Here is a 56,084-nt window from a genome sequence, read left to right as displayed (position 1 = left end):
GGGCGTAACCCGTGCCGAGTGCGGGGCTCGGCGGCCCCGCACTCGAGGGTCTCAGTCCACCGGGGCGACGCGGATCAGGTTGCCGTCGGGGTCGGCGACCACGAAAGTGCGGCCGAAGACCTCGTCATAGGGTTCGGCGACGATATCGACGCCCTTGCCGACCCACTTCCGGAAGTGCTTGTCGATCTCCTCGGGCCCGCCGGGCAGGGCCAGGCAGAGTTCGCTCGTGCGTGATCCGGTGAAGGAGAAGCCCTCCTCGACGCCGCTCCACACGGCGAGCTGGATGCCGCCGCCGAGGTCGAAGGCGATGAAGCGCGGGGTTTCGAATACGGGCTTCATCTCGAACAGGTCGCCGTAGAAGCGGGCGGCGGCGGCCGCGTCGCGGACGTACACGATGAACATGTTCGGTGGGGTCATGGGGATGTTCTCCTCTTGCCGTCGTTGTGGACAAGACGAGATTCGCTTCCATACCTGACAGATTCCGGCAGGTTTTCGGAAGAATGTTCCGGTATGACGCCCGATCGTTTCTTCTCCCTGCTGATACTCCTGCAGTCCCGGGAAACCGTCATAGCGACAGATCTGGCGGCGGAGCTGGGCATATCGGTGCGGACGGTGTTCCGGGACGTGCAATGGCTGCAGGACGCCGGGTTCCCGATTCTGGTCCGGCAGGGGAGAGGCGGTGGAGTCACACTGCTGCCCGGCGGTGCCCTGGACCTGGCCCGGCTCACCCCGGCCGAGCGCGACCATCTCGCGTTGTCCGGTCTCGACGATGCGCAGCGCGACCAGCTCGGTGGCGGGGTGGACAGCCGGCGGGCCAGGAGCAAGGTGGCGCCGGGACGGACACGGCCGGAGAATCTGCTGCCGGTGCATGCGGTGGTCACCACGGACAACCGGCCCTGGTTCGGGCCGCCCGGTGCGGGGATCGGGCCCGCGGAACTACTCGGCGACCTGCGGCGCGGTGTCCGGTTGCGGGTGAACTACCGCCGGTCGGACGAGGCCGGACCGGCCTGGCAGATCGTCGACCCCTACGGTTTGCTGGCCAAGGGCGGCCGGTGGTATCTGGTGGCCGACCATGCGGCCATGCCGCGCCTGTATTCGCTGGAACGGGTCGCCGGTTGGCGCCCCTTGCGCACGCCCCGGCGGCTGCGGCCCGGAGCGACCTTGCAGGCAGTCGCCGCGGAACTGTCGGTGGGCTGGGAAACCGCGGGAGCCGTCCGGATCGAGGGTGAGCTGATCGCCGGTCAGCTGGAACGCGCGAAACGCATCCTCGGAACCCGCTTGACGGTCCTGTCGCCGGAGGCGGACGGCCGGGTGTCCATCGGTGTGGCGTGCCGGGTGGTCGAGGATGTACGGCAACTTCTGCAGTTCGCCGACGACTTCCTCGTCACCGGGCCACCGGAGGCGCGCGAACGGATCCGGGAGCTGGCAGGCGCGATGCTGCGCCTGTACCAGTGAATGCCGGTGCCACAGCGATATGTGTTCGGGGTCACAACTCGCTCCTCGACGAGTTTTCGATCGAGGTGCCGTCCTATGCGAGGAACGTCGTGCGGAACAAGGAGACCGAATATGGCGGCACAGCCGAAAGGCCCAGCGTCCTACTTCCCGTCCATCGAGGCGAAGTACGGCCGCAGTATCGAGGAGTGGAAGAACACCCTGCGCGATTCCGGGGTGTCGTCGCACAAGGAGCTCGTCGAATTCCTGAAGACGGAGCACGGTTTCGGTCACGGGCATGCCAACGCGCTCGTCCAGCATCATCTGCATCCCGAGAAGTGGAGTGTCTGACGGTGGTGGACAGCCAACCGGATAGGCCGGCCGAGGGGACGAGGGGTGGTGCGGATGGTTCCGCATCTGCCTTCGGCGGCCTGTCCGGTGGTCTGTAGTTCGGCGCGGTGCCCGACGGCCGTCACCGGCAATCCGGGAAGTACCGCAACTGCCCCGAGGGAATACGCTGCCGCAACACGGCGGCCGCCCGGGCCCGAACCGATGGCATTCCCATCCGCCGTCGCCCGCGCCGTGGGCACTGAATGCTGCGGCAGCGAAATCCCGTGGTGTGGGCGGGCCGGGCCGTAGGCTTCGCCGCACCGGCACGATGGTGGCGGCAGATACCGGCCAACAGCGATTGGGGCGCACGGCATGGCGATTCGGGAGCGACTGGGATTCACGGCGGCCGAACCCGCACCGGTCTACGGTGAACCGTTCGAGACCGCCGACGGCGCGATCGTCATCACCGTCGCCCGCCGCGGCGTGGTCAGCCCGGTGATGCGGCCCGCCGGGGTTTTCGTCGTCCGCGACGGCGCCGCGACATGGGTTCCCGCCGTGGATATCAACCGGATCGCGCTCATGGGCGAGCTGATCGGCCTGCTCGCGGCCGTGATCACCAGCCTCGCGATCCTGCGCCGGCCACCCTGGCCCGACCTCGGCCGCCACTCCGGCGACTGACCGGCTCTGGCTGTCCAGGCCGACCGCGGCCGTCGCGGGCGGGGTGACGGATATCAGGCGGGTTCGCCGCGCCGCGCCGCATCCAGCAACCGCACCGCCCGCGGACCCACGCCGTGCAGTGCGAGCAACTCGTCCAGGTGCTCCGGTAGATCGGCAAGCGTCCGATACCCTGCATCGATCAGTGCGCCGGTCGCGGGGCGGCCGATCTTCACCCCGCCGAACACCGGGCCACGGTCCTGGACAGTGCTCATCACCGAAACAATACGGTCGCCGAACCGATCGGGCGACAATATGCGGCACGGGTCGCGGAGCGCGCACGAACAGCCGAGCCGGAGGTCGGTATGCGGGGGTCCGTGCGTTCGCTTCGGCCGTGGTCAACCGCCTTCGATCTGCGAGGACCCGGCGCGACAGATCGCCTCGAACCGGCGCCAGGCGAGTTCCGGCGCGACCGGGTTCGTGCGGTCGGTGACCGCGGTGAGCAGGCCGACGAGCGCCCAGGACAGTGTGGTGACAGTGAGGTCGTCGGCGCCGGGGCCGGACTGCTCGTCGAGGTGCTCGCGCAGGATGGCGGCCACACTGCTGCGGTACCCGCGCAGGGCCGTCACCGAAGCCTTCGGCCCGATCAACGGCTCGTAGACCTGCGGAAAACGCGCGGCCAGGCCGATCATCACCCGCACCGGTGCCCAGCGGCCGCGATCGGACGAGCGGGCGATCTCCTGGCGCAGGTGTTCACCGCAGCTCACCACGAGCAAATCGTCTTTGTCCCGGTAATGGGCGTAGAACGTGGAGCGCCCGATATCCGCCCGCGCAATCACATCGCTCACGCCGATGCGGTCGTAGGCGCGCTCCATCATCAGCTCGATGAGGGCACGATGCAGGGTCTCCCGGGTGCGCCGGACCCTGCGGTCAGGGGTGCTCATAGGTCTTCCTCGGTGGACAGTTCCGCCCTACCTGTCCGGAAACGGACGGATCGGGCATATCTGATTCTGGTCGACAGCGGACGCGGTGGCGACGATCGACCCATGACATCAGATCAGCACACCCGCAGCCCGATGTTCGTTGATGCGCCCGATACGGGCCTGATCATCGAGGGGATGCGGCGATACAACCTGTTCACCACCGTATGGTTCCTCGGCCGGCATCGCCGGTTGCTCGCCGAACTGGTCCGGGCGAGCGGCACCCGGCCCGGGGACGATGTCGTCGATATCGGGTGTGGCCCCGGAAAACTCATGCGCGCACTGGGCGAGAAGGCCGGGTCGCAGGGCAGTGTGACCGGGATCGACCCGTCGGCCGCCGCGATCGACTACAACCGCCGCCGCGACGTGCACCCGAACCACCGGTATATCCAGGCGCCGGCGCAGGCACTGCCGCTGCCCGATGCTTCCGTCGATGTGGTGACGTGCACCTTCGTCATGCACCACATCCCCGAAGAGCACCGCGAAGCGGCCATCGCCGAGATGTGGCGAGTGCTGCGCCCGGGCGGCCGGTTGCTGCTCGCCGACGCCCACCCGACGGCGTGGATGCGGTTCCTGTTCAGCCGCTCGGCCCGCCACCACGACTCCGATCCGTTCGAGGAGGTCGATATCCGGCGCTACACCCCGTCGCTGCGCGCGGCCGGATTCACCGACCTCCGATATATCGCCGGCCGCCATATGACAGGGGTATCGACGGCGACGAAACCGGGCGCCCAGGGCAGTCCACCGCGGTGAGCGGCGAGGCGGGGGTGGGAATGCTAGTCTCCGCTGAGATCGCCGGAGGGAGGCAGCCATCACCGCATTGTGGATCGTCGTGCTGGTCGTTGTGCTCGTATTGGCGGGCATAGTCGTCTACCTGCTTATGCAGCGCCGGAGTAAGCCGGCCGCGCCGTCCGGACCGGTCGACCCGTTCGCCGACAAGGATTCTGATGCTCTGCGCGGTGACCCGCGAGCGCTGAAGGCCGGCGATATCGCCGATATCTTCGGTGAGACCTACACCGTGCGAGGCTCATTGCGGCTGACGGAGGGCGGCTACCAGTGGAGTGAGCATCTGCTGGACAACGCCAAGGGGATCCGCAAATGGCTGTCGGTCGAGGAGGACCCCGAGCTCGAGCTGGTGCTGTGGACGGAGACGCCGGGTATCCCGGCGCCCGGCGGTGACGAGCTCGAGCACGACGGAAAACGGTTCCGGCTGGAGGAGTCGGGTACCGCCCGCTACGTCGGAGAGGCGACTACCGGGCTGACCCCCTCCGGGACGGTCGCCTACTACGACTATCTCGCCGAGGACGGAACTCGCCTGTCGTTCGAGGATTTCGGGGATTCGGGGAAGAAGGAAGCGGCAATCGGACAGGTTCTGTACCGCAGTGCGATTATGATTTATCCGCAGTCGCCGTCTTGAGTAGGTGCATTACCGGACGGGCTGGGTACCAGACGGGGGAAGGTTTTCTGTGAGTCGTAAATCCTGGGTGATTGCTGCCGTCTGCGCGATCCTCGCCTGCGTGCTGTCCGGATGTGGGTCCGACGACGGTGACGGCGCGCGCTCCTACATCACTTCCCATTACACCCGTGCCGCCAACCTCGACGAGAAGAACAACGGCCGCGCCTATACCGCGAACAAACAACCGGGTGCGGTCGCCGACGAGATCACCAAGGCGGCGCGGCCGCTGGACCGGCGTACGAGTGGACCGGCGACATTCCTGCAGTATCGCGACGACATCATCGCGATCTCCCCGTACGGTTCCGGATCGAAAATCCTGGTCGACGACTACCGCAACGGTTACCGGCGCCACCACGCCTTTGTCAGTGTCTTCGGCTGGCCCAGCAATAACAGCGGTTTCCGCGGCGGCGGTTCCGGCGACGGAAAATAGGCTCCGCCGCGCGTCCTATCGACCCCTTCCAGGAGGAAACAATGCTCCAAGACCTGCCCGCGGCCGCTGGTGCCGCGGCCGCCTACTCCGGCCTCGGCATCGTGCTGATGGTGCTCGGATTCGTCCTGGTGGATGTGCTCACACCCGGTAACCTGCGGCACCAGATCTGGATCGAACGCAATCGCAACGCCGCCCTGCTGGTCGCGGCGAATATGCTCGGTGTCGGCATCATCGTCGCCACCGCGATCTGGACTTCGGCCGGGGCGATCGGGCAGGCGCTGATCTCGAGCGCGGTCTACGGGATCGTCGGCCTGGTCGCGATGGGGCTGGCGTTCCTTCTGCTGGACTTCGCGACGCCGGGTGAATTCCGGGGTGTGGTGAATGAACACGAACTGCATCCCGGGGTGTGGGTCAGCGCCGCGGTGCATATCGCGGTCGCGGCCGTGGTCGCCTCCGCGCTCACGTAAAGGTGTCGGCGAGCACTCTGACAGCCGAACAGCCGCCGCTGGAGCCCGGCGGCGTGGCGGCCGACTCCGGGCTACAACAGCCGGGAGTGCCTGGGCGGTTCCCCAGAATCGCCCTGCTCATCACCGTTTTCATCTGCGCGGCCTGTGGTCTGGTGTACGAACTGTCCCTGGTGACGCTGGGCAGTTATCTGATCGGTGACACCGCCACCCAGGCTTCGATCACGCTCAGCGTGATGGTGTGTGCGATGGGGATCGGCGCGCTGGTCGCGAAACCGCTGCGGCATCTGGCGGCGCCGGCGTTCCTGGCGGTCGAGATCGCGCTGGCGCTCGTCGGCGGATTGTCGGTGCTGGGCCTCTACGCCGCCTATGCCTGGCTCAACCTCTACACCGCGGCGCTGGTGGTGGCCTCCTGCGTGATCGGTGCCCTGGTGGGTGCCGAGATCCCGTTACTGATGGAATTGCTCCAGCGCATCCGTAAACAGGAGGCGGGCAGCGCGGTCGCCGACCTGTTCGCGGCCGACTATGTGGGCGCGCTACTCGGTGGTCTGGCATTCCCGTTCCTGTTGCTGCCGGTGTTCGGGCAGATCCGCGGCAGCCTCATCGTGGGTGTGGTGAACGCGCTGGCCGGGTTGGCGCTGGTGTTCATCTGGTTCCGCGCGGATCTATCGCATCTGGTCAAAGCGACCTTCGGTATGGTCACCCTGCTAGTCGCGGGTGTCCTGATCGGTAGCTATATCTACGCCGACCGGTTCGAAGCCACCGCCCAGCAGGCATTGTTCGCGGCACCGATCGTCTGGCAGCACCAGACCGAATACCAGAAGATCGTGCTCACCGAATCGGCTTCACCGTTCGGCACCCGCGACACCCGGTTGTTCCTCAACGGCGACCTACAGTTCTCCTCCGTCGACGAGTACCGCTACCACGAGGCGATGGTGCATCCCGCGCTCGCCGGAAACCGGGAGAACGTCCTGGTCATCGGCGGTGGTGACGGGCTGGCTCTGCGCGAAATCCTGAAATACCCGGACGTCCGCACCGTGACGCTGGTCGAACTGGACCCGGTCATGATCGAGCTCGCCCGCACCGACCCCCGGCTCACCGAACTCAACCGGAACTCCTTCGCCGACCCCCGCGTCCGGACGGTCACCGCGGACGCGTTCACCTGGTTGCGAACCGCTCATCAGGAATACGACGCGGTGATCGTCGATCTGCCCGACCCGGATCAGACCTCCATTGCCAAGCTCTACTCCGCCGAGTTCTACGCTATGGCTGCCCGGGTACTGGCTCCGGAAGCCACCATGGTGGTGCAGGCGGGTTCGCCATTCTTCGCTCCGCACTCCTACTGGTGTATCGCGGCGACTGTTCGTACGTCAGGGCTGACGGTGCTGCCTTACCACGTGGATGTGCCGAGCTTCGGCGATTGGGGTTTCCTGCTCGCCACCCGCGACCCGGACCCCGAACTGCGCCTGGACCCACCGGCTCCGCTGCGGTCGATCGACCAGACGAGTCTGCAGGCGGCCAAGGTCTTCGCGCCCGACCGCCGCGATACCGGCGAGCAACCCTCCACCTTGATGCACCCGGTAATCCTGGACCTGGCGCGCAAGGAATGGGTGTAGGACCCGGCCGCCGACGGTGTCAAGCCGGCCCTCGATGCGCCGGCCCGGGTGAGGCTCGAAGGAGCGGAGCCCTGCACGAGAACTCAGTTGGGCGGTTGCCAATTCAGCACGGGTGCCAAGCCGCGCAGCGCCGGGCCCGTGGGTGTCAACCGCATGATCGCATCGCGTATCGCCACCGCCGGCGCCCAGGACACCTGGAGCGCGGCTCCCATCCGGCGCGACAACCGCTGCAGTGGTTCGACCCGCGCCCGCCGGATCCGGTCGTATTCGGCGAGGGCGGACGGGATATCCCGGTGCCGGTCGAGCAGGGCCGCCACGGTGACCGCATCCTCGATGGCCAGATTCGCGCCCTGCCCCAGGTTCGGCGTCATGGCGTGGGCGGCATCCCCGAGCAGGGCGATAGGCCCTCGCACATAGCTGTCGAGCCGTGGCAGTTCGTAGATATCGTGCCGCAGCAGTGTCCCCTGATCGGTCGCGGCCAGCAGATCCGGGATCGGATCGTGCCAGTCGGCGAAACGGCGGCGGAGCTCGGCGAGTTCGCCGCCCGGGCTGTCGGTACCCGCGGGCATGGTGGCGGAGCCGTAGAAGTACACCCGGCCATCCCGCAGCGGGGCGATACCGAAACGGTCCCCGCGCCCGACGGTTTCGCCGCCGGAAGTTACGGGTGTGCGGGGCCGGACGATCGACCGCCAGGCGGTGTAACCCGCGTATTCCGGTGGCGCGGCATCGGGCCAGTGCAGTGCCCGGACAGTGCTGTTGATGCCGTCGGCGCCGAGCGCCAGATCCGCCTCGGAAGTACCGAGACTGTGCCGGACCCGGACACCGCTGCCGGTGCCATCTACCGCGTCCACCGTGGCACCGAGCCGGAGCGAGTCGTCTCCGAGCGCCCCGCGCAGGATCTCGAACAGGTCGGTCCGGTGGATCATCACCAGATCGCCGTAGCGGTCGCGGACTCCGGAGACGTCTGTCCGTGCCAGCCATCGGCCGGCCGGATCTCGCATCCCTGCTTCGGTGGCCGACAGCGCCTGTTCCCGGACGGCCGGGCCGACGCCGACCGTATCGAGACCACGTAAACCGTTGGGCCACAGACTCAACCCGGATCCCGCCGATCCCACCTCGGTGGCCTTTTCGAGGACCTCTACCTGCCAGCCGCGCCGCCGCAGTGCGACAGCCACGGTGAGTCCGGCGATACCTGCCCCGACCACGACCGCCCGCCGCTGCTGTCCGCTGGATTCGCCGGTCATCCCCACCTCCCGTATCGGGCACCGTTGCCCGTCCTGGCTCGATTATGGCGCGGGCGCAGCGGGTGAGTGCTGTGTGATTCGACTCGTTTCGAGGCGCCGCGGAGCATGCGTGGTTCGGCCAGACCGTAGACCGGAAACCAGTGCGCGGACATCGCCGGGGTCGGCGTGGCGGAGTACCGGGTCGTGAGCGTGTCCGAAATCCTGGCCCCGGAGTCAGCGGGATTCGGCTGCGGTGGACGGGGGCGCGGTGATGCGGTCGGTGGATGAGGCCGGGGCGGGTTGCCGGCCGGTTCCGTTGGTGGGTGGGGTGGTGGTGCCCTCCGTGACTCCGGTGGTAGGCGAAGGGGTGGCGGTATCGACCGCAGTCCCGGTGGACGAGGAAGCGGTGGTTTCCGTAGCGGATCCGCCCGAGGGGGAGATAGCGATGCCGTCTGTCGGCCCGACGGCAGACGAGGTCGCGATGGTGCTGCCGGTGGCGTCGGCGCTGCCGTCTTCCGCTACTTCCTCGCCTTCTTCTTCGGTTGTGGTCACCGTGGTTTCCGGAGTCGTCGTCTCCGGCGCGGTCGTGGTCGGCGTGGTTGTTTCCGGAGTTGTGGTTTCGGATTCGGTGGGTTCGGTGGTTGTGGTGGTGACCGGGGGTGGCGGGGTCGTGGTGACCGGTGGTGGTGGCGGTGGCGCACTGGGGTGTGGTTCGGGTTCGGTCCACACCGGCGGCGGGGGATCCGCGACGGGCCCACCGGGCGCCACCGGCGTGACCGGCGCCGATTCCGTGACCGAAACCGGCGGCGCGAGGACGGGCGGCGGTCCAGACGGCACCGGACCAGGTGTGGAGGGGGCCGGCCGGCGGATGGTCGTACTCAATGCCGGGGGAGCCTTATCGGGGGTTTCGGTGACGAGTGTGCTGTTGTCCCGGGTGAGGGCCAGCGCCGATGTCCCGGCGACGGCGAGCGCCAGCACGGACATCACGATAATCGCCCGCCACGGTGGCCGCGGAGTCGGAGCGGCGACCGGCGTGGATTCCGGAGCCGCAACCGGAGTGGGGTCCGAAAACGCGATCGGGGTGGGGTCCGGAGTAGTGATCGGGGTGGGGTCCGGCGTAGTGATCGGAGCCGGGTTGGCCGTCGGCACCGGGGTCGGTTCCGCGGGGCTTACCGGCGTGCCAGGGGGAGAAGTACGTGGGTCTCGAGTTGCCGAATCCGGGGTGGCCGGATCCGATGCCGGTGCCGGGGTGGCGGGAACCGGTGCGGCGGCGGGAACTGGTGACTCTTCCGTCGGTGGTTCCCATAGCGCTGCCCGGGCGGCGGCTGCCAGTGCACCGGCCGTTTCGTAGCGGTCTCTGGGATATTTGGCCATCCCCTTGGCGATCACGGCATCGAACGGTCGCGGCACACCGGCGTTCGACGGTAGCGGTGGCTCGTCGTTGAGGTGCGCGGCGATCTGCCGTTGCATGCTCTCGCCGCGGTAGGGCTTGGCCCCCACCAGGCATTCGTAGAGCACACAGGCCAGCGAGTACACATCCGAACGAGTGTCGGATTCGTCATCCGCGAGCCGTTCCGGAGCCATGTAGGCGAAGGTGCCGATCACGGCGCCCGTGGTGGTGACTGTGGTGTCCTCGTCGCTGCGGGCGATCCCGAAGTCGATCAGATACGCGAAACCATTGGAAGTGACCAGGATATTGGACGGTTTCACATCCCGGTGCACGAGACCTTCGGCATGCGCCGCATCCAGCGCCGCGGCGATCTGGGCGATCACCTCCACCGCTTCGCCGGGTTCCAGCCGGTCCCGCTCCGCGAGCAGTTCCGCCAGGTTGGGTGCCTGCACCAGGCGCATATCCAGGTACAGGCGGCCGTCGATCTCGCCGAAATCGTGGATCGGCACGATATGCGGTTCCGCCAGTCGCGCCGCGACCTGTGCTTCCCGCTGGAAACGTTTGCGATACACCGCGTCGTGGGCGAACTCGCGTGCGAGGACCTTCACCGCCACCAGTCGGTCGGTTCCGGTGTCGTAGGCGCGGTGTACTTCCCCCATGGCTCCGGCCCCGAGTAGATCGAGCAGCCGGTAGCGACCGAACGGTGTTCCTTCCACGAGCAACGGATACCACATCCTGTGACCGGTCACAGCACCCCATATGTTCGGGGACAGCCCGTGAAAATCGGTGAAATAGCTGGTTATTCGGGGTTTTTCGGTCGATCCGCGGGTTCGTCGGGGGTGCTGGATCCGACAGGAGGATCGGCGAATACCCGCGCTGCCGAACCTGTCAGCCGGGCGGCGGCCGCAGCTCCGACGCGCAACGCGAAACGACCGGCGTCGGGGTCGACCGCGATGAGCCCGTATTCGCGGTCGACCTCGTCCTCGGCGAGACCCAGCGCCTGCAATGCATCGGCCAGCACCGAGCCCGGTGGCAGTTCGACGGTCAGCAGCGGCATCAATCCAGATTACGCCCGGGCGGCCGCCTTCTGGAGTTCGGCGAGCAGAGCGCGGGGTTCGGCGATGCCGTATCCGTGATCGTGATCGAAACCCGCGCCACCCCGGTCGGCTGCGGTGCTGTGCAGCAGTTCGCGCAGCCGGGCCGGCGGGATCTGTGTGGCCGGCCATTTCGTCCGGAATGCCGCGACCACCCCGGCCAGCACCGGGCACGCCGCGGAGGTCCCGGTATCAGGCGCATCCGCGCCGAAGGCGGTGGAACCGAGGAAATGGGTGTAGGAGCAGATATCGGGTTTGCGGTCGGCCAGTCGGCCGGGCCCCTGCGACGAATACCCCACCCGCTGACCGCCGGTATCCACACCGGCCACGGATAGGACATTCGGATGTGAATTCGCCCCGGTGATCGGGCGCTCGGGGTAGGCGCAGCGCCCGTCCGGGCAGTCCCGGCCGCAGTTACCGGCGGCGAAGAGGATATCGGCGCCCGCCGCGTCCAGGGATCCGACGATGACATTGAACGGGTGATCGGGATTGTCTGAATAGTTGCCCGGGTCGCCGACCGGGAAATCCCATTGCGGTGAGAACGCGCCCCAGCTGTTGCTGATCACCAGAGCGCGACGGTCCTCCGGCTGCTGGGTGAGCACGGTGCGCAGATGCGCGAAGGCAGCCAGGGCATCGGAGAGCAGACCGTCCATCTCACTGCCGCCGGTCCGGGAACTCTGCAGCAGCGGGATATCGAGGAAGGTCGCGCGCGGGGCCGCGATGAGCGCGTCGAACGCGCACATGGTGCCGTGCCCCACGGCGAATTCACCGGCCTTACCGGTTACTCCCGCCGGATTCCAGCTGCGCGCGGTATCGATCGCGATCTCGCCGCCGGCCGCCTCCCGGACCTTCTCCGCGTCGATCCCGGAATCGAGCACAGCCACCGCTACACCCTCGCCCGTGAGCCCGGCCGCGGTGAGTTCCGCGCGACCCAGCAGTTCGGCCACCTTGTTCCAGTCACCCACCGCGCCGTCGTCACCGCAGGTGAGTACCGGTTCGATCACCGGATCCGCGAAAACCCCGGCCACACCCGCGGCAGCGGCGAGCGCGTCGCGGGCGGCTCGGTCACCGTCGGGAATCTCCCCGCGCACGAGGTACGAGCCGGTTGCCTGCTGCGCCGTATCGCCCGCCGCCCGCGCGCCCGGCGGCAGGGCCACCGGGGAGAAACCGGAGTCCGGAGCGAATCCCGGGAGTTCGCCGGTGAGATCGGTGGCGGATATCCCGGACACCGAACCGGTTGCGGCGGAAAGTTGTTCGGGGGCGGGGCGAAGCTCGATCACGACTCGCATGCCCGCAATGGTGCCTTGCCACCGCGGTCATGGCAATCGGAGCGCAACCCCTTCCGGTGGCCGACGCCGAACCGGGTGGGCGGCGAGCCCTGCAGCCGCTGCTGGTGGACCGTGCTCGTCGGTCCGCCTACCGTGTAGGCACGGGCGGCGCAATCAGGGGTATCGCGGGGCCCGGCCGATCGTGCCGCGGGCCTGTCGCAGGGCGGCTACTGCCGCGGAACGTCGAAGGTGCGAACTGCCGGGCTACGCGTCAGGAGAGATATTCCATGAGAATCCGCTCTGTCACAGCCGGTTTCGTTCTGGTTGTCGCCGCGCTGTGCGGTGCCTCCGCGTCCGCGGGCGCCCAGGATGATCCGTGGATTCCCCGGAATGTGGTGCCGCCGGGGGAGTACCTGGTGATCGCTCCACCACAGGGCCCCATCCCGACCACTTTCTCGGGCACACCACTACAGAACTGCCGCGTGTACGCCTTCGAAGACCGGGTATCGGTGGACCTGGTATGCGCTGGGCACCGTTTCGCCGGCCGGCAGGCCCCGCACGGCCCGAACGAGAGCTACCTGACCTTCGGTGCGTCACCACTCGGCCTGGCACTGACTCCGCAGGCAACAACGGGGTATTGGATGGGGAGCGTGACCATAGCGAACACCTCGACCCCGGTGTATCCCGCCGGCTTCTGGATCCGCCCGCTGCCGCTGTAGCCGAACCGTTGTCAGTGCGCCGGGATCCGGTGGGAGGCCAAGCGGCTGAGCACGGCCTGGTTGGCCTCCCAGCCGTCGGGAAACTTCACCGGCACACCCAGATAGACGGGTTCGGCGGACGGGTGTGCGTCCAGGAGTTCGTCGATTCCGCGGCGGCCGACGACGATGCAGGCGTGTCGATGCCGGGATGCCAGCACGCACAGCCGTCCGGCCTCGAGGTGGAACGCGCCGGCGTCGCGGCGGCCCGAAAGTGGATGCAGGATGACTGTGACATCGTATTCGCGGCCTTGCAGCCGGTTCGCCGTATCGACCGTGACCTCCGCGGCGATCGTCGGAGCCAGCGCGTCCCGCACCGCCTGAGCTTGATCACGGTGTGCGGTGCCGACGGCGATCCGGGACGCGTCGATCTCCCGGGTGCCCTGTTCGGAATGGGCGATACCCCCGCGTTCCAGCAACCGGCAGGTGAGGTCGGCGATGGCGGCCACCGCTTCGGCGTCGGTGCGCAGGGTGTGCCGGGCGGGTAGTTCGTAGTAGGCCCAGCCGTGGGCCGCGGCCTCGTCGAGTACCTCGTCCACCGGGCCCCGCAACCCGCGGGTGCCGAATTCCATCCGCCGCTGTTCCGGCCGGGTTCCGGCCTGGAACGGGGCGAACGGGTAGAAAGCGGCGGAGACCACCGACGCCGCCGAGGGCGGTAGCCGCCACGACACCGGCAGTGTGTGCACGGGGATACCGTCGTTGTGGTTGAGCATCACCGCGACCGCACTCATGGTCGGATCCCAGGACAGGCCCGCCCAGCGGTCGGAATCGACCGTGGCGAAAGGGTCGAGCTGACCGGGATCTCCCACGAACAGTCCACGGTCGAACCGGTTCGCGATACGCAGCAACATATCCGAGCGCATCTGATATGCCTCGTCGACGATCGCGTACGACCAGCGGCCCTCGTCCAGCGTGGCCCATTTCGCGGCCGTGCCGATCACGATCGCGCAGCGCTCCAGGTCGGCCGGACGGTTGGCGACATCCACGTTCTCGCGGTCGATCCGGGCACTGGGCCGGTAGTCGCCGGCCGACAGGCGCCCGATCCGCAGTCCGGGATCGGCGGTGGCGAGGCGATCGATGAGGTCGTCGACCTGTTCGTTGGTCTGCGCGACGATCATCCGCTGTTCGTCGTCGGCGGCCGCCAGCTGCCGCGCCGCGCGCACCACCAGCGTGGACTTCCCCGCGCCGGGCGGTGAATCGACGACCAGCGCGCGATGCGCGGTGTTGTCGAGATCGGTGAGGATCGCGCCGATCACCGCGTCGGCTGTACTCACCGGATGCTCGCCAGGAAGCCCCATCCTTCAGGGCGGGGAGAAATGGCGTGCACAGCAGGTGCCGCGTTCTTACACATATTGCGCTCTCCTGTGAATCGGTGATCGTGCGGACCGCGTACAAGGTTCGGGCCTACCCGGACGCCGAGCAGACAATGCTGGTGCGTCGCACGTTCGGTTGCGTGCGCCTGGTGGGGAACTGTCCGCGAGGGGGGAGCCCGGTCCTTCGGGGCCGGGAGGCTGTCAAGACCATTCCTCCTGGTGTTCGGCTGCCGGATCGGGCGGGGGTCCACCGTGCGTCCAGGGGGTTTCCTCCCGCGGCGGGAGTTTGGCGGGCGGCCCACCGAATCCGCTGGGGGAGAAGCGCGCGAAACCGATCGGATCGCCCTCTTCGGGCACACTGCCCACGGCCGGGTTCTTACCCTGACCCATACCGCTCACCAGCTCCAGCTGGACCACATCGTCGGAGACCGCGACCACTTCGGCTTTCTGCGCGGGCCGGTCGATCCGGAACAGGGTTTCGCCGACGCGGCCGCGGAACGGATCGGTGGTGTGCACCCAGACGTAGGGCCGCGGGACCTCCCGCGATTTCGGTTTCGCCCGCCGCTCCGGCTCGCACTCGGCAACTGTGCCCTGGAATGCTTCGCCGGCGAGCCGGTACTCGATCAGTACCCGCGGATCGTCGAACGCTCGTTGCGCCTGGAAAGTGTCGAGGGCCTGTTCCTGTTTGAGCAGCCGCCGGGTCGCCGAGACGGCGGAGTCGCGCCGGGCCTGTGGATAGCCCTCCGGAATATCGGAGACGAACCAGGAGAACGCCGACCGGTCGTCGGTCCAGCGCCGGTCCACGCTCGCGCCCTCGGGCAGTTCGCGCAGCAGCTCCACCGCCCGCCACATCAGCCGCCAGGTGGGTTCCAGCTGACCCCGCAACGCCTGTTCGAGTCGTTCGGTGGCAATGACTTTCGCCCATTCGTGTTCCGCGCCGTCGTAGGCGGCGATCAGCGGCGCCAATTCCTCGTTGTCGAATCCGGGGTCGGTGGCGGGACCGGCGGGTGGTGAGGTGAGCGGGTCCTCGGCGAGGGCGGCGGCTTGTGCGCCGGTGAGCCCGGCGGGCGGGTCGATCCAGCCGAGCAGGGCGGCCAGATTCGCATCCTCGAGCGCGGACTGGCCCGACGCCCAGTGTGCGGTGAGCACCGAGGTCATGGCCAGGCACACACTGGATCCCGGGAAATCCGAGCGGTCGCCGAACCAGGTGAGCCAGCGTCCCAGCAGTGGCAGCGATTCCGCGACGGCGTTCTCGCCCTCGGTGCGATGGAACCGCACCGAGCGCCCCAGCAGCCGCAGAAACTGCACACCACCGAGATTGGGCACCAGCAGCTGCGGGGCGTCCAGGTAACGCAGATAGGTTTCGCCGGTCGATTTGACCGTCAGTTCCTCGGCGTTTTCGCAGAACGCCGAAATATAGGGCAGCACACGGTCGGCCAGCTGCTCGATGAATCGCAGGCGCAGAATCCGGTCGCGCGGTTGCGCCACGAGCAGCACGGTCGAATCCTCCGGCGCGGTCCCGAGCATCACCGCCAGCGGCGCGGCGGCCTCACCGGCCAACCGCAGCGGAACGAGCACCAGCGGCCGGTCCGCGAGGTGGTAATGCCGCCGGGCGGCAATGGGTTCGGCGCGGCCCGTCCGTGCCGCGGTCGCCTTGGCCAGCGCGCTCAGCACGCTCATGTTGCCGCCTCCGCACCCAACTTGCTCATGCCGAGGCTGATGCGGACGAGCAGGTGCTGCGCTGCCGCCACCCGCTCTGACCGGGCCAGGCTGCGCCCGATGTGCATGCGCGAGGGCCATGCCGGATTACGCTGTGTTGCCGCCCCCGGGCCAGACCCGATCGTGCTGTGCCGGATGAGGCCGAGCGGGGGCCCTGCGTGGTTACACGGCGCTCCCGTCGCCGGACCTGACCCGCTCATCCCGCGACCTCGAGTCGCAAGGTTTGCGCCTGGCGCAGCATCTCCGCGATATCGGCGTGCTCCGGAGCGGGTTCGAGAGTGCCTTCGGCGAGCGCCAGTACGGTGTCGAGGTTGTCGATCCCGCCGAGATCGTCACAGACCCCGCGGCCCAGCGTATCCACCGACCCCTGCGCCCGGGCCTCGGCGCGGCAGGCGAATGCGAGTTCACAGCTGGACATACATTCCGGCGCGTACCGGGACGGAATCGCCGAAACGGTATCCGAGAGCCCTTCACCCGGTGTGAACGAGGCGCCGGCGGGCACCAGATCCAGGAGGGAATCGATGGAGGTGAGCCGTGACAGCTGCCGTCCGATCACCGCGAGCTGTTTACGCAGATCCAGTTTCGCGGCGACCGGGCGGTTCGTGAAATCCCGCGCGGCCACCAGGATCGATTCGTGCGCCACATCGTCGGGCGAATACCCGAGCTCGCGCAGTAGTTCCCGCATCGCCAGCACGTACACCGCCGACTGCCTGGCCGCGGAGGCGACCTGCGCGGGGTCGGCCTGGCCGTCCACGATCGCGAACGATTTGATCTCCACGACGTAGAACTTCCCGCCGATCTGCAGGGCCACCACATCGGGTTCCAGATAGGCGGTGGCGCCCGCGATCTCCAGACGCAGCATCGGATGGTCGAACAGGGTGCCCTGCCCTGAACTGAGCGCTTGGCCCAGTAGCTGTTTCGTGCGCTGGTAGCGGATGGAGTTGGTGGCGTTGTCGCCGACGGTCGCCAGATCGTGGTAGCCGACTTCCGGAATGCTCAGCCCCAGTTCCTCGCGTAACAGCCGGAGCAGTTCGGCGCAGCCGTGCGATTTCACCATCGCCTCGAACGAGTTACCGCGGGTGATCGCGAACGGCGACTGGCCGAAGTGCGGTGGAAAACCCAATTCGCGGGCGATCACGGTTTTGTCCACTGCCGCGGCGTCGAGCAGCGCCCGGCGCGCGCATCCCGGATTCGCGGTGAGCGCCGCTATGGTCCGGGCATTGTGCCGGCTGGTGGGGGCTGCACCGCGCAGCTCGTCCAGGCGGTTGGTCAGGGATTTGTGCGCAAGCGTCATCTCAGGCCTCGTTCCTTCGCCGTCCGGCCACGGTCAGCCGTGTGCCGAACAATTGCGCCGCGGGATCCGCCAGTTGCCGCTGTGCCCGCTCCGCGGCGTCGGCCCGCTGCTGTATGTCGTCTTCTCTGTGCACCTCGAGTTCGCGTTCCGCGGCCGCAAGCACCACATCCGGGTCGATCACGCCCCCGTCGGTGGCGCCCGGGATGGAAACCGCCAGCTGCCACAGCACCCGCTGTCCCGCAGCGGTATCGCCGTGATCGGCCAGATGCCGGGCCAGCCGGGTCGCGGCGGTGAGCAGATCCACCCGCGGACTCAGCGGCCCGACCATACGTTGCGCGGCCGGCCAGGTGCTCACCGCCAGCAGTCCGCGGGCAGGGGCCAGCAGATCCGTGGTGAGGGCCGCGCAGATGTAGTACGGGCGGGCGTACGGGGCCGCGCGGAACGACCGCTCCTCGTCCCGGCGCAGGCTGGTGAGCCGGGCCGCGACGAGATCCCCCGAGAAGAACGCCTCGTGCACCGCCAGCACGAGTTTCGGGGCGGCCGGCACCGACAGCAGGGTGAGCGCGCGGTGCACATGTTCGCGTACCGGCACCGCGCCGGAGTGCTGCCGGGGTGGTTCGGCGGGGGCGGGGGTTCCGAGAACTGCCGCGTCCCATTCCGCTTCGGCGGTGCGTAATTCGGCGCGCAACCGACGTGCCGCCGTCCGGTCACCGGAACCGGCGGCGCGGCGCACCTGGGTGCGCAGCTCGGCTATGCGCTGTTCCAGCGCCTCGGCGGTGGGCATGGGGAGAATCTAGGGTGCGATTCCAGGGAAGTCCAGTAAATGCCAGTATTTACCGCGGTATGTCGGTCGAAGTCCCGGTTTCCGGAAGCTGCCCACTCCATACTTTTGGGTATGTTACGGTCGCGATCATGGTTGCGGCCGAGCCGGACAGCACTCCCGGAATCACCCAGAACTTCGTCGACACGCTGGCCGAAAGGGCGCAGGCCGCAGAACAATTGCGGCGCCTGCCGGAGCAGACCCTCGCCGATGCGGTGGCCTCCGGTTTCCTCGAATATCTCGTACCGAAACGATTCGGCGGCCGCGAGGAGAAATTCCCCACCATCCTCGACCCGATCCGCCGGATGGCGCACGGCTGCGTCTCCAGCGCCTGGACCCTGGGCTTCTACACTCTGCACAACTGGCTGCTGGCCCTGTTCCCCGAACAAGCCCAAGTCGAGGCGTACGGTAGCGGTCCGTTCCTGTGCCCCGCTCCGCTCGCGCCGACCGGCCGCGGAATCCCTGCCGACGGCGGTATCACCCTGTCCGGCCGCTGGTCCTGGGCCACCGGTGTCATGGGCGGGAACTGGATCATGGTCGGCGCACTGTGCGGCCCCGACGACGGCCTCTACCCGGCGCTGGCCCTGCTGCCCGCCACCGACATCACGATCGACGACGTATGGCATACCGAAGGTATGCGCGCCACCGGCTCCAACGATGTCGTGATCCGGGGCGCGCACGTCGGTGATCACCGGCTGGTCCGCTCGATCGATATCAACAGCGGATCGGCCCCCGGTGCCACCGTGCACGACGCCACGACCTACCGCTGGCCCCTGGTTCCCGCCCTGGCCCTCGCCGCCTCGATGCCCGCCCTCGGGGCCGCCGAACGAGCCACCGATATCTACGCCGACCGCCTCGAAGGCCGCATCCTCCTGTACGAAGGCGGTGCCCGTCAGCAGGACAAACCCCTGGCTCAGGCGCACCTCGGCCACGCACGGGTGCGGTTGCGCGCGTTGCGTGGCCTGCTCGACGATACGGTCGCCGAAATCGAATCCCTACTCGACGCCGGCGCTCCCGTCCAGGTTCCGGTCCGCGCCCAGGCCCGCCTCGCCGCCGCCTATATCGTCCGCGAATCCCGTACGATCATCGCCGACCTCCTGCACGCCTCCGGCGCGAGCGTCCACTTCACCGACCACCCGATGCAACGCCTGAAACGCGATGTGGACGTACTGAGCGGTCACGTGGTCTTCGACTACGACACCACCCGCGAACTCGCCGGCGTGACCGCTCTCGGCCTGAAAGCCCCTCGCACCGCCCTCCTCTGACAGGCCCGCAGCGGTTCCGCGGACGCAAGTTCGTTCGCGCGGCCGGCCGGGTCACGGGGCCAGGGATCGCATCGATTCGGTCACCGAGGCAAGTGCCATCAGGCGGACGGAATCGATATCGGACCCGACTTCGCCTGCTGCTGGTCAGAGAATGCCCTGCGCCCGCAGCGCCGAAAGATCCGCGGCGGTTCTTCCGAGCAATTCGCCGTAGACCTCCTCATTGTGCTGACCCGGCCGCGCCGAACCCGCGTTGCGAATAGTCCCCGGCGTCGCGGACAAGACAGGAATCACACCCGGCCCCTTCACGTTCCGGTCGATCCGCTCGTCGTAGTGGTCGGCGATCATGCCGCGTGCGGTGAGTTGCGGGTCGGTGACCACCTCGGCGACCGTATTGATCGGGCCGCTGATCACGCCCGCGTCGTTCAGCAGATCGATGATCTCCTGGGGCTGCCGCTGCACCGCCCACTCGCCGATGATCTTGTCGAGTTCGTCCTGGTTACGACCCCGTGCCGTATGGCCGACGAAACGTTCGTCGGTCGCGAGTTCCGGATGCCCCATGGCCGCGCAGAGACGGCGGAACACCGTGTCCTGGTTGGCGGCGATCACCACCCAGCTGCCGTCGGCGGTGCGGTAGATATTCGACGGGGCGATCCCTTCCAGCCGGGTGCCGGAGGGGCCGCGGACCACACCGCCGACATCGTAGTCGGGGATGGTGGATTCCTGGACGGCCAGGCAGGCCTCGGTGAGGGCGGCGTCGACGATCTGGCCCTCGCCCGTGACCGTCCGGCGATACAGCGCCGCCAGGGCGCCCTGGGCGGCGAACATCCCGGCGAGACTGTCGCCGAGGGACAGCGCCAGGCGTGGGGGCGGACCGCCGGGGAAACCGTTCATATGGCGCAGGCCGCTCGTGGCCTCGGCGACCGAGGCATATCCGGCTTTCTGCGCGTCCGGGCCGGTCTGCCCGTAACCGGACACTCGCACCAGAATGATGCCGCGGTTGCGCTCCCGCAGCACCTCATAACCGAGACCCCACCGTTCCAGCGTCCCCGGCCGCAGGTTCTCCACGATGATGTCGGATTTCTCCGCCAGCTCGAGGAACAGATCGCGACCGGCGTCCTCGCGCAGGTTCAGCGTGACGGCTTTCTTGTTCCGGGCGTGCACGGTCCAGAAGAAATGGTGGCCGTCGAGTTCGGCCTGGCCCCAGGTGCGTAGCGGGTCGGGGGCGTCCGGCGGTTCGAGCTTGATCACCTCGGCGCCCATATCGCCGAGCAGCCGCCCGGCGAACGGTCCGGAGATGAGGGTGCCGATCTCGAGTACGCGGATACCGTCCAGTGCACCGGTTGTCGCGGGGGTCGCATAGGGGGTCGTTTCCTCTGCCATGACAACAGCCTATCGTCGTCCGGCCGGAAAGAGACCTTGCCCGCCGATTGACCGTGCTTTGACCTGCGGTTTTGCTTGAATTTGACCGGCCACCCGGCGCACACTCGAGGGTATGACCACACCAGACGAACGACTCCGCCCGGCCGTCGATGATGTTGAGGATGAGCTACTCGCGGGCATCGGCGATATCGGCCGGGCGGAGTCGGGCAGGCCGGGGCCAAAAACGGAGATCGGTCCAGATCTGAACCAGACCAGCGCGGCCCGCTCCCACTCACAACTGCTGGCTGTCGAGGCCCTCGAGTGTGCGCGGCTGGCCGACGAGCGGGGTGCGGCTGAGACTGCGGATCGGATGCACAGGTGGGCTCGCGTACTGCAATCGAGGGTTTGATAGAGGGGGAAGCCTAGACTCCGGCAGTCTAGGGTTCTGAGTCCGGTTACCGCCCGCCGGGAGAACTCGACGATCTCGGATGTTTTCATCTGAAGTTCGCTGCCCCTGCCGGTCCTCCGCCTCACCTGCGAAAAGCACTTCTGCTTCCAAAGACACAGAAGTGAAAACCATCGACATCCCGGCTCCCAGCAAGCGCGTTCCTACCGCCGTGGGGGCTGTGTTCGGTCGGTGATGCTCTCACCTCGGAAACTATTTTCCGAAGTTCGCTGCCCCTGCCGGTCCTCCGTGAACGCCTCGCCATCTGACGACTTCTCGCCACTTCTTGGCCGCCCGCCCCCGGTGTCATACGTGAACGCCCAGACCAGCGCGGCCCGCTCCTCGGTTTCTTTCGATCCCGATTTGGATTTGCCGTAGTTTGGCTAGGCGGCCGAGGGATAGAGGGGGACCACCTAAACAGCTGTCTGGGGAAATTTTTGGTCTTCAGGGGGAGAAGTAGTCTCACGTGCGTCAGAAGCAGATACCCCACCTGACCTGCGGTTTTACACCCCCCCATGCCGTGGCCGCGCGCGAAAATCGTCATCCGTGCAGGTCGCGCGGTGTGCCACTGGTCCGACCGAGATCGCCTGAGTCCTACGCCACTTGCTTTCTGTGATCGATTCGTGCTGGTCCTTGTGACACCGCGCAACCGAAAAGTGCTGTTGACCAGGCATTATTGATGGTGTCAGGTTGAAATGCCAAGGAGGCCAGCGATGTTAGTCCAGATGCTCGTGAGGGACTGGGTACATGGTGCGTTCGAATCACCGCGTCGTGGGCAGTACAGCACGGGCGCGAAGGTGGCCGCAGGGCTGATCGGCGCGGCAGGCTTCGTCATCGCAGGCTTGCTCAATCCTGTCGAAGAACCTTATTCGGTTCGAGAAGATCCAAAAGTTTGTGCAGTAAAAGACGATTCAGTGTGCACAGAGGCAGCAGCGCATACGGCACGGGCAGAGGGATGGGTGGGCGCCTGCTGGGGGGACACCTATCAGCATGGGGCAACGGACATCACTGTGAGGTTCTATGCAGGCGCACAAGGGGATCGCAGCACGCTGTGCAGGTAGTAGCAGGACCAACCAAGGAAGGCAAGGCAATGGGTATCAGACAGGCAGCAGCGGCAGTGGTAGGCGGTATGGCGTTGGGGGGTGCGATAGTCCTGGGTGGTGCTCCCGATGCTTCTGCCGCGCCCCCCAATTGCTCCTACACCGGGGCCTCGGAGTGCGCGTGGTCCTCGAGTAAGGCTGAGAATGTGGAGCGCGAATCGAACGTACCGCTGCATTGCTGGGGCTTGCTCGACTCGGCTCGGCGCGTGACGGTGTACTACGAACTATCGGGGCCTACGGGCGATCCTACCAGCCGTACCAAGCATGCGCGCTGCACGGATGATGGGCAGTTCACCGAGCAGGAAAAAGCGGCCATGCGTGCGCGTGCACTGGACAAGTAGTAGCCAGACACAGAGAAGCCCCACAGACCGGCCTAGATGACAAGCTGTGGGGCTTTCTGCTGTGTCCGATGCACCTGGGCAGATCATGCATCGGGAACGTCTCAGGGGCGGCGTATGGCCTTGAGTTGCGACCGGCGCCGACGAACTGCTACCCGTGATGCTCGCCTGGGTGGGGCCTGTGCTGCGACCTCGCGGGCGATCAAGGTTTCCAGCAGGGTCGCGGCTGCGGTATTTCCGGCGCGGGTGGCCAATGCGTGCAGATGCCTCAGACGGGCGATCCCGTGTCGCATGCGCATGTTGTCGATCCTGTTCGATGTGGGGTGATCCTTGCTCCCGCGTCCGCTCGTCTCGAGGTGGAATCCACGCGAAGGGCCTCGGCAAAGCTTCCCCGATATGCCGGTCGGGTGGCGCGGGAGCAAGGGTCGTGAGCAAGGGTTACAAAGAGGGCGTTGCGATTGGCCTCGGGATACGCTGCCCGGCTCCGAATCGCGCCCGTCCCCTGCTCAGGTCTGTTGGGTGAGGTTCCGGCCGGGTGGCGAGGAAAGGGGATGAACGGCCCCGCCCGCGAACGGGCAACCACCCGGCCGGACCTCGATGCCGCGCGCTACAGGTCCCGCAACGAACTGTGCTGCACGGCAAGTCTCTGCTATGGAGTTGTGAGGCCGGTGGTGGCGGGTGCCAGGACAAGCAACGTTGACACTTGGCGTTGCTTCGTCTAATCCGCCACCACCGGGGTCATATCAGGCTTCGCCTTCGCCTTCGCCTTCGCCTTCGCCTTCGCCTTCGCCTTCGCCGGGGGCATCCTCGACGGACAGCACGCGGAAGGCATTCGGTACCAGTACGTCCGAACCAACTCGCTGGAATAGAGCGAAACCGCGCTGGCCCAACGGATTGCCCGAGGAGTTCATCACATGAGGCACGAGCTCGACAGCAGCCACCGCGTGACGCACGTACAGGAACTGCTTCAGATCGCCCAGGATCAGCGGCGTTTCGGTCTGATCGGCGAAGTGACTCACTCGTGCGAGGTCGCGGTCCAGCAGCTTGCCGGTGCGGAGTTCGGGGAACGCATGAGCATCGACTTCGGAGGCGGTGACCCGGCGTAGGGTGTTGAACGCCTTGTTCGAACCGATGAACCTAGTGGTGCCCGAACCCGACCAGCGCGGTGCGAGAGCGTCTTCCAGCGCGTACGGGCCTGCCTCATCCAGCGCGCCGGGCACGAGGATCTGCGGGTGTTCGTCATCGGCAGCGGCAAGCAGGCTCGGAAGCAGACCGAACGGCTCACCTTCGCCGGTACCCACTGCCAGGCTGTGGGAGAGCAGGTCGTTCGCGGACTCGCGGATCATGTCCTGGATCTGTCGCAGGAAGCTCGAGGCCGAATCCTGTTCCAGCTCTAGCGACCAACGCACCCAAGTCGTGATCTTGTGAAGCGGGATGTTGTGCGGCAAAAACTCAGGATCACCGGGCTCGAACGCCGTCAGCTCGGGCTTGTAGTACGACACCGCCCCGTCGCTGCTGGCGTAGTTGGCACTGGAGGTGTTGATCACTTCGGTGCGCGCGAGGCCGAGCAGGTCATTCTGGTGGGAATCGCTGCTCAGCACCACATTCGGGTTGAGGTGAGTAGGCACCAGTGCGCCGCCCTGACCGGGAGTTGCTATCGCCATGCTCGCCCGAGTTTCGTCCATCAACGCACCGGCGGCACGCCACGCCTCGGACTCCGCCGGGGTGAATCGGCTTGCACCGGTGAGGGGATCGCGCACCATCCGGGCGAAAGCATCAGCGTAAGCGTCGCTCGAGGTGACGGCCAGCATACGAGCCGAGAAGCTGCGACCGGCCGGAGGGCCTACATTGAGCAAGCTCTCCGCGCGTTCGGCCTCTTCGGCGGTGAGCAGCTTCGCTTTGTGCTGGTGGTCGATGGCGCGCTGTGCTGACGTGCGGGTCGGATCGGCATCGGCTTTCGGACCGGTGCTAAAGCCATAGTTCGCAGTCCGCCCGGCACCATCACCACTCTCGGTGAACATACGAGCGCCGGAACCTACCGCGCGCAGTTTCTCGATATTGGCCTCGGCCTCGGTGAGTGCAGACTGGGCGAGTTCGATGTTCTCGGCGAGTCCGGCGAATTTGTCGGAGTCTTCGGGGGTGAGGTTGTCGCCGTCCGCGCGGCTGATGAGGTCCTGAGCTTCGGCGCGCATGGTGTTCACGGCGTGGCGGAGTTCCTGGACGGACCAGGGGCGCGGGCGTGAAGGGTCGTACATCATTTGGTTCTAGTCCTTAGGCTGAGCCGAAGCAGTTTTGATCTGGCCTCGGCTACGGAAATGGTTGTCGTCGTATCGCGAACACCAACATGCGTTTTCGAGTAAGCCGGAATCGGGACCAATGAGATTTCCCGTAGGCGAACAGATGTCAGAATTCTGTCCACCAGAACATCCGGGTTACGCAGATTTCGCCATATCGCATCACCGTGCAAGCGCTCGCCGTCCAGCATCCAAACCTCGTCCAATACCTGAAATCCTATGGATGCTTGCAGAACTCCGGCTTCGGCGGCTTCTCGGACATCCTCGCGAGATCGGAATATGTACCCGTCTACCTCGAGACCTTCCGGGCCTTCCGCGAGCGCTTCGTACTTGCCTACGGGAACCGAGCGGGTGTCGTGGCCGAACAGCATCGGAATCCGCTCGGGTGCCTGATCTCGGAGTGTCCGCTTGAATGCGCCGCGCTGGATACGTTCTCGAAATTTGCCGTACCCGTCGTTGATGATCTCTGGACTGTCGAACGGTGCTACGACCCCGAAGAGTCTGCGGCCGTGGTGTTCGTCGTGGATATCAGCGGATCGGAGTTCGAGTGGTGCGCTGGTGATGGTGCGTTCGCGATATTTGGTTACTGCCATGGTGATTGCCTCCCTGTTGTCGATAGGGATTTCATCTCCGGTGGGTCAGTGACCTCTTGGCGACGATGGTGTCAATTTCACTTGACGGCCTATCGAACCTATCCCCTTTATACCCCATGGGGGTGTCTTGCGGCAGTCGAATTTCACTCGCCGAATGGGCAATGGCGAAACATAAAACGGATCGCACCTTCTCGGCGAACAGCGGTGTCATGACGGGCACGGCCCCCAATGACGGGATACGTTGATCTTCAACTCTCCGCCACAATCCGGGCAGGTACGCTTGCGCTTGGGCTTCTGCTGTGGAGTCGAACCACTCGCCCCGCGATACAAATTGCACTGCCGGTGCGCGGATTTGCAATTAGCCGGGTCGTAGAAGAGTTCCGGATGGGTGGCCCACGGTTTCAGGTGATCAAGCGTCCAGCCCCTGGGATCGTTGCCGGATAGCCCCAGGTCGATCGCTTCGCCGCAGACATGGCAGACATTCGGGAGTCGGACTCGCATACGCTCGCGAAAAACCTGGTATTCGTAGGTGTGGCGCGGGTTCTCGCTCATTTCGGGTTCTCCTGAAGCTGGTGGACCAATCGGCCGTCGCGCCAAACTGGTTTGACCATGCCTATTTCGATGAGCCGGGCCAGGGCAGCGCGGGCCTCGGGTGTGTGGGTCGGGACGAATGTTTCTCCACCGCATCGGGATATATGGTCGACGATCGCGTCCATGGTGGCGGCGGTGGGTTTTCGGGTGGTCATCCGAAGATGATGTCTTCCGCGTCGGTGTCCTCAGGCCCGGTGTAGGTGTAGGGCTTTTGGAGCACTTGCAGTTTGGCACCGCGCGGGCCGATTTCCTCGGTGACGCAGCCCATTTCCTGAAGCTGGTGCAGCGCGCCCCGGATGTCCACCGCCCGGCCTGGCACGTTGTCTTCGATCCTCTTGCTGCTGATGCCCGCGCGGTCGGGGTCGTTCTCCTGGAGCCAATTGCTGATCTCGATCATCTTTGCGATCAGCCGCTGTTCACCCTTGGGAATGCCGTTGTCCAAATCGGGCAGTAGGGCTTCCTCGCGAGCTTCCCTGAGAGCGTAGAGCGTTCGATTCCCCTTCGCCCATGAAACCAGCCGGTCATCATTCGCCAATTCCCACAGTGCCGCGCGGATATTGGAGCAATAGCTAGTACCGTCGACCGTCAGCGCGCCTTCGATGACGCCAGCCGGAATTCCCCGGCCTTCGGGGTCGTGCCGTTCGATGTACGCGATGACGCCTAGTTTCAGGGCTTCTACTCGCAGCGCCGCAAGGTGGGACTCATACCGCACCTGGTCGGCGATCTCGCGGACGATACCTTCTGGGGTGTCTGTGTCTGTCATGTGTGAAACCTTCTGTGTCGGAATGGGAATGTCGTTTGTACGGCGTATACTGATCTCATCTACTGCCCAGTAGTTCTGAACGGTCGGAGGTAGCTCGATGTCCGAAAATCCCTTACTGAGCGTGACAGTTCCCGATGGTCTTTTCATCGAATCCGGCTACGGCAGCATCCGGCACGTCCACGCCTATTACGGGCACCCCGGCGGACACGGATACCGTTCGGAACACGAATTGTCCTACGGCCGGGGTGGTCACGGTCTCATCAAACTACCGGGGCAATCGCTAGATCAGGCCATTCGAACTATGGACGATAGCCTGTAAGCGCGCTCGCCCGGCGGTTTCGAAGCTTGGATGCCATGCCTTCGGCGTCCTCGAAAGTCGAGCGGACCTTGAAGCCGAAACCGCCGGGAATGTCCTTGAATTCGGTAGCTGCGGTGCCACCGATCCCGCTGGCCTCGCCAGCAAGCCATTCGGCGAGTTCTTCCGCCATCCCGTACAGCTTGGCATTCTCGCCCTTGCCGTAGGCTCGATAATGCTTGTCGCTCAGTCCGACAGACACCCAATCGCTCTTCATGGCCTTGATTTCGAGTGCGTCCCAAGCGTTCTCGTAGGTGGCCGGCCGATCCGCGTTAGTCTGCGCGGCAGCGGGTTTGGCCTTCCTTCGCACTTCCCAGCACCACGGCAGAGTCTCCTCGGTGCACTTCTTGTGGCTGCGCTTGTGTTGGTGCCAGTGAAACGCTTCCCGCTCGGCGGCCGTCTTCTGCCCGGTCCAATCGAGCTGCCACTCATCGTTTCCGAGATGTTCGATGAATCCGCACTCTTCGATGATCCGGAGCGCGCGGGCGGTGTCCTTGAGGCTCGTAGCCCGGCGTATATCGGACCTGGTCAACCTGCCGTCGGAGCCGTAACTTCCCTTGTCGGCGGAGTATCTCAGCAGTTCGACATACAACGCGAACGCCGCCCTGTTCCGCCCCTCGAATAGTCCCGAGGCGAGCACGTGCGGCGGTATTACTGGGTTGTAGCTCATCGGTCGCTCAGGGCCTGGTCGATGGCGTCGTACAGCTGCTCGAGCTCTTCGCGGTTGACCAGCAGTTTGGGTGCGCGGGAGCTGGCGATGGTGAACAACTCACCGCCCGGATGGTTCGGTGGGCGGCGGGGTACGACAATGAACTGATCGTTGATGTAGGTGCTCATGAGACGTACGCCTCGATTTCGGTGATGCGCTCGCGGATGTGGGTGTCGTGGTTCTCGGCCGCGTAGCGAACCAATGCGCGCCACATGCGGGCTTCGCGGCTGACCCTTCGATGCCACTTGGCTTTGTAGTCGGGATCCGATGAGGGCATTGATTGGTCCTTCCCCTTGGGTTCTGTGAATGTTTCTCCCTGCCAACACTTCCACCCGGTACCGATATCTTGAATCCTTCCGGCGACCAGGCGGGTTGTCATTACCTCGGCTAACTATCTCTGATTTTGGGGTCCTGAGAGCCTCTATGAGTGTTTGGGGGTGTCCAGGTACCCGGGAAGGGCTTTTCGCAGCCTCAGATCGCCACACAGGGCCAGCACGGCACGTTCTGGTGCGCGGCTCGGGCTGGCAGATTCTTGGAGCGCGGTTTTTATTTGGGTGCGCCGCCTCCTGCCGGGCCCGCCCGTCGTTCGTTGCGGGCACCGTCCCGCAGACGAAGTGACGGGCGAGAGCCCCCTAACCCCGTAAACCCCCTATGTGTAGACATAGGGTTTCGGGCTTCTACTTATAGTGATGGTCGCGCACCCAGATTTCGGCCTGTTTCCGCAGGTGAGACCTGGTTTTTCAAGATCACGACAAACTCCCATCATGGGCTCATCATTGGCCCCATCATGGGGGGCGATTTTGCAAAACCGCAGGTCAGGGCGTCGCGTGACCTCCTCCCAACAGCCGGGACGAGGTGGGGCGGAGGTGGAAATTGCCCCGGCCGATGGACGTTGACATTAAGTTGTCAAGACTGTTCTGGGGTAGGTGATCCCGTGGTGAGCTCATCCCAGCCGGGACACCACGCGCACCGACTCCGGATCGAACGGTAAGCGTCCCCGGCGGCTCGGCAAGATGGTCACCTCGACACTCAACCGAACCAACTGCCGACGCTCGTCCAGGTCCATCCCGCGCCACGCCGCCTCGAGGTCCATACCGAGTACCGCCAGCGCCGGATGAATCAACCCGGACCGCGCCGCCTGTTCCTTGGCCTCTATCTGGGGTTCCAGTTGGGCGCGCGCGTCGGACAGGTCGGTAGCCGGAAGCCTGCCCGCGATGACCTCGGCCTTGATGCTGTCGAGCCGCGCCTGTAGCTGTCGTGCCTCGCCCATGAGTCGCGCATACGTCCCGTCGTCGTCCGGCATCTTGTACCCGATGAGCTCACCGGTTTCCTCGTCCTCCTCCTCTTCTAGCTCTAGCGCCAGGTTCGCCCGCCAGTTCCGCAGCACCCGGACCACCTCCCGCCGAACCCATTCGTCGACCTCGGCCTGTTTGCGCTGCACGTGACCGAGTACGCACCGATACCGCTCGTCCTTGACCCGCACCGGCCCGCCGCACTTGCCGCACACCCCGATGCCGCTGAGTAGGTGCTTCGCCCGGTTCTGTCGGCCGTTGTGGACGCGCCCCGGATCGGCGAACAATGCCTTGAGCCGCTCGTGTTCGTCTTCCGTCAGGATCGGCGGCCAGACACCCCGCACATCGGCAATGCGCCCCCGATAAATCCGCAGACCCGCGAGTGCCGGACGGGTGATGAAACGGCGCAATCCGGTGGCTTCCCATGGCCGACCGCTGTGGGTGATGCCGCGCGCGTTGAGGTCTTTCACGACGGCGTAGCAAGTCTGCCCGGATAGCAAGCGCTCGGCGATCTCTCGGACCACCGGGGCGTGTTCGGGGTGGAGTTCCCATGTGCGCGCGCCCGTCTCGGAGAACACCGTTCTATATCCATAGGGCAACGCTCCGTTCGGCCTTCCGAGATTGAGGCTGGTCTGAGCGCCCCGCTTGCTGCGCTTCTGGATACGGTCGGCTTCCTGTTCGGCTTGCAGCGCCCCCAGCCCCAACATGAAACGGTCGTCGCTGTCGCGCATGTCGTAGGTCCGGCCATCTACACAGATCGGCGAACCCAGCGCCCGGCACTTGTCGCGCAGTTCGGCGAATTCTCCCAACTTCCTGGTCGCCCGGCTCGGCTCGCGGATCACGACGATATCGCCCGGCCGCAGGTCTGCCAGCAAGCGCGCGTACTCGGGCCGGGGCTTCTTGCCGTACGCACTCGCCGACACCGACCGGTCTATGTACTCGCCTGCGATGGTCCACCCGCGCTGCTGGCATATGCGGCGGCCGTCCTCTACCTGCGCGGCGGTACTGAGCCCTTCCTTGGTGAGGTCGCGCGAAACCCTGCTGTAAATCCGTGCCGATGCGCTCATCGTGTGTTCATCTCCGCTGGTCGGGCCCCTATTTCAGGCTACGGCCCTCTAACCTGCCTCGGCAGTCGCGGAGTCCATCATTGCATTATCTCCCGTCTCGGTGCGGTGCGGTGCGGTGCGGTGCGGTGCGGTGCGGTGCGGTGCGGTGCGGTGCGGTGCGGTGCGGTGCGGTGCGGCCGGGCAAGAGGTGCCGGCGAGTCCTCGACGCAGGCGGCTCGGGACGCGGGCGGCGGTCCGCGTCGATCCCCGGGCGCGGTTGCTCGTGCTGTCCGCTCATTCTGTGGGGCCGAGGCCCCGGGCCCGCAGCCAGCCGTCGACCAGCCCGATCGCCTTCGCCAGCGGTTCGCGCTGGTCCGGACCCAGGTAGTAGTGGTTTGCGCCGGGGATTTCGTGCAGTTCTTTGTCCGCGCAGCCCAGCGCCTGGTAGATGCGGTGGGCGTGCGAGGGCGTGCAGACGTTGTCGGCCGCGTTGTAGAGCACCAGGGTCGGCACGGCGATATCCGGGCCGCAGGCCACCGCGTCACCGCGGGCGTCGTCGATACTCCACTGCGACAACCAGCTGCGCAGCGTGCTGAACCGGGCGAGGCCGAACGCGCCCATATTCACTTCCTGCGGTTCACCGAGATAGGACTCGCCAGGGGTGCGGTCGTTGGGGTCCAGTGCCGGGTCGAGAACCGTGGGGTCGGCCATGGTGCCGTGGACGACGAAGCAGTATTCGTCCTGGGGACGGTCGGAGGCCTGGATGGTGGCCAGTTTCTCCTTCACCCAGGCCGTGATCCGGCGGTTGCGGTCGTGCTGCGCCTGGCGGAAGCGCACCATGAATTCGGGGCTGTACGGCGGCTGGTTCGGATTGCCGGGGTTGTAGAGGTCCAGTTCCGGATCGCGCCGGGTGGGGTCGGATTCGTCGAGAATCGACGGGTCGATGCATTCGGTGAGTGTGTGATGGCGGCTGATATGGGCGGCCATCAGCAGGATCGCGTCGGCGGGCGGCAGATCCAGCTCGGTGAGGTCGGGTCCGTCGCCGGACGGGCTCGCGGTCACCGTGGGATGCTGGGCCTGCTGCTGGTAGTACACCGACAGCGATCCGCCACCACTCCAGCCCGCCAGCACCACCTTCCGGTAGCCGAGCCGCTGCTTCGCGTCACGAATACATTCGCCGAGATCCTGCACCACCTTCTCCATGAGCAGCGCGGCATCGGCGCCCCGGTAGCGGCTGTTGCAGACGATGATGTGGTGACCGGCCTTGGCCAGCGACGTGACGATCGGCAGATAGGTGCCGCTGGAGACCGGGTGCATGAGCACCAGCACGGTCTCCGAGTCCAGGCCGGCCGGTTTCACCAGAATCGAATCGAGCGTGACCATTTCGGTGAGACCCCCGTAGGCGTCCCGGGTGCCCGAGGTGTTCGCGTAGGCGATCACATACGGGGTGCGTTCGACATGGTGCGACATAGAGTGCCTGCCTTCGTCTTTCGATACGAGAGTCACCGCCGTCACCCGGGCGCCGGGTCACGCGCGGCTGCCTGCGGGCGGGAGAAGAGGCCCGGTGCGGTATCAGTGCGCGCCGAGGTTGTTCGCCAGTACCTCCGGAGAGGGGATCAGACGCCGCCTGGTGTCGACGGCGATCGTGGTCCAGCCGATATGGCTGATCTCCTCACGCTTACGCCGCGCCCGCTCTCGCATCTTCTCCGGCGCCCCGTGGTGCACGCCCTGCGGCGCATGCGAGATCAGACCCGGCGGCATCGGCACGCCGTACATATCGCCGCCGTGGAAGAACGCGATCTCGTCGTAGTCGGCATTGCGGTGATACCAGGGAATCGTTTCGGTACCCGGTGCCGATTCCGCTCGTTTCGGCAGGAAGTTCATCACGTACACGCCGGTGGCCTGCATGAACAGATGCACCGTGGCGGGTAGATGCACCGTATCGGAGAGGACCACGTTGTAGTCGGCGATATTGAACGTGAACGGGAAATTATCGCCCTGCCAGCCCACCACATCCAGCGGATGATGCGGATAGACCAGTGAGGTCGGGCCGCCCTCGTGGACCAGGCGGACCTCGTATTCGTCGCGCCCGTCGTCGTCCATGGCCGCAGGCTCCGGAACGATCATCCGGTTCGGGTCGAACGGGAAATGCCGGCCCAGCGGACCCGCCGGTGGTACCCGGAACTCCTCGGTCGCCTCGATCATGAGCAAAGTGGTTTCGTTGTCGGGGACCTGCCGGAATGTGCACGCCTTCGGCAGATACACCCAGTCGCCCTCGCGGTAGCGCAGCGGACCGAATTCGGTTTCCAGTAGCCCGGAACCCTTGTGCACGAACGACAGTAGATCGCCGTCGATGTACCGGGCGAAGAACGGCATCTCCCGGTCGCGCCGGCTCAGCGAGATCCGGCAGTCGGCATTGGAGAACAACAGCAGCGGCGAACCCGCCGGATCCGTGGAGTCGGTGGGTTTCAGCGCGTCGGCGAGCACATCCACCGGGGCGAGCGGACCCACCGCGCGGTAGCCCACCGGATCGTTGCGCCGATACAGCTGCGCGGTACGCCCGGTGAAACCACCGCGCCCCAGCTCATCGTCCTTGAGCCCGCCGAGATCGGCGTGCAGCCGGTCGGGAGTAGTGCCTTTCCGCAGGTGCACAAAGGATTCCATAGCAGCATCCAGTCCTCGTCGGGCGCTGCGGCGGAGGTGGGTGCGCGCCGGGCGGAGCCGCCGCGATCCCTTGTCCCCGTAGCGCGAAGTGGCTGGGCTCACAGTCGCAGAAAAATTGATTGCAGTCAATATAATCGCGGCCATGGATATCGCACCCGAACCGCGGGGGCCGCGCAAGGGACGGGGCAGGCCCCCGGCCGGGGAAACACCGGCCTCGGTGGACGAGATCCTGACGGCCGCGCTACGGGTTTTCGCCCGCGACGGGTTCGCCGGTGCCTCCGTCGCGGCGATCAACCGGGAACTCGGCGTGAGCCACAATCTGATCCACCAGCGGTTCGGATCGAAGGAGGCGCTCTGGTACGCGGTCGCGGACTGGATCTTCGCCAACGCGGTCACCCTGCTGAAGATCCGGCCCGAACGCACCGACCTGTCCCCGCTGGAGGAATTCCACGCGGGAATCGTGCGGTTCCTGGAGCTACAGGCCGAATACCCCGACGTGGTGCGCCTGATCAGTACGGAAGCGGCCATCGAAAGCCCCCGCCTCACCTACCTCTACGACCGGCACATCCAGCCGATATCGGTCCTGCTCGCCGAACCCCTGAAACCGCTGCTGCAACGCAAGATCCTGCACCGCGACGATCTGCGCTCGCTACACTTCCTCATCGCTCACGGTGCCACCGCGCCGTACGCTGCCCTCCCGCTGGCAACCCGGATGTCCCCGGCGGACCCGCTCGGGAAAGCCGCGGTGCGCCGGCACGCGAGGCTGGTCGCCGACACCATCGTCGCGGGCATCGAAGCCCGGATCGCGCGAGCGGATGAGCCGCCGTGATTTCGGCGGCCCCTCCGGGGCGAGGCCGGTCGCGCGGTCCGGCCGGTGCCGAATGCGGAACCCCGCACACAGTCGGCACCCGCTGGTTGCGGTCCGGCCCGGGCTCAGGCTGCGACCCGTTCGCCGGCGAGGAAATCGTCGACGAAACCGGCCGCCCTGGCCTCCAGCGCGGCGTAATGAGCGTCGCGCGCGGTGCCGGTGAGGGCTTCGTCCAGCAGCAAGGTGCCGTCGGCATCCAGCCGCTGCGGTTTTTCCTCCGCGCCGGGCAGCAGCCCCACCGCGGAGTGGGTCAGGCCGCAGTAGTAGGCGATACCGTCGTCGAGTTGGGCGCTCAGCGCCTGCTGCATCAGGCCGACCACCTCGTCGTCGTCGGCCGCGCCGGCGAGGCCGAGCCACAGCATCCGCTTACCTGCCAGCCGGGGCTTGCTGCGACCGTAGGCGAACCCGTAATTCCACACCCGGTCGATCCAGCCTTTGAGGATTGCCGGCACCTGCATCCAGTACACCGGGAACACCGCGACGATCACATCGGCGGCGAGGACGCGCCGCATATGGCTTTCTACCTCGGGGGAGTACGTTTTTTCCCGGTTGTTCCAATCCGGGAGGTCGGCCTCGGTCATCCGGGGGTCGAAATTCTCGGCGGTCAGGTCGAGCAGGTCGATCCGGTAGCCCGCGTCGGTGAGCCGGCGAGTGGTGAGCCGTGCGATATGGGCGGTCAGCGAATCGGGTCGGGGGTGTGCGACGACGACCAGTGCGGTACGAGCGGTCGCGGTGTCCTCTAGCGGGGTGTGCGGCACGGAATCCTCCAGGGTGATCCGATTTCTCGGCTGTTCGGTCGGTTCCATTCCACCCGGAATCGGCTGGACGATCTATGGGTGAAGGTCCACATTCGATAGGAGTTCGTCTACGCTCGATGATGTGGACCCATTGAGCAAACTGCTGGGCGGTATCCGGGCCGAAGGTGCCGTGCTCACGCACGCGGTTCTGGAGGCGCCGTGGACCATCCGCTTCGCCGACCGCGCACCCCTGACGATGATGACCGTACTGCGCGGCGGCGGCACCCTGCTCCTGCCGGACGGCACCGAACGCCGGATCGCCGCCGGGGACACCGCGGTAGTGCGTGGCTGCGAACCCTTCCTGCTCGCCGACCGTGCCGATTCGGTCGCGCTCCCGCATGCCGAATACGAAATCGCCTGCTTCGTCGAGGAACCGAAATGCGAAGCATCCCTGGGAGAAGGGCGCTGGGGGAACGATTCCGCGGGCGAAACCGCGCTGATCGTCGGCGCCTACCGTGCCTCGGGCCGCCGCCACGAACGCCTCTTACGCGCGTTACCACCCGTCCTGGTGGTCACCGACGATGCCGAGACCTGCGCGTGGATGGCCTCCATCGCCGCCGACGCATCCGCCCGCCCCGCCGGCGCCCAAGCCATGATGGACCGCCTGCTCGACTGGGCACTGGTGTGCACCCTGCGCGACTGGTTCGACGGCCAGGACGCCGACGCGCCGGGCTGGTACCGCGGCCCCGCCGATCCGGTGGTCGGTCCCGCCCTGGAAGCCATGCACAGTCAACCCGCCGCGGGCTGGACGGTGGCGACCCTGGCGTCGAAAGCCGGTGTGTCCCGGGCTTTGTTCGCCAAACGCTTCACCGACGTCATGGGCCAATCGCCGCTGGCCTACCTCACCGAATGCCGGATGGACGAAGCCGAAGAACTCCTGGCCGATCGTGACCTCACGGTCGCGCAGGTCGCGAAGGCCGTCGGCTACGCGGATGCCTTCGGTTTCAGTGCCGCCTTCAAACGGCACCGCGGACTACGACCCAGTGATTTCCGCGGCAAGGTCGCCAGTTTCTGAAGCTGCACAACGGTGCAACGGAGCGGCCGGCGATTACTTCTGCAACCGGCCGAGCCGCGTCGGCCGAGCGACGCCGCCGGCGACAAATCTCCAAGCCCGTACGTGCCGCAGCAGCCGATACTCACGTCTATGAACATCGAACAGATCACCCCCAAACTGGTCGTCGAGGGCGCCGATAAGGCGATCCGCTATTACAGCGAGGTTTTCGGCGCGGTACTCCGGCGGCGGGACGAGGCAGGTGGGCGGGTCGTCTTCGCCGAAATCGGCCTGCCCGGCGGGGCGAGTTTCCAACTGAAGGATGCCGACGAGTTCGATACGGACCCACTGCGGCTCGGCGGCCGCGGCCTGCTCCTCACCGTGGAGGCAGGCGATCCCGACCGGCTCGCCGAACGGATGGCCGCAGGCGGCGGGGAGATCGTTTTCGAGGTCGCGGATCAGTCGTACGGGATGCGGCAGGGGCGGGTGCGTGACCCATTCGGTCACGAATGGATCGTCGGCCGACCGATCCCGCCGGACGCCGGGTAGCCCTGGCACCGCGCCAGAACGGCGCTGCCCGTGTCCGCGGAGCGTCCACCCGGCTGCCGCCCTTTCTCCCGGCATGAAACTTCCGGCGGTGTCGGGGCGTTGCCTGTTTCCGCGGGCGGTGTCGAGCGGAAGATGACAGGTACCGGAAAAGACCGAACCCCGGACGGCCGAATGGCGTTCCGGGGTTCGGCGGCTCGGAAAGCAATGGTCCTGAGCCTACGCAGATTTTGGGGTGGTGCGGTACGTCCCTCACTGAAGTGGCCGCGCCGGCGACCCGGGGCCGAAATCGTCCATGGAGGTTCGTACAGGGGTGTTACTTACTCAGTGCCCTGCGTGCCGGAGGATCCGGCCGCCAGCAGCTCCAGCAGCGGGCCCAGCGATTCGGCGGATCCGGTGCCGGCTTCATCGGAGGTGTTCGCATTCTCGCCGGCGGCCGATCCGGACAGCAGCTGCGGCAGGAGCGGCAGCAACGCGTCCGCGGATCCGGTACCGGCTTCTGCGCCCCCGTCGTCCTGGATCGGCGCGGCCGGCGTCAACTGCACCGGCGCCGCGGCTGCGGTGCCAGCTGCAGCGAGACCCGCGGCAGCGATGGATACGGCAGCGGCAAACGTGCGAAGACTATGTCTCACACCTGTTCCTTTCATTGTTGTCCCGAGTGGGACGGCTTTGCTTACGACTTTCTTATGCCTGAGAGAGTGCGAAGTGTTACATCAACTTCTCGCGAGTTTCTCGGTCAGGCTTCGCGGGCGATCGCGCCCTGAAGGTTGAAAAGGCAGCCTCTTAGCCGAACTCGCGAATTCGGAGGAGAGCGAAGAGGCTCCCGCGGGGCCGATCGACATAGGCGGTAGCTATAACTGGTGTCGATCGGCCGCAGCTCTCTTCGCGCACCGGGAACTCACCCGAAATGTGCGAGGTGAACAAACCGCACCCGGGGAAGTATTTCGCCCGTGATCCCGGCCGAGGGGGTTCGGCAGTCAGGCGGGCCGGTCCGATGAGAGGAGAACGGTGAGCATCCTGTCCGACGATCTGCGCACGCTGAGCTACGAGGCGACGCTGTACTTCTATCCCCTCGTGACCATGGACATCAGCCGACGTCAGCAGACCGGCAGCCCGGCGGGGGTACGTCCCGGTTTCGGACCGCCCAACGAGTTCCACCATATGCGTGAGTTCCCGCCCGCGGACTTCCGCGCGGTCGTCCGGCCCAACTTCGACACCCTGTACTCGATTGCCTGGCTGGATCTGACCGCGGGCCCGGTCGTCGTGCACACCCCCGACACCGGCGACCGCTACTACATGCTGCCGATGCTGGACATGTGGACCGATGTTTTCGCCAGTCCCGGCAAACGCACCACCGGCACCGGCGCCGGGGATTTCGTTGTCACCGCGCCCGGATACCGCGGTCCGCTACCCGAAGGCGCCGGGGTGATACCGGCGCCCACGCCGCACGTGTGGATCATCGGCCGTACACAGACGAACGGCCCCGCCGACTACGCCGCGGTCAATGCGATCCAGGACGGCTACCGCGTCACGCCGCTCGGCGATGCCGTCCCACCGGCTCCGGCCGAGGACGCGACCACGGAACCGCTCACTCTCGTCCACGAGATGAGTGCCCTCGACTATTTCGCCTACGCCGCCGACCTGCTCGTCACCAACCCGCCGCATCTCACCGACCAGCCGGTACTGGCTCGGCTCGAGCGGCTCGGCATCATCGCGGGGCAACCTTTCGACACCGGCCGTTTCACGGCCGAGCAGCGAGCCGAGATCGACGCCGGCCGCGCCGAAGCCTTTCAGGCCATGCACACCGCGATGACCACACTGGGCAGTAAGGCCAACGGCTGGGCCGTCAACACCGACACGATGGGCGTGTACGGGAACTTCTACCTCAAACGCGCGATGGTCACGATGGTCGGCCTCGGCGCCAACCCACCCGAGGACGCCGTATACCCGCTGCTGATCACCGACTCCGACGGCGACCCGGTCACCGGTGAGCACGACTACGTCCTGCATTTCGGCAAGGACGAGCTCCCGCCGGTGGCTGCCTTCTGGTCGGTGACCATGTACGACGACCAGGGTTTCCAGGTGGCCAACGAACTCGGCCGCTTCGCCATCGGCGACCGCGACCCCCTGTCCTACAACGCCGACGGATCCTTGGACCTGTACCTCCAGCACACCCACCCCGGCCCCGCCCGCGAACCCAACTGGCTACCGGCGCCGCCGGGCCCGCTCGGGGTGACGATGCGCCTGTACGCCCCACTCCGCGAAGCCTTGGACGGCCGCTGGCAACCCCCTCCGCTGCGCAAGGCATAGCGGAGGGCGCACTGGTGAACAGTCTTCGAGCGGTGTGCACCGGGAATGGTCGCTTCAGCGGGGCCGGGTGGTGCGCCCCGGCATCGACCAGCTGGCGAGCAGGCTCATCGCTTCCCGGGAGGGGCTGCCCGGTTCGGTCGTGTACACGTACAGGGTTTGATCCGGGTCACCCGGCAGGGTGAGTGTCTCGTATTCGACTGTGAGTTCGCCGGCCACCGGGTGACGTAACCGCTTGGCGCCGTGGGTGCGTTGTAGCACCCGGTGTTCGCGCCACCAGTGCCGGAATTCGGCGCTCTCGCTGCTCAGCTCCTCGACGAGGGCGTGCCCGGCCCGATCGCCGGGATTGTTGCCCACCTCGAGCCGCAGGCTCTCGACCGCGGCGCGGGCCTGCGATTCCCAGTCGGCGAACAGGGTGCGCGGCTCCTCGCCGAGGAACATCCAACGGGCGTAGTTGCGCTGTGTGGCGGGCATGGCGGCGAAGTCGGCGAACAGGGCGTTGGCCATCCAGTTGCTCGCCAGCACGTCGGACCGGTGGCCGAGAACGAGGGCGGGGAGCCCGGCGAGGGAATCGAGCAGTTGGTGAACCCCGGGGCGGAGCCGCTGCACGGGGACGCTGCGCCGGGCAGGGCCGGTAGCCGGCCGTCCGACCAGACGCCCGAGGTGTACCCGGCCGGCCGCGTCGAGGTCGAGGGCGCGAGCGATGGCGTCGACGACACCGGTCGTGGGAGTGATCCGGCGTCCCTGCTCGAGCCGGGTGTAGTAGTCGGTCGATACCCCGGCCAGCAGAGCGACCTCCTCGCGGCGCAGACCCGGCACCCGCCGGATCCGGCCATCGGCCGGTAGGCCGGCACGGGCGGGATCGATCTGAGCGCGGGCGCGCCGCAGGAAATCGGCCAGTTCCCGATTCGGCTCGCTCATGGTTCGGATTATCCCGGACCAGGCACCGCTGTGCCTGGGTCGCGCCGTCCTACGTTTGCCGATCCCAGGCCCGGGTGGGCTAGATATAAGGCTCTGAACAGGGGGGATGGCCACCAGACTGGGGTCAGCGCAGGCCTCGGCAGGAGGCTCGCAGAGCGAAGGAGTGAAGGAAAAATGACCGCATCCGCACCCGCCACCTGGTTCGTGACCGGTACCTCCCGGGGGCTCGGACTGGAACTGGTGAAGCAACTGCTCGACCGCGGCGACAATGTCACCGCCACCACCCGCAGCGCCGAACGACTGTATGCCGGGCTGGCCGGAGCCGACACCAGCCGACTGCTCGCACTCACCGTCGATCTCGCCGACGAGGCACAGGTGCGCGATGCCGTGCGGCATACGCTCGACCGCTTCGGCGCAGTGGACGTGGTGGTGAACAATGCGGGGTACGGCTACCTGGCGGCCATCGAGGAATTATCCGACAGCGCGGCCCGGCAGACGTTCGACATCCAGGTCTTCGGGGCATGGAACGTCCTGCGCGCGGTACTGCCGCATCTGCGCGCCCGCCGCCGCGGCCATATCGTCAATATCTCGTCGATCCTCGGCCTGACCACAATGCCCGGCTGGGGCCTGTACAGCGCGGGGAAGTTCGCGCTCGAGGCGATGAGCGAAGCGCTGGCGGCCGAGGCCGCCGATGCCGGGGTCAAGGTCACTCTGGTGGAGCCCGGCTACTTCCGGACCGATTTTCTCAGCACCGAGTCGCTGGCGCTGCCTTCGGCCACCATGGACGGCTACGAGCCGATCCGGGCGATGACCCGCGATCATCTGGCGCTCCAGGGCACCCAACTCGGTGACCCGGTGCGCGGCGTCCAGGCAATCCTGGAACTGGTCGACCGTGGTGACGGGCCACTGCGCCAGGTGCTCGGCTCCGATGCGCACGCGTTCGCGTCGGCGAAGGTGGAGTCACTGCGTGCGGACCTCGAAAAGGGTAAGGATCTGGCCATGACCACCGATTTCCCGCAGCATCTCTGAGCAGCGCGCGGGCGGCGGCATCGTCGACCACGCATGAGGGCCCGCCGAGGGCAGACCTCGGTCAGCGGCCGGCTCGACAACTCCTGCCTTCGTCGAGGGCGGCGTAGGATTGCGGGCGTTAGAGGTTGCCCCTATGCAACAGCGATGGTGGGTGTTTACAGCCGCGTTCCTGACGACACTGGGGATGTGCGCGGTGGTCGCTTGCGGTAGTGGCACCCGAACCGACCGCGCTCCTCCTGGCCCTGACACATCCTCCCCGGTGGGGGCGCCCGTACTGGTGGCGAAGATAGACAACAGTCCGCAGGCACGGCCACCGGTAGGGCTCGGAGCTGCCGATGTGGTCTACGTCGAGCCGGTCGAAGGTGGTTTGAGCCGGTTGGCCGCCGTGTTCTCGACCGATAAGCCTCCGGTGATCGGGCCTGTCCGAAGTGCGCGGGAAACGGACCTGACGCTGTTGGACCAGTTCGGCAACCCGACGCTGGCGTCTTCGGGTGCCGCACCCGAGCTGGTCGCCGCGGTCGATCAGTCCTCGCTCCAGAACGCCTCGGCCGAGCGGCAGCCTGCGGCGTACTTCCGCGACTACAGTCGCCCCGCGCCGCACAACATGTTCGTCCATTCGGATCAGCTGCCCGAGGGCGGCGGTTGGCCGGCGGATTCCCAACTGCACTTCGGTCCTGCGCCTCCTGGTGGCCGGCCCACGCAATATGAGGAAGCGCGGTATCCGGCCGCGGTGATCGGTTTCGACTGGTCACCCGGCGACCAGCGGTGGCGGGTGTCCATGGGCGGCACCGCCTACACCGCTGCCGATACCGGACCGCTCATGCCGAGTACGGTCGTGCTGCAGAGCGTGCAGGTGTCCAACTCGTCCATCAGCGACGTCGCGGGCAGCGTCTCACCCCTGGTCCGGACGACCGGTAGCGGTCCGGCGGTCGTCCTTCGAGACGGTCAAGCGTTCCCGGCCTCGTGGTCCCGGCCCTCCCAAGATGCCGGCACAACCTATACGACCCCCACCGGAGCACCGATCCCGTTCGCGCCGGGGCAGGTCTGGACGGTCCTGGTTCCAGCGCAGTTCTGATAACCGGCACGGCGCCGCCAGTGCTCTGTGCCGATGGCCGGCTTACCTCCGGGGCTCAGTGCATGGGTGGCGACCCGCGCCGCGGCCCCGGCCACCGCCCACACCGGTCCAGGCGGTCACCCCCGCCACCACCAGTTCGGCGGCGAGCAGCACCATGGAAGTGATGATCACCAGTTTGGTGTGCTCGATATCGAGCGCCTCGTCATCGGCCTGTCCGGCCAGCCATCGGCAATGGTCGATCAGCTTCGGTAGCGCGCCGTCGTCCTTGCCGCCGACCAACTCCCAGTGCGCGCTGAGCCGGGAATGAGCTCGGAGAGATCGGGCATCGCGTTAACCTCCGCCTCGAGCGGCGCCATGGCCTGTTGTGTGGCGTCGCCGGCTTGCCGGGCCGCGGCGTGCACCGCCTCGAGTGCGGAACGGGCGAGCTTGTCCGGTGTGGACCGCGTCGTGTTTCAAGTGAAATCGTTGGGCGGCACCGGACTTCGAGGTTCAGCGGCAGCCGATGTTGCCGCTCGGACCGAGTGAGCCGAGGCGGGTGCCGGTGGCTTTCGCCAGGGCTGCCAGATCGTGGGCTCCGACTCGGGCGGCGATCGCGAGGGCGATATCCGCTGCTGCGGCCGCGTCGGCGCCGGCCTCGTGGTGCCGGTCGACGCGGGTGCCGAGCGCCGCCGCAACCTCCTTCAATCCGTGTCGGGGGATATGTGGCAGGTGTTGCTTCGCCCATCGGCGGGTGCAGCCGTACTGCCAGCTCGGGACCGGTATCCGGCTGTGTCCGCATGCCTGCACCAGGGCCGCCATATCGAAGGCGGCATTGTGCGCAACCACCGGGAGTCCGTCGATGGCCGTTACCGCTGCCCGCAGTTGCTCGGCGAAGCAGGGTTGATCCGCGACCATTTCGGCGGTGATGCCATGGATTCCGATGTTCACGGGATTGAAGCTGTGGACCGGTGCGGGCGGGCGGCAGAGCCAGGCGTGGGTGCCGACGCGGATTCCGTTGCGGACGATCGCGACGCCGATCGCGCAGATGCTGCCGTATTTCTGGTTCGCCGTTTCGACGTCGAAGGCGGCGAAGTTCAGGGTAGTGGTCATCGGCCTGCTTTCCGAGGCGAGGGGCCTGGCCGTGCCATGCCCGGGGTATATCGCGCGAGATATGCGTGGTTTTCGAGCGCGGCCGGCTCGGGATGTCACCGCACCGCGACCTGGACGCCGCCGGAGAACATCGAATCGTGGAATTCGAGGGCCGCGGGGGCGGTGCCGACGGGGACGTCGAAGGCGAGGATTACCGAGAATTTGTTGCCGGGGTTGATATCGGTGTAGACGTCGTCGTTCAGGTAGATCTCGGCCTCGGTGTCGTTGCTGAATTCCCGGCCTCGGGCGTCGATGAGTTTCTGGTTGTCGCCGAAGTAGGACTGTGGCCGGTCGCTGGTGTTGACGACGTCGATGTGGACCAAGATGAACTCGCCCTGGGCTGTTTTGCTCAGGTAGTCGCCGCCGACCGATTTCGCGGGCGGTTCGACCTCGGTGACGACGAACGCGAACTTGCCGTCGCGGACTTCCGATCCGGCGGGAGCGATGTCCGCACCGTCTTCGGCTGCGGAACCGGCATCGACGGTGGTGCTGCTCGAGCTGTCCGAATCGTCGGCGCTGGTGGCGATGATTCCGGCGCAACCGCCGCACAGCAGGATGAAGAAGCCGAGGACGCCGAGGACGATCCAGAGGCCGGTCCGGCTCTTGCGCGGGGGCTGGGGGTAGGGAAGAGGGTATTGGGGATTGGTCATCGGACCGGACTCCTCGTTTCGAAGTAATACGGCATGCGGGGTCTGCCCGCGTGGGTGTCCCGGTGGGGTGGGGTGCGTGGAAAGCCGGGTCGCTCGTGGGCAGCAGGCCCAGCGGCTATGGGGTGAGGACTCGGCGCCTTCCGCTCCGGCAGTCGGTTTCCGGAGCGGGCCGCCACGAATACCGTTCGGCTACCAGCAGAATCGGTGCTCGCCGTAGTATTCGCATTCTTCCTGGTAGTCCCACCGGTCCGGGATATCGGAGTTCGGGATGGCCGCGCCGGCCGCTCCGCCGAGCGCCATCCCGCCGAACACACCGGCGAGCAGGCCGACCGGCACACTGATCGGGATCAGCAGGCCGCCGGCGGCGATCCCGACGACCATGCCGATGAACAGTCCGGCGAGTGCGCCCACTCCGCCGCCGATCCCGACACCGGCTTCGATGCTGCGCTGGCGCGGCGAGGTTTTCCGCCAGTAGCCGATATCCTGGGCGGCGACATCGGCGACCATTTTCGCGCCGTTCTCCTCGACCCGCGGTGCCAGCGTGAGTACCCGCTCGCCGACCTGTACCGCACGCGGAATGCTTGCGATGTGGGCACCGTGGCCGGCGACGATGTCGATCGTATCGCCGGTGACGGTGAAGGTGCCGCCGGTGAGTTCGGCGGCGAGTGTCCGTCCGTCGCGGCTCACGAGGTAGCCGACGCCCGCCTCGGTTCCCTGCGCGCTTCGGGGGACCGCGTTCGCGATTTCGCCGGCGGACGGTTGCGGGGCAGCGACAGCGGTGTTCTCGACGACGCCCAGTGCGGCGATGGCGAGTGCGGCGGCGGCGGTGAATCGTTTGATTCTCATGACGGGTGTTCTCCTTGTTTTCGGCGCAGCAGCGAGCACGCCGAACTGATAGGTCTCCTGGTATCCGGGCAGACCGGTTCGCTGCCGGTGTTCCGCTGCGAACGTCTGCCCGCTGGTTCGTGCGGGCGTTCGATCTCCGTCGGCGGTTCGATACGCAGGCAGGTGGAGCGGGCCCGGCTAGAGGCGGGACTCCTTGCGCTGCAAAAGTTCTGGACCCGCATGACCGGTTTGGCCGGGCCGGTCATGCGCGCAGTAGAACACTAGGGCAGTCGTGAAAACATTGTCAATAGAGAATTGGCTGGGCGCGGTACGTTTCCGCTAGCTGGTGTAGACTGGCGTCTTTCAGTACGTCGAGCCCACCCCGATATCAGGGCAGGCTCCGATCTCGGCGCAGTAGAACGAATCCGGCGCGGCTACCTGCCGTACTGTCCCAGCAGCTCGGACGGTTTACCGCTCCAGGTCACCACCACCTGGTCGCGAGCACGGCTCGACGCCACATACAGCAGCGATCGCTCGCGCAGGTCGGCCTCGCCGCGTTCCTCCTCGGGGACTCCTTGCAGGCCGGCCCGCGACGGAACGTGGGCTTCGTCGATGCCCGCGAGGATCACCCGGGAGAACTCCATACCTTTCGATCGGTGCATCGTCATCACCTGCACATAGCCGGGTACGGGCGGATTGTCGTCCAATGCGCGGGCGTCGACTCCACGCTCGGCGAGACCGCGCACCATCTGGTTCCGGTCGTTGATGCCCCGGGTCAGCACGGCGATCGTCGCGCGGTCTTCTTCGTTTTCGGGACGGAGCCATTCCTTGATCTGATCCGCCACGGCCTGGAGTTCCTCGGCGGCCGAATCGCAGTGCCGCAGGACCGGCTCGGGCCCGTTACGGGCCGACCGGTAGTCGCGGGTGGACTCCTCGCCTTCTTCGAGGTCGTGGTACTCGGCGCCGTCGAGGATGCTCATGGCCAGGTGCAGGTTCTGCGCGGTGGTCCGATAGTTGAGGGTCAGCCGCCGCGACCGGCCGACGATCTTTATGCCCAGACGGCCCAGGACAACCGGTTGCCCGTAGATGCGCTGATGCGAATCCTCGGCGATGAAGAGATCATCGACGCCCTCGGCCACCAGTGAACGCAGCATCCGCCAGTGGGTCGCGTGCAGGTCCTGGGCCTCGTCCACGATGACGTGGTCGGCGAGATGGCCAGTGCCCGAACCGGCCTGCAGGCGAAGATGTTCGGCGGCGACCGCCAATATTTCGGGAAAACTGAGAGTATCGTCCATCCGGCTCCGGCGCCGGTAGGCCTCGACGAGTTTCCATATCGCGATCCGCTGAGGTCGCGTCAGGCGGACACCCCTGCCGGGTCGAGGCACGCGGGCGTACTGCTCCAACGTGGTGATCTTGTTGGCGAGGATTACCGAGGTGTACTCGATGTCCAGGAACCACGGTGTGGACAGTCTCGGGTCGAGGCCACCACCAGCGGATTCCACGACCTCCCGCCACACCCTGTCCTGTTTGGTGCGGGCCGTCGACACCTCGGCACGAGTGCCCAGCACCGCCTCCACCGCCGGGCCGATATCGCCGGCTTGTTTGACGATATCGCTGGCGAGCTTGTCGATCCCCTCGACGTAGACCCCGCGCCTGCCGGGCCGGTCGGCGATCTCGATTCCGGGGTCGAGCGCGCGCAGATCGCTTTCGAGGTTCTTGGCCAGCGTCTTGTTGAACGTGGTCAGGACGATGCGGGCGTCCGGATTACGCAGCAGCAGATTCCGCGCCCGATGGATGGCCACCACGGTTTTGCCGGTGCCCGCGCCGCCGGACAGCCGGAACGGTCCGTTGTACGTCTTCTCGGCGTAGGTGCGCTGCTCGGGGTGCAGGAACACCCGCCATGCCGCGAAATCGCCGCCCTCGATGACCCGGCGCAACTCCTCGTTGCCGTCGATATAGGTGAACTGGATCTTGGAGGCGGGGCGATCCAGCGCCTCCATGATCCGGTCGTCCTCGTCGACCGTGGTATCGACAGGTGCCTCGGTGAACCGGTATTTCTCGCGGATCTCGTCGATCGCGGTACCGCAGGCCAGTTCGAGCAGGGCATCGGCCTGCCACCCGCCGATATCGGCGGCGATATCGTTGAGCACGTAATCGTCGGCGGCGGTGAGCGCGCGTTCGGCGACCACGGGGTCGAGACCGAGCCGCTCGGTGAGGGCATCGAGAGTGAAACCCGCTCGCGAGAGGAATCCGCGGTCGGCCTCGGCCTTTTTCCCGCCCGGCGCGACCTGCGGGGCCGGTGCGGGTCCGGCGCCCGGCTCGGTCAGGATGCCCTCGAGAATTCCGTTGACCGGATTGACCCGCAGCACAGCGCGTTCGGCGATGGAGTTCGCTTCGTCATGGGGCCAGGTGCCCATGTAGACGTAGGTGGTGCCCCCCTCCTTGGGGTCCACGCGGAACAGGACCGCGCGATGGTTGAGGTCGACCCGCCCGGTTCGCACCCGCCGGTCGGCGGCGCCCTTCATCGGCTCGATATGCAGGCCCGGCGTCGTATCGTCGGATTGCAGCTTCTCCAGGAAACCGAAAACACGCTGGGCGATCGACCCGTCGATGCCGCGAAGCGATTTGTTCTGGTTCGCCATGACGATATTCGCCATCACATCACTCCGTTCGCAGTCAGGGCCGCCACGATCGGCGCGATCTCCGGCCCACAGATGGACCACCCTTGATCGGCAATCGTATCGGCGGCTGCCGCCACATCATCGAACAGCACACCGACACGTGGCCCAGGCCAGGCAATATCGATGACCTCGCCGTCGTCGGTCTCGAACCCCTGTGTGGGCAGGGGCGTACCGGCCGAAGCCAGTTCCCGGATCAGGTTTCGTTCCTGGTCGGAGATGCTGTCGGCGTACAGGACCTGCCACTGCGGGCTCAGGTCGGTGGTGTCGGACTCGACGGCCGTCGTTCCCGGCGTAGGAGTTTCATCGGTGAAGAGGTTGCGGCTGGTGACGAGGTGGGCGTCATACAGTCCGAACCAGTTGGACAGGCGCAACCATTCCTGCCAGGCGGCCCTGCGATCGACCGAGGGTCCGTCGTCGCGATCGTCGAGCATCAGCACCGCGGTACTGGTGCCGTTGTCGGGTCGCAGGGCGGCGGTGACGGTCAACGGCCCGTCGGTATAGGCCCAGCAGGCGTACTGGCCCGCCGGTATCTGCGCGGTCTCGTCGTCGAGCAGGTTCAGTGCCCAGGAGGCCAGTTCATCGCAGTCGCCTCGGTGACGGCTGTCGCGCATGAACATCAGCGGTAGCCAGCGACCGACCGTGGACCATGCCTCGAGGTCGGGGTCGTTCACGAAGTGGAACAGCTGGGTGACGGGGTCCGATTTGACGAGATCGAACACGGCAGGTCGCGGATTGCCCTGCTTCATGGTGATTTTGGCCAGCTTCTCCGTATGCCACGAAGGCGCGGCCTGTTTCTTCTTCCCCGTGAAGCGGTCCAGATCCTCGTAGCCGAAAGACCAGACCAAGACTCCACCCGACCGGAGAATGGCACGTTTACGGGCATCGTCGGCGATCCGGTTGTTGTCCGCCGTGGCGTGGTAGGTGTGTCCGTCGGCGAACAGGGCGATCACCGGGATCTCGGGGTCGGTTGTCTTCAGCTCGAAATCGGGCAGGCTGTTGCCCATCTGTACTTGCGGAGTGAGCGTCCAGGTACGGATTTTCTTGCCCGGCACCGTGATGGTCGCCTTGTTGGCATACGTGCCGGGCGTTTCCTTGATGGTGGCGCCCAAGGTCCGCAATCGGTTCAGGAATTCGATGTAGAACTCCCGTTCGAGCGGTGACTCCTTGCTGGTCGCGGGTTTCGCCGGGGTTTCCTCGACGATCGACTCCTGCCAGGTCTCCCACACCGGATCTTCCTCCTGCGCTCCCAGGATGGAGTCGAGGATCTTGGCCACGGTCCGCCGGGAAACCTTGTCGAGCTCATGCGGTGTCGTGAACGGCAGCAGACAGTTGTGGCAGGCCAGCCGTGCTTCGCCTGCGCAGGAACAGTTGTGCAGGACCTCCCGGGCCGCCCGCAGCGCCGACCACACTTTCTCCGGATCGGCGAATTCGGCGAGGTAGCCGGTGCCGCCGGGCACCGTGTCGTGGATGAGCAGCGCCTGCTGGTTCCGGTCGTACAGGGCATCGGTGATGGTGACGACATCCAGATGCTCCGGCGACCCGCCGATCACCTGACGCAGCCCGAGCAGAATCGCCGCACTCAGACTCGGGTAGGCGAACGAGTCGTACCGAAGGAATGCCGGGACATGCAGGAGTACCGCCTGGGTCCGCAGCGTCCGGGCGAGGGCGATCTCGCGGACATGGTCCTCGGTGGCGGCCTTGCGATACTTGCACCAGCTGCGATGTTCGTGCGGGTCGTTGCGGCCGGCGATGCGGTCGAGCTGGCCGCAGCCCGAGCAGACCCGGAACAGCCCCGTGGTGATCTCGGATCCGGCGATGGTGCGCCGCCCACCCTGCGAGGTGCGCCTGCCCAGGTTGAGCCAGCGGATATCGATCCGCCGCAGATACTCCGCGCCGAAATCGTATTCGGTGGCGAACCATCGGCGAGCGATATTGTCCGGGTCGATATCGGCCGCGGTGACCACCGCATACATCTCTCGTTGGCGTTCGTCGCGGGAATCGGTGATCGCTGCCTCGTCACGACGCACTTCCGCCGAAACCTTCGCCATCTCCACCACCTGCAACTGCTGGCTCACATCGGCGATTGCGGAGGTGCCGCAGCGCGGGCACCGGCTCGGCGGCATCGCATTCTCCGCGGCGACGCTGGTCCCGGCCCAGCCGCACTGCGGGCACATCCGCCACAGATGGATATTGGCTTCTCCCGCACCGAGGTCGACGGCGTCGATCTTCACCGCCAGACCCTGCGCGTAGAAGGTGGAGCCCGGCGCCAGCTCGGTCAGCGCGACCCGGGCGCCGCGCCGGTAACTTTCCGTATCGCCCTGGTATTCACGGCTTTCCGGATCGAACCAGGTGATCCCCACATCCAAGGTCACCGAATCGTCGAGGAGCGTGTAGTTGGGCAGCACCCCATAACGTTCGAGGACGCCCACCCAGTGTTCGCGCGTGAGGTCGTGCAGATGTTTACCGAGCAGGCGCAAGGTGGCCCGGGCCGAGCGCAGATCGCGCTTGTCGTCGTCGGTGGCGGCGGGGGAGTTGGCGCGCTGCTCGAACTCGGGGAGCGCGGCATCGACCGCGGTCCGGCGTTCGGTGAGTTCGGTGACGTCCAGGTTCCACCGGTGCACTGCCTCGCGCAGTTGGCGAACCATGGCGCTGGGCTCGCCGAGCTCTGTCGGTGTAGCCCACAGGCGCAGAGCTTCCCGGGGTGTATCGGGGAGCAGGCCGCCGAACTGGTCCAGAAACCCCTCGACGAGTTCGCCGGCCTCGAGATCGGCGAGGCCGATCAGGCCGCCCATCCAGGTGCCTTCGTCGAAACTGCCGAGCACCGCGCGGGCCTCGATCGGATCCTGGGCGCCGGGCCGCCGCGCCAGCTGGTCGACGATATGCGCGACGTACTGGCGTTGCAGGATCTCCTCGGCGGTAAGAAAGGTCGCGGGCGGGCGGACCTCACCGGAGATGACCGAGGTCGGGTCATACAGTTTCGGCAGATGCTCCCCGCGGCCCCGGACGAAAGCCAGGATGAGCGAGTTACCGGTGAGCCGGCCGGCGCGACCGACCCGCTGCAGATACGAGGCGACGGTACGCGGCAGGGATCCGAGCATGACTGTCGACAGGTCACCGATATCGATGCCCATCTCCAGGGTGGGTGTGGCGACCAGGACATTCGGTGCGGTGGGGTCGATACTGCGCTGTTTGAACTTGGTCTCGTATTCCAAGCGCAGCGGCGTCGGGAGCAGCGAAGTGTGCTCACGCGCCACCACCCGCTTCATCTCCGAGCGGTCGTAGAGGTTGCGGTAGAAGTTGTCGGATTTCGGCGCGCGGTGCAGGGTGCCGGGGCAGCGGCTGAGCAGGCACGGTGCGCCGTCGAGTTGAGCGACCACCGCGGCCGTTCCCGGATTCTGGGTCTGGCAGACACCACATACCAGTAGGTGCCGGCCCGCCGCGAGGTCGTCGAGACTCGGCGCGCCGACCCGGATTCCGTCCTCGTTCAATTGGTAAGCGGTGAGCGCTTTCTCGGTGGTGACGGTGGTGAGGATGCGCTCATCGGTGAGCACGGCGAACAACGAACGGGCGAGGAACCCGCCGTCGAACGGTGCGACACCGAGGCACCGCGACGTCCACAGCGCGTACCACGACGAAGGCGCAGTGATCGGGTCGAAGCCCTCGGGTACGGCGCGGGCACCGATGGCCGGGAAAGCGGGAGCGGGCCGGCCTTTGGGAAACGCGGGCATACCTTCCCCGCGCGGTCGCCCGCCCCAGACCCAGCGGCGGTTGGCGTCGTGCTGCACGTATTTGTCGAGCCAGATATGCCGGATGGCCCCTTGGATCCGCATTCGCTCGACCGTGCCGCGGACCCATCGGCTGATCGCCGCGGTATCGATCTCCGCGAGCGTCTGCTGGTATTCGGTGTTGTCCAGCGCTCGGGCACCCAGCCGGGCCACGCGGTCCGGTGCGCCGAGGTCGACTTCGGCGACCACGCTCCCGGTGAGCTCGAGGGTGCGGCCGAGGCGGGATTGGAGTCCGAATTCGAGGTCGATATCGAACTGCACCCGGCGCCGGACCTTTTTCGTCGCCTCCCGGCGCTTGGCCGCGGTCGCTTCGCCCTGCCAGAACGCCCCGAATTCGTCGCGTTCGACGATATCGGGCGCGAGCAGGTGGTAGCGCCGGATCGGATCGTCGCCGGCCCGGTCGATCACCGCGTCACACAGTTCCGTGAGCGTCAACATGCCCCCATCGGAGACCTTCTCACCCAGCGCATTTCGTAGCGTCGACCGCAGGCTCAGTGTGTGCGAGCGGGCCTGGACGAAACCCGCGCGATGGGCCGCGTCCTGGACGCTGTCGGTGAACATGAGCGCCTTCTTCTCGTCGGCGGCCAGTTCGGCGTCCCCGAACATATTCGACAGCGCCACCGAGAGCTGGGTGGCGACCGCGCTGCCGAGGAACCGGATTCCGTCGGCCGTATTGCATGCCGGGCACACATCTTTCGTGGAGTCGTCGTCGGCGGCGGGACCGTGCAGCACCAGGACGGGCAATACCCGGCCCTCCAGTACCTCGGCGCTTTCCGGATCGGGGATCTCGTCGCTGATTTCGCGGTCCTCGATCCGCAGCCATCGCAGATCGGGCACCGGCGGATCCAGTTGCGCTTCGACCGGCGCGGAGATCAAGGCACGAATCCGGGCATTACCCGAGAGGTGCTGAGCGCGCACGGACGACTGGTCCGGATCCAGCGCGTACCCGGTCGGCGCCAGCCGCACACCCCATCCCGAGCGACCGCAATGGCGGCAGAACAGCGCAGACGCATACTCGGCGTGGCCGCCTTCGGTATCGCCGTCGTCGGCCCAGCGGAATCGGGTGGAGGCCGAAAGCTCCCGGTCTATCCGGGACAACTCCCGGATCCACAGATGCACATCCACATTCAGCGCCGAGCGCCCGATCTCGGCCCGTAGATGGGACAGGGCCGCGAACACATAGTCGAGGTACCGCTGCCGGATCGCCCGGCCGCGCTGGCTATCGCGTTCCGCGGACGACGCGGAGATGATTCTCGCGGCCAGTCCGGCCAGCGAGATCGCTTCGGTGGAATGGCCGAGCAGCCGGACGAACCAGTGATGCTTCTTCAGCAGATCCAGCTGTTCGGTCTCGTCGAGCCGGCGCAGTTCGGCGGCGAGTTCCTCGAAGGTCGGATGCTCGTCGCCGGTGCGCTCGAACAAGGTCGCGAGAACTGCCGCGGTGAGATACGCGTTGTTGGGGGAGTGGCTGCTGAACGCGTCGAGATCTTTGACGGCCTGTTCGGCGGCCGGGGCGATCGGAACATACCGCCGGTCGAGACCGGGGTCGCGATCGGCCAGCCACTCCTGTGGTTCGAGCCGGGTTTCCCCGACGAGCGATCCCGCGCCGAATTCCTCACCGAACACGGTGTGCGCGAACTCGAGCATGGCCGTGGGTTCGCCCCCGCCGCCGAGAGTCGCCGAGGTGGCAACCGGCGTGATCCGCCCCAACGGTCGCGCCCGGTCCTCGTCGGTGACCGGCGATGATTCGGTCCAATACGATTTCACGGCCAGCCCGAGCCGCCGCAGCAGCATCGCGACATCGGTGCCCTGCGCGCCGTCGTAGGTGTGGAACTCGTCGAGCACTACATACTGCAGCGATTCCGCCGACTGCCGCCACATGGCGGCGCGATCGGGACGCAGCAGCAGATGGTCGAGCATCTTGTAATTGGTGAGCAGAATATCCGGCGGCGAATCGTGCATCAGCCGCCGATCGGTGATCAGGCCCTCCGCCGAGACCAGGGTCCGTCCACCCGAGCTCTGTTCACCGGTGTACAGGCCGGCGGTGACACCCGACAGCTCCGGATGTGCGTTGATCAGCCGCGCCAGCCGCTGCTCCTGATCGTTGGCCAGGGCGTTCATCGGGTAGATGATCAGCGCCTTCATCCCCGTGACGCCCTGCTTCTTGGCCCGCACGACATGATCGAGGATCGGGATGAGAAACGACTCCGTCTTACCGGAACCGGTGCCGGTGGTCACCAGCGTCGGCAGGGGCCGGGCCTGGAACTTGGTCGACAACAGCTCGAACGCCTTGGCCTGATGGCCGTACGGCACGAAGTCGTCCGGTAGCCAGTCCAGGTGCATACCCCAGTTGCCGCGAGCCGATGCGAAGGGCAGACGTAACCGGAGGTAGGGGCCCTTGAACATGCCGTCCCGGGCGTCGCCGACGAAATCGGTGAGCGCGGCCTGGGTATCCGGATCGGTGAGCGCGAAGGTGGTCGCGAGGTAGTCGGTCAAACCTTCGCGCAGGCGGTTGGCCTGCAAGGTCGGTAGGAGTGCCCCCACAGATGCTCCTCGATAAATCGGCCGACTCGGCAGGTCGGAGGTTTGCTCAGCCCGCTGACCAGTTTGTTTTCGCCGGCGGGCGTTCTTCGGATGCTAGTCCAGGCGCCAGCCGCCCGGCCCGCGATCGAGGCGAGCTGGGCGATCCGCGCACCGGGCCGGACATCCACCGCACCCGCGTCGATATATGCCGCACATACGCTGCGAGGGGGCACCTTGATGGTCGTTCCCGGACGTCGAACAGTTACAGGTCGGCCGTGCGGTTCATTGATTTCGCCACGGCGGACAGTGGTCCGGCCGGAGGCATTCAGCTCACCGCGACGAATATCTTGTCGGAGAACATTGCGGGTTCAACGGCGAGGGTGCCTTGGGCCGCCGATGCGGACGGCACGGTGAAAGCGACGTTGCCGGTGGTCGATGCTCCCTGGAACAGGGGGCTGAGTGTGTCGAGCGCATCGGGTTCGACGGCGGAGTTGTCGAAGGAGTTCACGGTGTTGCCGTCCGCAGTCACGTAGCTGATCGTCGAGAAGGGCGTTTCGCCTTGTGGGTCGGTGCCGATGTAGGTGATGGTGACGTTGGCCAGCAGATACTGCGATCCTGCGGGCGGTGGCTCGTTGAACGAGTTCTCGGCGGCCACAGCGTCATTCGCGCCGAGGCGGATCAGCGCTCGGATGATGAGGACGAAGATCCAAACGCCTATGCCGGCGCAGGCCAGCAGGCCGAGGAGTATGAGCCCGCCCGCCGTCGCGCCTTGAACGAACGAGTAGATGACCAGCAGGACTCCCATGGCACCGATGAAGGCGATGACGCCGGGGTAGGTCTGGCGCCGGGAATCGGTAACAGGTGCTCGTTGTCGACCGGTGGTGGATCGGTGGGTGGATTGGACACGGGTGCGCCTTGCGGGCTGGGCTACGAGAGTCCATCGAAGCTGCCGGTGGCCATCAGCCCCAACAGGTGAAGTGGGATCTCTCCGTGGGGCACCACCGACAGCCGGTATCGGCCGTTGTTCAGCTCGTCGCACAGGACTACGGCGCCGGGGACGTGTCCGTACGCGGCTTTGTCTGCGTTGCATGCCCATTCGGCGTCGTAGCCGGAGTAGTGCCGCACGTGGGTTTCGGCGCCGGCGCTGCCTGCACCGGGTCCGATTGCGAGGGCGGTGGCGGCGCCGGCGGTGAGGGCGAGAGCGGTGATTCGGGTGCGGTGCGACACGTGGACTCCTGGTTTTGGATGCGACAGGCTCGGGGCCGGTGGAGGACTGATTACGCAGTGGTGAGCCCGGGGTAGCGGGCGATGTATCCGGCTGGCTGCGAGCAGGAGTGTTTCTTCTGTCGCACAACGAAAGCCGGTACTTCGATCGCCCGTCCCGCCGGTGCTCGGCGTCTATACGGACGTTATCCGAAGTCGACCCGCATGGCAAGTGAAAACATTGTCAATCAATTGCAATTGTATCGCGCTCGACCTCCAGCCGTCCATGTCACCTGATGCCGCCCAGTCGGGACCGGGAACCGAACATGAGCAACGCGGTCGACATCGGAAAAGCGTTGGACATCACCAGGTGTGGCGAACATGATTCCTGCATGAGTTTCGATGTGCGCAGTGCCGACCTGAATGCGATCAACACCGCAACCAAGTACCCATCGATCCAGACCTATCACGAGCTCGGGGAACGCGGTGCGCTCACGGAGGTCGTCACCCAGTTCACCGGCCCGGTCATCGGAACCGAGAAGGTCGACGGCTCGAATGCGCGCATCATCTCCCTGCCCGACGGCAATTGGCTGCTCGGCAGCCGCGAGGAGCTGCTGTACGCCAAGGGTGATCTGATCGGAAATCCGGCTCAAGGCATCGTGGCCGGCCTGCGTTCTTTCGCCGAATCACTGGAGCCGGTGAACGATGTCGTGCGCGTGCACTATCTGGAGCTGTACGGCGGCAAGATCACCGCGGCGAGTAAGCAGTACACGAGCGAACGTGCCGTCGGCTACCGGCTGTTCGACATCGTCGAGCTGCACGACTACGACGCGATCCTGACCCGCTCGCTCTCGGAGATTTCGTCCTGGCGGGAGTCGGGCGGGCAGCCGTTTCTGACCGAAGCCGATCTCACCGCGGTCGCCGCCCGCGACAGGGTGGAACTCACGCCGCGGTTGTTCGAGTTCGACGCGGCGGAGCTGCCGCGCGATATCGAATCCATGCGGGAGTTTCTTGCCGAGCATCTGCCGGTAACCCGCTGCCGACTGGACGAGGGCGGTGCCGGGAAACCGGAGGGCATCGTGCTGCGAACCCGGAACCGGTCGGTCATCGCAAAGGCTCGTGTCGAGGATTACGAGCGGACCCTCCGCCGGCGCGGCCGGGCTGCGCCCGCAGGGGCTGCGGTGCACGGATCACGCTGATAACGCGAGGTGGGGCGCTGACGGTCGTTGCAGGTCAGTCGGTCGACGGTGCTCCCGGCAGCGCACACCGATCGGGTCCGCGGGCCTCGGCGCCGGTTCCGACCGGTTCGAGGGTGGGGCGGTCGTCCCAGGCGCGTCGGAGGGCTTCGGTGAATACCTCGGTGGGTTGGGCGCCGGAAACCGCGTACTTGCCGTCGATGACGTAGAACGGGACGCCGGTGATGCCGAGGCGGGTGGCTTCCTGTTCGCCGGCGCGGACGGCATCGGCATACCTGGAACGGTCGGTGAGGACTTCCCGGACGTGGGTGGGTGGAGACAGGCGGTGATGACGACCGCGGCGGCGATCTCTTTGCCTGCGGTGGCGACCGCTCCATCGTCGAGGCCGGCGCCGTTGTCGCCTCTGGCGTCGGCCGGTAGTGCCATGCCGGAGTCGTAGAAAGGGTCGGCGAGTGGGGCGTTCGGGTTTGTGGCCGCTGGCTCGGGCCCGGTTGGCGTGCCACCGGTCTTA

The 56,084-nt window shown here is 66.5% G+C and carries 55 protein-coding genes and 1 pseudogene; 21 read left to right on the top strand and 35 right to left on the bottom strand.

Annotated features, from left to right (window positions below; genetic code table 11):
• Positions 1-51: 51 nt before the first annotated feature.
• Positions 52-417 (bottom strand): VOC family protein, encoded by a 366-nt coding sequence (locus NFL01S_RS16020; RefSeq protein ID WP_062976066.1) that lies wholly within the window; start codon positions 415-417, stop codon positions 52-54.
• 93 nt (positions 418-510) lie between these two features.
• On the opposite strand from NFL01S_RS16020, the gene NFL01S_RS16015 reads away from it, so the two are divergent.
• From NFL01S_RS16015 to NFL01S_RS16005, 3 genes are all read left to right on the top strand, one after another.
• On the top strand, positions 511-1,455 hold the full coding sequence (locus tag NFL01S_RS16015) for a helix-turn-helix transcriptional regulator (RefSeq protein ID WP_062976065.1): 945 nt from the start codon (positions 511-513) through the stop codon (positions 1,453-1,455).
• A 111-nt stretch (positions 1,456-1,566) separates the two neighbouring features.
• On the top strand, positions 1,567-1,782 hold the full coding sequence (locus tag NFL01S_RS16010; RefSeq protein WP_062976064.1) for a DUF4287 domain-containing protein: 216 nt from the start codon (positions 1,567-1,569) through the stop codon (positions 1,780-1,782).
• Positions 1,783-2,133: 351 nt separating this feature from the next.
• Positions 2,134-2,439 carry a hypothetical protein gene (locus NFL01S_RS16005; RefSeq protein ID WP_062976063.1) on the top strand — a complete coding sequence of 102 codons (306 nt, stop codon included), beginning with the start codon at positions 2,134-2,136 and terminating at the stop codon, positions 2,437-2,439.
• 53 nt (positions 2,440-2,492) lie between these two features.
• On the opposite strand, the gene NFL01S_RS16000 is transcribed toward NFL01S_RS16005, so the two are convergent.
• Both NFL01S_RS16000 and NFL01S_RS15995 read right to left on the bottom strand, forming a co-directional pair.
• On the bottom strand, positions 2,493-2,690 hold the full coding sequence (locus NFL01S_RS16000; protein ID WP_062976061.1) for a helix-hairpin-helix domain-containing protein: 198 nt from the start codon (positions 2,688-2,690) through the stop codon (positions 2,493-2,495).
• Positions 2,691-2,813: 123 nt separating this feature from the next.
• A complete protein-coding gene (locus NFL01S_RS15995; protein ID WP_062976060.1) occupies positions 2,814-3,359 on the bottom strand; it encodes a TetR/AcrR family transcriptional regulator in 546 nt (181 codons plus the stop codon).
• A gap of 102 nt (positions 3,360-3,461) precedes the next feature.
• Here NFL01S_RS15995 and NFL01S_RS15990 point away from each other — a divergent pair, with 102 nt between their 5' ends.
• From NFL01S_RS15990 to NFL01S_RS15970, 5 genes are all read left to right on the top strand, one after another.
• Positions 3,462-4,148 carry a class I SAM-dependent methyltransferase gene (locus NFL01S_RS15990; RefSeq protein WP_245670720.1) on the top strand — a complete coding sequence of 229 codons (687 nt, stop codon included), beginning with the start codon at positions 3,462-3,464 and terminating at the stop codon, positions 4,146-4,148.
• A 79-nt stretch (positions 4,149-4,227) separates the two neighbouring features.
• Positions 4,228-4,812 carry a DUF4178 domain-containing protein gene (locus tag NFL01S_RS15985; RefSeq protein WP_245670719.1) on the top strand — a complete coding sequence of 195 codons (585 nt, stop codon included), beginning with the start codon at positions 4,228-4,230 and terminating at the stop codon, positions 4,810-4,812.
• A 49-nt stretch (positions 4,813-4,861) separates the two neighbouring features.
• Positions 4,862-5,281 carry a DUF4247 domain-containing protein gene (locus tag NFL01S_RS15980; protein ID WP_062976058.1) on the top strand — a complete coding sequence of 140 codons (420 nt, stop codon included), beginning with the start codon at positions 4,862-4,864 and terminating at the stop codon, positions 5,279-5,281.
• Between the two features lie 41 nt (positions 5,282-5,322).
• Complete coding sequence (locus NFL01S_RS15975; RefSeq protein WP_062976056.1) at positions 5,323-5,748, top strand: DUF350 domain-containing protein; 426 nt, start codon at positions 5,323-5,325, stop codon at positions 5,746-5,748.
• A gap of 86 nt (positions 5,749-5,834) precedes the next feature.
• On the top strand, positions 5,835-7,361 hold the full coding sequence (locus NFL01S_RS15970) for a polyamine aminopropyltransferase (RefSeq protein WP_084492801.1): 1,527 nt from the start codon (positions 5,835-5,837) through the stop codon (positions 7,359-7,361).
• Positions 7,362-7,444: 83 nt separating this feature from the next.
• Here the strand turns inward: NFL01S_RS15970 and NFL01S_RS15965 are convergent, their stop codons facing one another.
• From NFL01S_RS15965 to NFL01S_RS15950, 4 genes are all read right to left on the bottom strand, one after another.
• On the bottom strand, positions 7,445-8,605 hold the full coding sequence (locus NFL01S_RS15965; RefSeq protein ID WP_062976054.1) for an FAD-dependent oxidoreductase: 1,161 nt from the start codon (positions 8,603-8,605) through the stop codon (positions 7,445-7,447).
• A gap of 213 nt (positions 8,606-8,818) precedes the next feature.
• Positions 8,819-10,723: a serine/threonine-protein kinase gene (locus NFL01S_RS36965; protein ID WP_245670718.1), complete on the bottom strand. Its 1,905-nt coding sequence runs from the start codon at positions 10,721-10,723 to the stop codon at positions 8,819-8,821.
• 50 nt (positions 10,724-10,773) lie between these two features.
• On the bottom strand, positions 10,774-11,031 hold the full coding sequence (locus NFL01S_RS15955) for a hypothetical protein (protein WP_062976603.1): 258 nt from the start codon (positions 11,029-11,031) through the stop codon (positions 10,774-10,776).
• Between the two features lie 9 nt (positions 11,032-11,040).
• Positions 11,041-12,357: a S8 family peptidase gene (locus NFL01S_RS15950; protein WP_062976049.1), complete on the bottom strand. Its 1,317-nt coding sequence runs from the start codon at positions 12,355-12,357 to the stop codon at positions 11,041-11,043.
• A 266-nt stretch (positions 12,358-12,623) separates the two neighbouring features.
• On the opposite strand from NFL01S_RS15950, the gene NFL01S_RS15945 reads away from it, so the two are divergent.
• Positions 12,624-13,055 carry a hypothetical protein gene (locus tag NFL01S_RS15945; protein WP_062976047.1) on the top strand — a complete coding sequence of 144 codons (432 nt, stop codon included), beginning with the start codon at positions 12,624-12,626 and terminating at the stop codon, positions 13,053-13,055.
• An 11-nt stretch (positions 13,056-13,066) separates the two neighbouring features.
• Here the strand turns inward: NFL01S_RS15945 and NFL01S_RS15940 are convergent, their stop codons facing one another.
• Positions 13,067-14,365, bottom strand: coding sequence for an AAA domain-containing protein (locus NFL01S_RS15940; protein WP_218019621.1), 1,299 nt, complete (start codon positions 14,363-14,365; stop codon positions 13,067-13,069).
• A gap of 47 nt (positions 14,366-14,412) precedes the next feature.
• Between NFL01S_RS15940 and NFL01S_RS37465 the strand changes: the two are divergent.
• Positions 14,413-14,544 (top strand): annotated as a pseudogene (locus NFL01S_RS37465) (helix-turn-helix domain-containing protein); the annotation flags it as partial.
• A gap of 61 nt (positions 14,545-14,605) precedes the next feature.
• Here the strand turns inward: NFL01S_RS37465 and NFL01S_RS15935 are convergent.
• The 3 genes from NFL01S_RS15935 to NFL01S_RS15925 all read right to left on the bottom strand — a co-directional run bounded on the left by NFL01S_RS15935 (position 14,606) and on the right by NFL01S_RS15925 (position 18,201).
• Positions 14,606-16,084, bottom strand: a complete 1,479-nt coding sequence (locus tag NFL01S_RS15935) for a hypothetical protein (RefSeq protein ID WP_062976043.1) — start codon at positions 16,082-16,084, stop codon at positions 14,606-14,608.
• Between the two features lie 235 nt (positions 16,085-16,319).
• Positions 16,320-17,417, bottom strand: a complete 1,098-nt coding sequence (locus NFL01S_RS15930; RefSeq protein ID WP_062976041.1) for a hypothetical protein — start codon at positions 17,415-17,417, stop codon at positions 16,320-16,322.
• Position 17,418: 1 nt separating this feature from the next.
• Positions 17,419-18,201, bottom strand: coding sequence for a hypothetical protein (locus tag NFL01S_RS15925; RefSeq protein ID WP_062976039.1), 783 nt, complete (start codon positions 18,199-18,201; stop codon positions 17,419-17,421).
• A 128-nt stretch (positions 18,202-18,329) separates the two neighbouring features.
• Between NFL01S_RS15925 and NFL01S_RS15920 the strand changes: the two genes are divergently transcribed.
• Positions 18,330-19,502, top strand: coding sequence for an acyl-CoA dehydrogenase family protein (locus NFL01S_RS15920; protein WP_062976037.1), 1,173 nt, complete (start codon positions 18,330-18,332; stop codon positions 19,500-19,502).
• Positions 19,503-19,646: 144 nt separating this feature from the next.
• Here NFL01S_RS15920 and NFL01S_RS15915 read toward each other — a convergent pair whose 3' ends face one another.
• Positions 19,647-20,882 carry a CaiB/BaiF CoA transferase family protein gene (locus tag NFL01S_RS15915; RefSeq protein ID WP_062976035.1) on the bottom strand — a complete coding sequence of 412 codons (1,236 nt, stop codon included), beginning with the start codon at positions 20,880-20,882 and terminating at the stop codon, positions 19,647-19,649.
• Positions 20,883-20,994: 112 nt separating this feature from the next.
• On the opposite strand from NFL01S_RS15915, the gene NFL01S_RS15910 reads away from it, so the two are divergent.
• Both NFL01S_RS15910 and NFL01S_RS35495 read left to right on the top strand, forming a co-directional pair.
• Positions 20,995-21,270, top strand: coding sequence for a hypothetical protein (locus NFL01S_RS15910; RefSeq protein ID WP_062976033.1), 276 nt, complete (start codon positions 20,995-20,997; stop codon positions 21,268-21,270).
• A gap of 1,282 nt (positions 21,271-22,552) precedes the next feature.
• Positions 22,553-22,747 carry a hypothetical protein gene (locus NFL01S_RS35495; protein WP_157116586.1) on the top strand — a complete coding sequence of 65 codons (195 nt, stop codon included), beginning with the start codon at positions 22,553-22,555 and terminating at the stop codon, positions 22,745-22,747.
• 740 nt (positions 22,748-23,487) lie between these two features.
• Here NFL01S_RS35495 and NFL01S_RS15905 read toward each other — a convergent pair.
• The 5 genes from NFL01S_RS15905 to NFL01S_RS15890 form a co-directional block, all read right to left on the bottom strand.
• The gene (locus tag NFL01S_RS15905; RefSeq protein ID WP_084492727.1) at positions 23,488-25,002 is read right to left on the bottom strand and encodes a phage major capsid protein; all 1,515 of its coding nucleotides are present in this window, start codon (positions 25,000-25,002) and stop codon (positions 23,488-23,490) included.
• A complete protein-coding gene (locus NFL01S_RS15900) occupies positions 24,999-25,631 on the bottom strand; it encodes an HK97 family phage prohead protease (RefSeq protein WP_062976029.1) in 633 nt (210 codons plus the stop codon). Before NFL01S_RS15900 ends, NFL01S_RS15905 begins: the two co-directional genes overlap by 4 nt.
• 207 nt (positions 25,632-25,838) lie before the next feature.
• On the bottom strand, positions 25,839-26,183 hold the full coding sequence (locus NFL01S_RS35490; protein WP_157116584.1) for an HNH endonuclease: 345 nt from the start codon (positions 26,181-26,183) through the stop codon (positions 25,839-25,841).
• Positions 26,180-26,377 carry a GNAT family protein gene (locus NFL01S_RS15895; RefSeq protein ID WP_062976027.1) on the bottom strand — a complete coding sequence of 66 codons (198 nt, stop codon included), beginning with the start codon at positions 26,375-26,377 and terminating at the stop codon, positions 26,180-26,182. The genes NFL01S_RS35490 and NFL01S_RS15895 overlap by 4 nt, the downstream gene beginning before the upstream one ends.
• A complete protein-coding gene (locus NFL01S_RS15890) occupies positions 26,374-26,985 on the bottom strand; it encodes a hypothetical protein (RefSeq protein ID WP_062976025.1) in 612 nt (203 codons plus the stop codon). Before NFL01S_RS15890 ends, NFL01S_RS15895 begins: the two co-directional genes overlap by 4 nt.
• Before the next feature lie 97 nt (positions 26,986-27,082).
• Here NFL01S_RS15890 and NFL01S_RS35485 point away from each other — a divergent pair, with 97 nt between their 5' ends.
• Positions 27,083-27,304, top strand: coding sequence for a hypothetical protein (locus NFL01S_RS35485; protein WP_157116582.1), 222 nt, complete (start codon positions 27,083-27,085; stop codon positions 27,302-27,304).
• Here NFL01S_RS35485 and NFL01S_RS15885 read toward each other — a convergent pair.
• The 6 genes from NFL01S_RS15885 to NFL01S_RS15870 all read right to left on the bottom strand — a co-directional run bounded on the left by NFL01S_RS15885 (position 27,285) and on the right by NFL01S_RS15870 (position 33,051).
• Positions 27,285-28,010, bottom strand: coding sequence for a hypothetical protein (locus NFL01S_RS15885; protein WP_157116580.1), 726 nt, complete (start codon positions 28,008-28,010; stop codon positions 27,285-27,287). The genes NFL01S_RS35485 and NFL01S_RS15885 overlap by 20 nt on opposite strands.
• On the bottom strand, positions 28,007-28,177 hold the full coding sequence (locus tag NFL01S_RS35480) for a hypothetical protein (RefSeq protein WP_157116578.1): 171 nt from the start codon (positions 28,175-28,177) through the stop codon (positions 28,007-28,009). Before NFL01S_RS35480 ends, NFL01S_RS15885 begins: the two co-directional genes overlap by 4 nt.
• Complete coding sequence (locus NFL01S_RS35475) at positions 28,174-28,326, bottom strand: hypothetical protein (protein WP_157116576.1); 153 nt, start codon at positions 28,324-28,326, stop codon at positions 28,174-28,176. Before NFL01S_RS35475 ends, NFL01S_RS35480 begins: the two co-directional genes overlap by 4 nt.
• A gap of 666 nt (positions 28,327-28,992) precedes the next feature.
• Complete coding sequence (locus tag NFL01S_RS15880; RefSeq protein WP_062976021.1) at positions 28,993-30,408, bottom strand: recombinase family protein; 1,416 nt, start codon at positions 30,406-30,408, stop codon at positions 28,993-28,995.
• 273 nt (positions 30,409-30,681) lie between these two features.
• On the bottom strand, positions 30,682-31,857 hold the full coding sequence (locus NFL01S_RS15875) for a serine aminopeptidase domain-containing protein (RefSeq protein ID WP_062976019.1): 1,176 nt from the start codon (positions 31,855-31,857) through the stop codon (positions 30,682-30,684).
• Positions 31,858-31,959: 102 nt separating this feature from the next.
• Complete coding sequence (locus NFL01S_RS15870) at positions 31,960-33,051, bottom strand: homogentisate 1,2-dioxygenase (RefSeq protein ID WP_062976017.1); 1,092 nt, start codon at positions 33,049-33,051, stop codon at positions 31,960-31,962.
• A gap of 142 nt (positions 33,052-33,193) precedes the next feature.
• Between NFL01S_RS15870 and NFL01S_RS15865 the strand changes: the two genes are divergently transcribed.
• Positions 33,194-33,880: a TetR/AcrR family transcriptional regulator gene (locus tag NFL01S_RS15865; RefSeq protein WP_062976015.1), complete on the top strand. Its 687-nt coding sequence runs from the start codon at positions 33,194-33,196 to the stop codon at positions 33,878-33,880.
• Between the two features lie 104 nt (positions 33,881-33,984).
• Here NFL01S_RS15865 and NFL01S_RS15860 read toward each other — a convergent pair whose 3' ends face one another.
• Entirely contained in the window at positions 33,985-34,725 is a 741-nt protein-coding gene (locus NFL01S_RS15860) for an NAD(P)H oxidoreductase (protein WP_084492726.1), read from the bottom strand.
• Between the two features lie 73 nt (positions 34,726-34,798).
• Here NFL01S_RS15860 and NFL01S_RS15855 point away from each other — a divergent pair, with 73 nt between their 5' ends.
• Positions 34,799-35,731: an AraC family transcriptional regulator gene (locus NFL01S_RS15855; RefSeq protein ID WP_062976013.1), complete on the top strand. Its 933-nt coding sequence runs from the start codon at positions 34,799-34,801 to the stop codon at positions 35,729-35,731.
• Positions 35,732-35,860: 129 nt separating this feature from the next.
• Positions 35,861-36,256 carry a VOC family protein gene (locus NFL01S_RS15850; RefSeq protein WP_062976011.1) on the top strand — a complete coding sequence of 132 codons (396 nt, stop codon included), beginning with the start codon at positions 35,861-35,863 and terminating at the stop codon, positions 36,254-36,256.
• A 317-nt stretch (positions 36,257-36,573) separates the two neighbouring features.
• On the opposite strand, the gene NFL01S_RS15845 is transcribed toward NFL01S_RS15850, so the two are convergent.
• Entirely contained in the window at positions 36,574-36,885 is a 312-nt protein-coding gene (locus tag NFL01S_RS15845) for a hypothetical protein (RefSeq protein ID WP_157116574.1), read from the bottom strand.
• Between the two features lie 376 nt (positions 36,886-37,261).
• Between NFL01S_RS15845 and NFL01S_RS15840 the strand changes: the two genes are divergently transcribed.
• Positions 37,262-38,563 carry a DUF1254 domain-containing protein gene (locus NFL01S_RS15840; protein ID WP_062976006.1) on the top strand — a complete coding sequence of 434 codons (1,302 nt, stop codon included), beginning with the start codon at positions 37,262-37,264 and terminating at the stop codon, positions 38,561-38,563.
• Between the two features lie 54 nt (positions 38,564-38,617).
• Here NFL01S_RS15840 and NFL01S_RS15835 read toward each other — a convergent pair whose 3' ends face one another.
• Positions 38,618-39,481 carry a helix-turn-helix domain-containing protein gene (locus tag NFL01S_RS15835; protein WP_062976004.1) on the bottom strand — a complete coding sequence of 288 codons (864 nt, stop codon included), beginning with the start codon at positions 39,479-39,481 and terminating at the stop codon, positions 38,618-38,620.
• Positions 39,482-39,655: 174 nt separating this feature from the next.
• Here NFL01S_RS15835 and NFL01S_RS15830 point away from each other — a divergent pair, with 174 nt between their 5' ends.
• Both NFL01S_RS15830 and NFL01S_RS15825 read left to right on the top strand, forming a co-directional pair.
• Entirely contained in the window at positions 39,656-40,510 is an 855-nt protein-coding gene (locus tag NFL01S_RS15830; protein ID WP_062976002.1) for an SDR family NAD(P)-dependent oxidoreductase, read from the top strand.
• Positions 40,511-40,769: 259 nt separating this feature from the next.
• Complete coding sequence (locus NFL01S_RS15825; RefSeq protein ID WP_062976001.1) at positions 40,770-41,585, top strand: DUF3048 domain-containing protein; 816 nt, start codon at positions 40,770-40,772, stop codon at positions 41,583-41,585.
• Between the two features lie 42 nt (positions 41,586-41,627).
• On the opposite strand, the gene NFL01S_RS15820 is transcribed toward NFL01S_RS15825, so the two are convergent.
• From NFL01S_RS15820 to NFL01S_RS15785, 8 genes are all read right to left on the bottom strand, one after another.
• Positions 41,628-41,864 carry a hypothetical protein gene (locus NFL01S_RS15820; RefSeq protein ID WP_062975999.1) on the bottom strand — a complete coding sequence of 79 codons (237 nt, stop codon included), beginning with the start codon at positions 41,862-41,864 and terminating at the stop codon, positions 41,628-41,630.
• Positions 41,865-42,074: 210 nt separating this feature from the next.
• On the bottom strand, positions 42,075-42,674 hold the full coding sequence (locus NFL01S_RS15815) for an exonuclease domain-containing protein (protein WP_062975997.1): 600 nt from the start codon (positions 42,672-42,674) through the stop codon (positions 42,075-42,077).
• A gap of 95 nt (positions 42,675-42,769) precedes the next feature.
• Positions 42,770-43,363 carry a DUF4352 domain-containing protein gene (locus tag NFL01S_RS15810; protein WP_063915965.1) on the bottom strand — a complete coding sequence of 198 codons (594 nt, stop codon included), beginning with the start codon at positions 43,361-43,363 and terminating at the stop codon, positions 42,770-42,772.
• Between the two features lie 189 nt (positions 43,364-43,552).
• Positions 43,553-44,209, bottom strand: coding sequence for a DUF8020 domain-containing protein (locus NFL01S_RS15805; protein WP_062975995.1), 657 nt, complete (start codon positions 44,207-44,209; stop codon positions 43,553-43,555).
• 413 nt (positions 44,210-44,622) lie between these two features.
• A complete protein-coding gene (locus NFL01S_RS15800) occupies positions 44,623-46,845 on the bottom strand; it encodes a 3'-5' exonuclease (protein WP_062975993.1) in 2,223 nt (740 codons plus the stop codon).
• A complete protein-coding gene (locus NFL01S_RS15795) occupies positions 46,845-53,195 on the bottom strand; it encodes a DEAD/DEAH box helicase (protein ID WP_062975991.1) in 6,351 nt (2,116 codons plus the stop codon). The genes NFL01S_RS15800 and NFL01S_RS15795 overlap by 1 nt, the downstream gene beginning before the upstream one ends.
• A gap of 304 nt (positions 53,196-53,499) precedes the next feature.
• On the bottom strand, positions 53,500-53,979 hold the full coding sequence (locus NFL01S_RS15790; RefSeq protein WP_174555693.1) for a DUF4352 domain-containing protein: 480 nt from the start codon (positions 53,977-53,979) through the stop codon (positions 53,500-53,502).
• A 122-nt stretch (positions 53,980-54,101) separates the two neighbouring features.
• On the bottom strand, positions 54,102-54,401 hold the full coding sequence (locus NFL01S_RS15785; RefSeq protein WP_062975989.1) for a hypothetical protein: 300 nt from the start codon (positions 54,399-54,401) through the stop codon (positions 54,102-54,104).
• A gap of 368 nt (positions 54,402-54,769) precedes the next feature.
• Here NFL01S_RS15785 and NFL01S_RS15780 point away from each other — a divergent pair, with 368 nt between their 5' ends.
• Complete coding sequence (locus NFL01S_RS15780; protein ID WP_062976598.1) at positions 54,770-55,576, top strand: RNA ligase family protein; 807 nt, start codon at positions 54,770-54,772, stop codon at positions 55,574-55,576.
• Between the two features lie 34 nt (positions 55,577-55,610).
• On the opposite strand, the gene NFL01S_RS34505 is transcribed toward NFL01S_RS15780, so the two are convergent.
• Positions 55,611-55,895, bottom strand: coding sequence for a DsbA family oxidoreductase (locus tag NFL01S_RS34505; RefSeq protein WP_084492796.1), 285 nt, complete (start codon positions 55,893-55,895; stop codon positions 55,611-55,613).
• Between the last annotated feature and the right edge of the window lie 189 nt (positions 55,896-56,084).

Source organism: Nocardia flavorosea NBRC 108225 (assembly GCF_001613385.1).
Lineage (GTDB): Bacteria > Actinomycetota > Actinomycetes > Mycobacteriales > Mycobacteriaceae > Nocardia > Nocardia flavorosea.
This window is presented reverse-complemented; position numbering and strand designations above follow the sequence as displayed.

Coding starts and splice junctions, on each gene's coding strand:
- NFL01S_RS15830 (WP_062976002.1), top strand. CDS start 39,656: ATGACCGCATCCGCACCCGCCACCTGGTTCGTGACCGGTACCTCCCGG.
- NFL01S_RS15975 (WP_062976056.1), top strand. CDS start 5,323: ATGCTCCAAGACCTGCCCGCGGCCGCTGGTGCCGCGGCCGCCTACTCC.
- NFL01S_RS35480 (WP_157116578.1), bottom strand. CDS start 28,177: ATGAGCACCTACATCAACGATCAGTTCATTGTCGTACCCCGCCGCCCA.
- NFL01S_RS16005 (WP_062976063.1), top strand. CDS start 2,134: ATGGCGATTCGGGAGCGACTGGGATTCACGGCGGCCGAACCCGCACCG.
- NFL01S_RS15920 (WP_062976037.1), top strand. CDS start 18,330: ATGGTTGCGGCCGAGCCGGACAGCACTCCCGGAATCACCCAGAACTTC.
- NFL01S_RS15870 (WP_062976017.1), bottom strand. CDS start 33,051: ATGGAATCCTTTGTGCACCTGCGGAAAGGCACTACTCCCGACCGGCTG.
- NFL01S_RS15915 (WP_062976035.1), bottom strand. CDS start 20,882: ATGGCAGAGGAAACGACCCCCTATGCGACCCCCGCGACAACCGGTGCA.
- NFL01S_RS15875 (WP_062976019.1), bottom strand. CDS start 31,857: ATGTCGCACCATGTCGAACGCACCCCGTATGTGATCGCCTACGCGAAC.
- NFL01S_RS15885 (WP_157116580.1), bottom strand. CDS start 28,010: ATGAGCTACAACCCAGTAATACCGCCGCACGTGCTCGCCTCGGGACTA.
- NFL01S_RS35475 (WP_157116576.1), bottom strand. CDS start 28,326: ATGCCCTCATCGGATCCCGACTACAAAGCCAAGTGGCATCGAAGGGTC.
- NFL01S_RS15805 (WP_062975995.1), bottom strand. CDS start 44,209: ATGAGAATCAAACGATTCACCGCCGCCGCCGCACTCGCCATCGCCGCA.
- NFL01S_RS15935 (WP_062976043.1), bottom strand. CDS start 16,084: ATGAGCGTGCTGAGCGCGCTGGCCAAGGCGACCGCGGCACGGACGGGC.
- NFL01S_RS35485 (WP_157116582.1), top strand. CDS start 27,083: ATGTCCGAAAATCCCTTACTGAGCGTGACAGTTCCCGATGGTCTTTTC.
- NFL01S_RS15910 (WP_062976033.1), top strand. CDS start 20,995: ATGACCACACCAGACGAACGACTCCGCCCGGCCGTCGATGATGTTGAG.
- NFL01S_RS15835 (WP_062976004.1), bottom strand. CDS start 39,481: ATGAGCGAGCCGAATCGGGAACTGGCCGATTTCCTGCGGCGCGCCCGC.
- NFL01S_RS16010 (WP_062976064.1), top strand. CDS start 1,567: ATGGCGGCACAGCCGAAAGGCCCAGCGTCCTACTTCCCGTCCATCGAG.
- NFL01S_RS15955 (WP_062976603.1), bottom strand. CDS start 11,031: ATGCCGCTGCTGACCGTCGAACTGCCACCGGGCTCGGTGCTGGCCGAT.
- NFL01S_RS15900 (WP_062976029.1), bottom strand. CDS start 25,631: ATGGCAGTAACCAAATATCGCGAACGCACCATCACCAGCGCACCACTC.
- NFL01S_RS35490 (WP_157116584.1), bottom strand. CDS start 26,183: ATGAGCGAGAACCCGCGCCACACCTACGAATACCAGGTTTTTCGCGAG.
- NFL01S_RS15800 (WP_062975993.1), bottom strand. CDS start 46,845: ATGGCGAATATCGTCATGGCGAACCAGAACAAATCGCTTCGCGGCATC.
- NFL01S_RS15945 (WP_062976047.1), top strand. CDS start 12,624: ATGAGAATCCGCTCTGTCACAGCCGGTTTCGTTCTGGTTGTCGCCGCG.
- NFL01S_RS16020 (WP_062976066.1), bottom strand. CDS start 417: ATGACCCCACCGAACATGTTCATCGTGTACGTCCGCGACGCGGCCGCC.
- NFL01S_RS16015 (WP_062976065.1), top strand. CDS start 511: ATGACGCCCGATCGTTTCTTCTCCCTGCTGATACTCCTGCAGTCCCGG.
- NFL01S_RS15925 (WP_062976039.1), bottom strand. CDS start 18,201: ATGCCCACCGCCGAGGCGCTGGAACAGCGCATAGCCGAGCTGCGCACC.
- NFL01S_RS15815 (WP_062975997.1), bottom strand. CDS start 42,674: ATGACCACTACCCTGAACTTCGCCGCCTTCGACGTCGAAACGGCGAAC.
- NFL01S_RS15995 (WP_062976060.1), bottom strand. CDS start 3,359: ATGAGCACCCCTGACCGCAGGGTCCGGCGCACCCGGGAGACCCTGCAT.
- NFL01S_RS15930 (WP_062976041.1), bottom strand. CDS start 17,417: ATGACGCTTGCGCACAAATCCCTGACCAACCGCCTGGACGAGCTGCGC.
- NFL01S_RS15860 (WP_084492726.1), bottom strand. CDS start 34,725: ATGGAACCGACCGAACAGCCGAGAAATCGGATCACCCTGGAGGATTCC.
- NFL01S_RS15965 (WP_062976054.1), bottom strand. CDS start 8,605: ATGACCGGCGAATCCAGCGGACAGCAGCGGCGGGCGGTCGTGGTCGGG.
- NFL01S_RS15890 (WP_062976025.1), bottom strand. CDS start 26,985: ATGACAGACACAGACACCCCAGAAGGTATCGTCCGCGAGATCGCCGAC.
- NFL01S_RS15950 (WP_062976049.1), bottom strand. CDS start 12,357: ATGCGAGTCGTGATCGAGCTTCGCCCCGCCCCCGAACAACTTTCCGCC.
- NFL01S_RS16000 (WP_062976061.1), bottom strand. CDS start 2,690: ATGAGCACTGTCCAGGACCGTGGCCCGGTGTTCGGCGGGGTGAAGATC.
- NFL01S_RS15990 (WP_245670720.1), top strand. CDS start 3,462: ATGACATCAGATCAGCACACCCGCAGCCCGATGTTCGTTGATGCGCCC.
- NFL01S_RS15850 (WP_062976011.1), top strand. CDS start 35,861: ATGAACATCGAACAGATCACCCCCAAACTGGTCGTCGAGGGCGCCGAT.
- NFL01S_RS15880 (WP_062976021.1), bottom strand. CDS start 30,408: ATGAGCGCATCGGCACGGATTTACAGCAGGGTTTCGCGCGACCTCACC.
- NFL01S_RS15810 (WP_063915965.1), bottom strand. CDS start 43,363: ATGACCAATCCCCAATACCCTCTTCCCTACCCCCAGCCCCCGCGCAAG.
- NFL01S_RS15905 (WP_084492727.1), bottom strand. CDS start 25,002: ATGATGTACGACCCTTCACGCCCGCGCCCCTGGTCCGTCCAGGAACTC.
- NFL01S_RS15895 (WP_062976027.1), bottom strand. CDS start 26,377: ATGACCACCCGAAAACCCACCGCCGCCACCATGGACGCGATCGTCGAC.
- NFL01S_RS15790 (WP_174555693.1), bottom strand. CDS start 53,979: ATGGGAGTCCTGCTGGTCATCTACTCGTTCGTTCAAGGCGCGACGGCG.
- NFL01S_RS15780 (WP_062976598.1), top strand. CDS start 54,770: ATGAGTTTCGATGTGCGCAGTGCCGACCTGAATGCGATCAACACCGCA.
- NFL01S_RS15865 (WP_062976015.1), top strand. CDS start 33,194: ATGGATATCGCACCCGAACCGCGGGGGCCGCGCAAGGGACGGGGCAGG.